Origin of the sequence: Sphingobacterium sp. UBA5789 (genome assembly GCF_002418355.1) — a bacterium.
Classification (GTDB): Bacteria; Bacteroidota; Bacteroidia; order Sphingobacteriales; family Sphingobacteriaceae; genus Sphingobacterium.
Genome location: NZ_DIDX01000005.1, coordinates 58016 through 110226, shown reverse-complemented (window position 1 = coordinate 110226; position 52211 = coordinate 58016). Strand labels below are relative to the sequence as shown.

The 52211-nt window shown below is 42.1% G+C and carries 22 protein-coding genes and 1 pseudogene (1 of these 23 cut by a window edge); 7 read left to right on the top strand and 16 right to left on the bottom strand.

Annotated features, from left to right (window positions below; all coding sequences use genetic code 11):
• The 9 genes and pseudogenes from B4B65_RS16225 to B4B65_RS16185 form a co-directional block, all read right to left on the bottom strand.
• Nucleotides 1–2390 (bottom strand): annotated as a pseudogene (locus B4B65_RS16225) (hypothetical protein); the annotation flags it as partial.
• Nucleotides 2391–2983: 593 nt separating this feature from the next.
• Nucleotides 2984–4531 (bottom strand): helix-turn-helix domain-containing protein, encoded by a 1548-nt coding sequence (locus tag B4B65_RS16220; protein WP_293916935.1) that lies wholly within the window; start codon nt 4529–4531, stop codon nt 2984–2986.
• Between the two features lie 59 nt (nt 4532–4590).
• The gene (locus tag B4B65_RS16215) at nt 4591–5667 is read right to left on the bottom strand and encodes a helix-turn-helix domain-containing protein (protein WP_201679919.1); all 1077 of its coding nucleotides are present in this window, start codon (nt 5665–5667) and stop codon (nt 4591–4593) included.
• Entirely contained in the window at nt 5664–6314 is a 651-nt protein-coding gene (locus B4B65_RS16210) for a helix-turn-helix domain-containing protein (RefSeq protein ID WP_293916933.1), read from the bottom strand. The genes B4B65_RS16215 and B4B65_RS16210 overlap by 4 nt, the downstream gene beginning before the upstream one ends.
• Before the next feature lie 718 nt (nt 6315–7032).
• Nucleotides 7033–8916, bottom strand: a complete 1884-nt coding sequence (locus tag B4B65_RS16205; RefSeq protein WP_293916930.1) for a monovalent cation:proton antiporter-2 (CPA2) family protein — start codon at nt 8914–8916, stop codon at nt 7033–7035.
• Nucleotides 8916–9509, bottom strand: a complete 594-nt coding sequence (locus tag B4B65_RS16200; RefSeq protein ID WP_293916927.1) for an NAD(P)H-dependent oxidoreductase — start codon at nt 9507–9509, stop codon at nt 8916–8918. The genes B4B65_RS16205 and B4B65_RS16200 overlap by 1 nt, the downstream gene beginning before the upstream one ends.
• Nucleotides 9510–9692: 183 nt before the next feature.
• Nucleotides 9693–11645 (bottom strand): OmpA family protein, encoded by a 1953-nt coding sequence (locus B4B65_RS16195; RefSeq protein ID WP_293916924.1) that lies wholly within the window; start codon nt 11643–11645, stop codon nt 9693–9695.
• 13 nt (nt 11646–11658) lie between these two features.
• Entirely contained in the window at nt 11659–12672 is a 1014-nt protein-coding gene (locus B4B65_RS16190; protein ID WP_201679924.1) for a PorP/SprF family type IX secretion system membrane protein, read from the bottom strand.
• 47 nt (nt 12673–12719) lie between these two features.
• The gene (locus B4B65_RS16185; RefSeq protein WP_293916920.1) at nt 12720–26897 is read right to left on the bottom strand and encodes an Ig-like domain-containing protein; all 14178 of its coding nucleotides are present in this window, start codon (nt 26895–26897) and stop codon (nt 12720–12722) included.
• 706 nt (nt 26898–27603) lie between these two features.
• Here B4B65_RS16185 and B4B65_RS16180 point away from each other — a divergent pair.
• From B4B65_RS16180 to B4B65_RS16150, 7 genes are all read left to right on the top strand, one after another.
• The gene (locus B4B65_RS16180; protein WP_293916917.1) at nt 27604–28779 is read left to right on the top strand and encodes an efflux RND transporter periplasmic adaptor subunit; all 1176 of its coding nucleotides are present in this window, start codon (nt 27604–27606) and stop codon (nt 28777–28779) included.
• Between the two features lie 79 nt (nt 28780–28858).
• Nucleotides 28859–32011, top strand: coding sequence for an efflux RND transporter permease subunit (locus tag B4B65_RS16175; protein ID WP_293916915.1), 3153 nt, complete (start codon nt 28859–28861; stop codon nt 32009–32011).
• Nucleotide 32012: 1 nt separating this feature from the next.
• Nucleotides 32013–33485: an efflux transporter outer membrane subunit gene (locus B4B65_RS16170; RefSeq protein WP_293916913.1), complete on the top strand. Its 1473-nt coding sequence runs from the start codon at nt 32013–32015 to the stop codon at nt 33483–33485.
• Between the two features lie 221 nt (nt 33486–33706).
• Nucleotides 33707–35992, top strand: coding sequence for a family 20 glycosylhydrolase (locus B4B65_RS16165; protein ID WP_293916911.1), 2286 nt, complete (start codon nt 33707–33709; stop codon nt 35990–35992).
• 339 nt (nt 35993–36331) lie between these two features.
• Nucleotides 36332–39499, top strand: coding sequence for a SusC/RagA family TonB-linked outer membrane protein (locus B4B65_RS16160; protein WP_293916909.1), 3168 nt, complete (start codon nt 36332–36334; stop codon nt 39497–39499).
• 28 nt (nt 39500–39527) lie between these two features.
• Complete coding sequence (locus B4B65_RS16155; RefSeq protein ID WP_293916907.1) at nt 39528–41018, top strand: SusD/RagB family nutrient-binding outer membrane lipoprotein; 1491 nt, start codon at nt 39528–39530, stop codon at nt 41016–41018.
• A gap of 25 nt (nt 41019–41043) precedes the next feature.
• Nucleotides 41044–41997 carry a metallophosphoesterase family protein gene (locus B4B65_RS16150; protein ID WP_293916905.1) on the top strand — a complete coding sequence of 318 codons (954 nt, stop codon included), beginning with the start codon at nt 41044–41046 and terminating at the stop codon, nt 41995–41997.
• 76 nt (nt 41998–42073) lie between these two features.
• On the opposite strand, the gene B4B65_RS16145 is transcribed toward B4B65_RS16150, so the two are convergent.
• The 7 genes in view from B4B65_RS16145 to B4B65_RS16115 are tightly spaced (at most 41 nt apart) and all read right to left on the bottom strand, a layout consistent with a single transcriptional unit that may run on beyond the window.
• Nucleotides 42074–43516 carry a phytoene desaturase family protein gene (locus B4B65_RS16145; RefSeq protein WP_293916902.1) on the bottom strand — a complete coding sequence of 481 codons (1443 nt, stop codon included), beginning with the start codon at nt 43514–43516 and terminating at the stop codon, nt 42074–42076.
• A gap of 8 nt (nt 43517–43524) precedes the next feature.
• Nucleotides 43525–44964 (bottom strand): MBL fold metallo-hydrolase, encoded by a 1440-nt coding sequence (locus tag B4B65_RS16140; protein ID WP_293916899.1) that lies wholly within the window; start codon nt 44962–44964, stop codon nt 43525–43527.
• Entirely contained in the window at nt 44964–45407 is a 444-nt protein-coding gene (locus B4B65_RS16135) for a rhodanese-like domain-containing protein (RefSeq protein ID WP_293916897.1), read from the bottom strand. The genes B4B65_RS16140 and B4B65_RS16135 overlap by 1 nt, the downstream gene beginning before the upstream one ends.
• Nucleotides 45388–46866: a hypothetical protein gene (locus B4B65_RS16130; protein WP_293916895.1), complete on the bottom strand. Its 1479-nt coding sequence runs from the start codon at nt 46864–46866 to the stop codon at nt 45388–45390. The genes B4B65_RS16135 and B4B65_RS16130 overlap by 20 nt, the downstream gene beginning before the upstream one ends.
• A gap of 5 nt (nt 46867–46871) precedes the next feature.
• Nucleotides 46872–48203 carry a beta-carotene 15,15'-monooxygenase gene (locus B4B65_RS16125; RefSeq protein WP_293916892.1) on the bottom strand — a complete coding sequence of 444 codons (1332 nt, stop codon included), beginning with the start codon at nt 48201–48203 and terminating at the stop codon, nt 46872–46874.
• Between the two features lie 11 nt (nt 48204–48214).
• Nucleotides 48215–49579, bottom strand: a complete 1365-nt coding sequence (locus tag B4B65_RS16120; RefSeq protein WP_293916890.1) for a RagB/SusD family nutrient uptake outer membrane protein — start codon at nt 49577–49579, stop codon at nt 48215–48217.
• 41 nt (nt 49580–49620) lie between these two features.
• Nucleotides 49621–52211, bottom strand: the 3' portion of a protein-coding gene (locus B4B65_RS16115) for a SusC/RagA family TonB-linked outer membrane protein (protein ID WP_293916888.1). The gene runs 475 nt beyond the window's last position; the window shows 2591 of its 3066 coding nt (coding positions 476–3066); its start codon lies off the right edge, out of view — the gene reads right to left on this strand; its stop codon occupies nt 49621–49623.

The window sequence follows — 52211 nt, the reverse complement described above, 5'->3', positions numbered from 1 at the left end:
GGATCGATAGGATCTGTAACAATCGCTGTATTCTTAATGGAAACTGTACCCCCTGCAAGGTTGGCATCTACAACGGCATTAAAGCTTAAGGTCAGTTCTGAATTACCGGCTACAGAAAGATTAGACCAGGTAATTGTCCTGTTAGCTGGATTATAAGTCCCGCCATTGGTAATTGTTGAAATTTGTGATAACCCGGCAGGTATAATATCGGACACCTGTACCGGAGTTTTTGCTACCGTATTACTGTTTTTGATTTTAATCTGATAGGTAATAGCTTGTCCGGGTTTTAGGGTTACAGGATTACCTACTATAGATTTTGTAGCGGTCAACAGGTCAATCAACGTAACTGTTGTATTATTTTTAATATTATTACATCCGGCTCCGGCTACTCCGTTACCACATTCAAAATATGGATCTGTAGGAGGTGTATTGATATCCGGGTTTGTGGCGTCCGGATCCGTTACGTCATTGGGACGCATAATAGTTGCGTCTACTGTTATAGGACCGAAAGGTGCAGTACTGGTCGGTTTTACCTTAATTTCGTAGGTAATAGAACAGCCATTCGGCATATTAAGTGCCGAATTAAATTTATTTGATGTTATGGATGGACTTATCTCTCCGCCACCTGTACACACGTTTTTTGGTGTCGCACTAACGATCTCATAACCTGTGGGTGCATTGAACGAAAAAGGAGCACCTTCTACATCACTTGGTCCGTCATTTTTTACAATTACATTGTATACAATTTCATCTCCTACTTTGACGACTCCGTTTGAAGTGCTGATACTTTCTACTTTGAGATCGGCTACCTTAACCGCTATTTGTGTTTGTAACATCTCTACCGGACCCAAAATAAAAGTCCATGTATCCATCGCTTTAACATCTCCAAATGTTCCGCTGGTAGCAGTTGTATTTGCTCCCCATTTATGTCCATTCGCATTCGACCCAGAACTTGGTGTACCATTAGGCAGGACAAAATGACTTGCATTTTTTGGTGATGAATTTGTTCCTGAACTGGTATTCGGAATATCTGTGTCATCCCAATAAACAATATTTGACTCTACTGATGACAGATCATCACTAAGCAATTCCAAGATGATACCATTGGGATTGATCTCCATATCTAAGTATGGGAAATGCACCTCTGCCCCTTGAAGCTGAACACTGATTTTAGCAGGGACATTACCTTGTGGCAATGGGCTTCCTGCTCCATCTTTTCCATCCCACAGAATATTATTGACACCAGCTAATGCTATGCCCGTTAACGTCCGTGCAGGAAAACTCGTGCCCCCGTTAGATTCAATTACAATTTTATATTGTCCGGTATTTCCTGTTTCAAAGGAAATTTTACCACCCTTATTACTAACCTGTCCATTAGTTCCGTCTACACCAATAACTTTCAGTTGTTCCACTTTTGGAACGATTCTGTTATTTTTTAACCAGGTATTACCTCCCGGTACAGCTCCATTGGCTGAATTCGGAAGATCATTTGCCGGAAGAGTATAGAATATTTTGTGCGTGACTTCAGATCCGGAATCTGCTGTACGTGGATCATGTACTCTTCCTGAGAGACTGGATAAATCCATACTCTTGTATAGTGGAGTATTATCTGTAGCTGATTTGAAGAAGCCCTTATTATTAACAAAGAACGTGAAAGAGATTCCGTTATTTCCGTTATTATCCACATTGTAGACATATCCGTCTTTTGTTAATATCTTAAATTTACCATAGAACCCACCGATATTAGAAAAACCGTTTCCTATTGTATAAATATCCATATTAAGAACATTCATATAAACCCGGCCTTTAATCCAGTTTGTTTTAGCAGCATTGGCTACAGAAATATCCCAGGCGGGAATATATACAGCATTTGTAGCCTGTGTCCAGTTACCATTGCCTGAAATATTTTCTCTTCCACCAGAACCTGTACCATTACCATGAGCAAGAAACTCTACCCTGTAAATTCCTTCCTGTGTTACTGTATGGTAGATTGCAGTATAAGCATTCGCCGGAGATGTCTGTCCGGGTAACCTCGGACCTTCAAGTTCGGCAGTTCTGTTACTGATATTTCCAGCATTGTTGCCTATAGTGAGTGCCAGTTCCGTTCCGTTAGGTCCGAACAATTTAATCCTGGCATTAGTACCTGATTGGGCACTTGATGCCAACGTTAGCGTTTCTCCAGACTTAGCATATACATAATGTGTACCCGTCGTAGGAAATGGATAAGCATTTGCATTTACGTCTGTACTTGAACGCAAAGAAGCTCTTCCTCCGCTTACCCCACTCGGATATAAATCTCTGGAACCATCCGCATATGTATTCAATCCCAGGCAAAGAGATATAAATACGAGTACGATGTAAACAATACAATTTTTGTTAAAATTTTGCATATTCGGTTAACAATTATTTGACTTTTCATTATCTTTCCTAAGCAGCATACTCATCAGGGCAACGATGCGGAAGAGGAATCTTCCTAATACAAACTGAGCAGTTTAAGCTCCCTTTTTATACGCTTTACTTTGGCGGGACAAATATTGACAACCTGTCCAAAATCAATGGTCTCATTATCTAAAACTGTTGTACAAGACAATAAATTGAGACAAACGGACTTGGAAATAAATTTTACAATTTACTGGAAATTAGATCTTTATAAATTTTCCGTAAAAATCAAAACTGAGAGACACTTGTCTGTCTGTTTTTAAGAAATGAACAGCAGCACATATAGAATTTATAGAAAAAAGATTTTCCATACGGATTTTCAGAGCCAAATGATAATTACATGATGACAAATCAATGCTGTAATTATAAGCACACATTATTCTGCACATATTGCTAGCGCAAAAAGAGTAATGGATTTTGGCGAAATGATATTGGTTTCAGGAGAACAGGAAATTCCTGATCACTTTAAACAGGTGGGCGCATGCAAGAATTACAGGTAAGAATTCTTACCTGTTAAGAGGAAAAGATAAAAATTTCGGATCTTTTACTTTGATTCTTCCCGTAAACGAGAGATCAGAACAGACGGAGAGATTCCAGTTACAGCCTTAAATACTGCTGAAAATTTGCTGTGCGAAGAAAAGCCTGCCAGATCTGCAATATGGGAGAGTTTGCAATGTCTTAATTTGGGTTCGTCCTGCAATCTCTGGATGATATGACGTACTCTGTATTCGTTTATATAATGAGAAAAGTCTTTCCCTCTATAGGTATTGACGATGTACGAAAGATAATTGGTATTCGTATGAAGACGTGCTGCTACAGAAGAAAGAGATATTTCTTTGTTAATGAAATAAGACTGCTCTTCAAGCTGCGTTAAGTCACTCAATATGCGTTCTTCTGTTTCCCTGGTAATTCTAAGATCTCTGCTTTCTACTTTTGTCGATTGTATTCCATCAGATTGACTACCCCGAAGTCCAAATTTTTCAACATCACGTATAATATGATTGTATTTCATATTCTGCATCTTTCTATTCCATATGTAAAATATTACGCTTACAGCACTAACAATAAACAGAAAAACAGATAGAAAGATCAGATACTTTTTATTTCGGGACTCCGTATGTTGTGTATCGTGAAATTCTTTGATCAGTTGATTAGATATTTTTAATGTCAGATCATTCTTTTTTCTTATTTCTTCCATATAGCGTTCGCTATATTCTACAGCCTTTGTCTGATCATTTGTTAGTTTGTAATATTTTGCAAAACTTTCATACAAAAGACTTTTCAGTTCCGCTCTATCGGATGAAGCAATGTAAACTTCTGCCTGTTTAAAATAGGAATAGGCTTTAGCATATTGCTTTTGTTTCATTTCCACCTCTCCCATTGCTCTGAAAATATAAGGGCGAAGATTGCTTTCCTGTTCCCCCAGCTTCTGCAAGGAGGAATTCAGATAGTGTCTGGCCTTTTGCAGATCATTGGTTTCCAGATAACATATCCCCAATAACTGATCATTTGTAGCATGCACAATTATTGCTCTCGGACTTGAAGGGATTTGTTTCAGATGTTGCATCCCGGTTTCCAGTTCCTTTATGGCCTCTTTAAACTTTTTGTTTTCCAGATAATAGAAAGCTCTTTCCTGATAAATATTGGCTGAGGTAAGATCATATCCTTCTTTACCTTTAAGTCTTTTATTTGCCTTTTCGGCTTCTGCAAGGTGTTTTCGTCCTTCTTCTACCAGACCTACATTGCGGAAGGTAGTCGCTATAAACCCGGAAGTCCGGACTGTCCATTCCAGATAATCAAAATCCTTTGCTATTTTTTGTGCCCGGATTGCATTGACCAAAGCTGCTGTAAAATCTCCGGTGCTATGTTTGATATTTGCCAATAACATCAGCGATTTAATCTGCTCCTCTCCTTTATTCGCAATGGACAACAGCGAGTCAGCAAGAACATTTGCTCTCTTCACATCTGATGCAATCATTGCGCCGTACACTTTATTGTACACACTATCAAAAGCAGCATTTTCCTGAGCCCGAAGCGGGACTGTCATATACAATCCGATAAGGAGCAGTAAGACAAATCTTATTTTTTTCACGGTAAACAATTATTATAGTAATGGCGTTGAAATCATTTCGTCAGATCAGACAGTATTCCCTAAACAAGCTGGCTTTTGAGCTTCCTCTCTCTAAACATTAAAGGCGTACAAGATTGCTCGTCACGGAAACATCTGTAAAAAGAGGCTTTGGATCTGAATCCGCAATCCGCAGCAAGCTGTTCCATCGAAAGGTTAAAACGCTGATCGGCAAGCATACTGCAGGCATAACGAACTCTCAGCTGATTAACATAGGTGATAAAACTCTGTCCGTAATGTTGTTCAAAAATCAGCAATAGCTGTTCTTTAGGAATTTTTAGATTTTTGGACAGTTTCAACATGTTAAACCTCATATCCAGGTACCTTTCCGGCACTAAATATTCGTCTATACGCTGAATCCATAATTTTCTTTCCTGCTCATCAGGATATATATCCTGCATCCCTTTGTCTGCCCGCCTGACTATTTCGGATACACCTCTTTGTTGATGCATCAACAAGTAAAAATAGTGCAGATAGGCTGCTGATACAGCAATAAACATAGCAAAGAACAACAAGAGGCCGGATAATGAGGATACTGCATCCTGCTTATAAACAATATAGTTGTATGCCACCAACATCATAAAGAAAGCCAGTATAAACAACAATATTACACTGATATAATCGAGATATGCATTACTGTCAACAGATGTTTCGGTCTTTCTTCCCAGATTAAAAATAATGGCAAGTGCGTATACAAACCAAATACCAGCAGTACAGGTATACAGAATACTGTAATAGATATATCCATAATCGGTACGAAAGGATGCAGAAGATACAAAAAGAAAATAAAACGGAAGCATCAGCACCATAGGTAATAAGTGCCAGATATCCTGTTTGGACCAGCCCGTTCTTTCTGTCGCTTTAAATCTAATGTAACCACAAGAACCAAATATCCAGCATAAGGGCGAAGCCTTGTCTAGATATGAAAGTGAAGGATAAATATAACTGCATACCACTGTAAACAATGTATAAAAGATAAATATTACCAAAATACATTGCGTAACGCGGTCAATAAATGCCGTACTCTTTGTAAACAGTATAAAGCCTAGTGTCACACCGGCCATCAACAGAATAGCTGTAAAAAGTATGGTAGTGATCATTGCTTGATTAGGGACAAGTGTTCTCTGAATTCTGATGGAGTAATCCCCATATACTGTTTAAAGTATTTATTAAAAGTAGTTTTAGAATTAAATCCGCACTGAAAAGCTAAAGATTCTATTTTGAGTACATATCCTCCTTCTCTGAACAACTTGACAGCATGTGCAATACGGTATTCGGCAATCCATTCATAAAAGTTTTTCCCAAGATAATTATTGAGCAATACAGATAGCTGTTGTCTGCTTATTCCGATTTCATCCGCAAGCCGGTCTGCAGAAAGTCCGGTATCCAGATATAACTGCTGTTCTTCTACTGATCTGACCAGATCTTGTCTGTACAGTTCCCAATGCGCTTCTTCCATAGGAGCTTCTTCCAGGAATGGGATCTGTGCTATGGACAGTTTCCGTCCCGCAGTATTTGTCTGTTCAAAAGAAGAACTTAGGCGACGAATCAGAAAATCAAAACTCAATAATGCAGAAAGAACGGACAGCAGACAGATAATAATCATGGGATCAATATCATAATCAAACTGTAATCTGTGATGCAAAACAAGTGTCAGGAAACCGAATTCAATAGCACAGAAAATAAAGAAAAGCTTAACAAATAAGGACACTTTTACATTCTCTTTAGTTGAAGTCCACTTTTTCATATTCAACAGTATCATTACCGTATAACTTATACTGGAAGAGCATACCAAAAGGGCATTTATCAAAGAATAGGAATAGAACAGAATGGGTGAAGTATCAGCAGTATAAATCCATATTGTACAAAGTATAAAAGGCAAAAAATGAAGCAGTATGTGCCGCATCCGTATATATCTCTTATAAAATGTCTGTTGTATCAGGTACAAAATAGGACCATATAACAGCGAAAACGGAATACCTATATTTAAAAACAATGCTGCAAGATGCAATAGCGTTAATAAACCGATCAGTAGAGTCAGGGAATTAAATACACGATCGGGTAAAATTCTATCAATTTGCATTACTTTATTTAAACATTGAAATAAGATGTAAACTGCTTGATAATATCTTAAGAAAGCTATTAAAAAGAAATCAAAAAGAATACTGGAAAAGGTTTAGGTATTCAAATTGAAAGACAAATATATCGAGACCGATCTTCTTTAGACAAAATAAATTTCAAATAACTACCTACAATTAAAACATTAAACCTTAATGTTATTTTATTTATAAGGTACATATATTAACGCATAAAAAAATAACATTGGTCACTTTTTTTAATTCACGATAAGCTGAAAAATACTAAGAAAACTATCTATACTTCAACAGATTACATTCAATAAGTGCTGCAAGATTTGTATTTATATGTATGATCCGGAATATTAAGCAATAAATAGGAAGATTTATTTAATTTTCCTCTTCTCCCTTTTTACGTTCTGTATCACTCCAGGCATTTTTTACAGAAGAATTATCATCCACAGACATATCATCTAATAATTCATTTTCCAGTTCACGGATGGTTTCCTGAACCATTTGTATGTATTCAGATCCCTTGTCTCTGATACGCGCAAGTTTATATAAAGATTTCTCCTCCAGTTTGGAGAATTTCTGAGAAGCACGATACACTGTATAACGTCTGTATCCAAGTTCAGTCATGACGTCCACTCCCATTCGCAAGGCAATATCTGTTCCGACCCGGTATACACGATCCACATCATTTTCTATAAGATCATAGGCTAGATTTCGTGTGTTTGCTATAGCGACAATTTTGAGATGACTGAAATGTTTTTTGACCATATGTACCAGTTTCATATGATCTTCATCATTGTCAAATGCGCTGACAATAATACTGGCTGTAGATGCTCCGGCAGATTTCAGAAGGTCATAACGTGTAGGATCTCCGAAATACACTTTAAATCCGTATTTACGTAGCATTTCTACTCGATCACCATTATAATCCAGAATGGTTGTTTCTACTTTATTGAGATGTAAAAATCGGGCAACGATCGTACCGACCTGTCCAAATCCGGCAATAATTACTTTTTTATTTTCATTTACTTCATCAAATTCTCTTTCTTCAGATTCAGGAGGATTTGCCAGATTATTCAATCGTGGAAGAATCAGCTTATCGGCTACCAGCAACAGAATAGGTGACAAAGCCATACTTACAGCGACCACAGCGACCATAATATTGATCGTTTCTGAACTCAATAACTGAAGCTGACCTATGATACTGAATAAGACAAAAGCAAACTCTCCCATTTGTGCCAGAGAAACAGCCAGAATTATCCGTTGATCTATTTTCAATTTAAAAACTACGGCCAGCACATACAATACGATAATCTTGACAAGCATAAAAAGTCCGACCCACATCGATATGGTACTCGCTTCCTGCCATACAAAGAAAATATTGATAGAGGCTCCTACCGCTATAAAAAATACTCCAAGCAGAAGACCTTTGAAAGGCTCGAGGTCACTTTCCAGCTCGTGTTTAAATTCACTGTTTGCTAAGACCACACCAGCCAAAAATGCACCTAAAGCAGGACTCAATCCTACTTTCTGCATGATAAAAGCGATAAGAACAATAAGAAGTAAAGCTCCTACCAGAAACAGTTCACGCATACCTGTACGTGTAATAACCCGAAGGATAGGACCTACTATATATTTACCGATCAGTACTACGATAGCAACAGCAGCCAGAAGAGATACAGCTTTAGCCGGACCACTGATATCTGTCAGCCAGGTATCTCCTTCTGTCGTTACAGCAGATGCATTATCAGCAAGTAAAGGCAAGAGGGCTAATATAGGGATGACCGCAATATCCTGAAACAATAATACAGCAAAAGAGCTCTTGCCGGCAACGGTATCCAACCAGCCCTTTTCTCCCAGTGACTGCATTACTATTGCAGTAGAAGATAAGGCCAGTGTTAGTCCGAGAACAAGCCCTTCTTTCCATGAAAAGCCCATTAACGAACAGATAGTTGCAATCAACAGCGCTGAAAGAATAACCTGTAATCCACCCATACCCAATATAGGACCTCTCAACTTCCATAATGTTCCGGGATCTAACTCCAAACCAATAAGGAAAAGCATCATCACAACTCCAAACTCGGCGACGTGCATAACATCTTGCGTACCACTACCTACCCATTGCAAAACAGAGGGGCCAATAATTACTCCGGCAATAAGATATCCAAGCACAGAACCAAGACCAAGTTTTTTGGCAATAGGTACAAAAATTACCGCCGAACCCAGATAGGCTATGATCTGAAATAAAAATGATGAATCCATTATGCTTGATCTTTAAGTTGATTTAAATATGAAAATTGCTGTAAAGCAGATGCTTCAAATGTGCCGGACTGCAATACCTGTAAGTGGGATATAAATTGTTCTATATCCTGTTCAATATCTTTGGGGCCTTTACTGAATGTCCCGTCTATAACATACGGAGGTAAATAATGCATATGACAAAGTGCAGCAGTCTGTTTATACGGCAGCAAAAAGTCTTTAAGCGGATAACCGTGATGTCCTCCCTCCTGGTAAGCTTCCATAGTGGCTCCGGTCGTAACCGCATTGAAGATCCACTTGTCTTTGAGAGCGGTTCCTTTTGATCCGTAAGCCCAGTCATGCAGTAAGACCAGATCAATCCATTGTTTGATAATAGGCGGAGCCGAATACCAATAAATAGGATGCATCCATATAATGATATCATGCCGTTCCAAAGCAGCCTGTTCTACCCGCACCGGAATATCAAAATCAGGATATAACTCATACAGATCTCTTACCGAAATATTCGGTAATGACCGCATGCGTCTGATTAATTTTTTATTTACAACAGATTGTTCTAATGTAGGGTGTGCAAACAGCACGAGTATCTTCAGCATGTTGATTCAGTTAAAAGCCGGTGTAAAATTGATCAAATTTAAATTAGCAACTCTTGATCTATGTTAAATTTATTATATTTTTTTGTTTTTTCATTATGACTGTCATTAAGAAAACATATCAGCTATACCCATAAAAAAAGGGCAGCTCTCCGAAGAGAACTGCCCTTTTTTTGTTTGTTTTTCCTAGTATTTAAGTACTTTCACTTCTGTACGTCGGTTGGCCTGATGCTGTTCTTCTGTACATTTCACGCCATTAGCACATTCATTTACCAGTTTGGACTCCCCATAACCTTTGGAGACAAGGCGTTCCCTGGCAATTCCTTTACTAATGATATATTCTACTGCAGATTTTGCTCTTCGGTCTGATAGTTTCATATTGTAACTGTCTGATCCGCGGCTATCCGTATGACTGGACAGCTCGATCTGAAGAGTCGGATTCTCAATCATGGTATTCACCAGTTGATCCAGCACTTTTGCTGCATCCGGTCTGATATCTGATTTGTTGAAATCATAATATATGTTATCCAGCACAAAAACAATTCCTTCTTTATTTACAGGTTGTAATTTAAAGCTTGCAAACAGGGTGGTATCTTTTGTTGCTCTGATAGCAGGTACAAATAATGAATCTGACATAAACCCATCTTTGGAGACGACTATCTTTTGTGCCAGCTTACTCTGAAGTTCGGTATCGAAAGTCGGACTATTCGCAAAGAAAGTAGACAGTAATTTGCCTTTATCATCAAATATGCGGACCTGAGTCTGCCCCAGCGGATCAGTACTTTCCTTATCAAAGACTTTTCCCTGAAGACGGATTGTTATTTTTGGCTTAGTGTATACAAATGAATAGATATCATCTCCCCCTGCTCCTCCTGTTCGGTTAGAGGAAAAATACCCATACTGGCGTTCTTCATCATCTGCAGAAACGACATATGCAAAATCATCTGTTGAAGAGTTCACAGGAGATTTCAGATTCTCTCTGCCTCTGAAATTACTTTTACTACCTACCGCTTTGAACACGTCTAATCCTCCCATGCCGGCATAACCATTACTGGAAAAGTATAGCGTATCTCCAAATGTGGATGGAAACATCTCATCTCCGGGAGAATTGATTTCATTGCCTGCGTTAGCCGGCGTTCCCCAAGTACCGTCTGTATTCGCCAGGCTGTACCAGATATCTACCCCTCCTTTTCCTCCGGGCATATCAGAAGCAAAGTACAATACTTTTCCATCTGTGCTCAGACTGGCATGTCCTACAGAATATTTTTCTACATTATTATAGGGAAATGCTTCTGGTATCCATGATTCTCCACTCTTCTTATACAGTATAAGTTCAAGATTATGTTTTTTGAAACGCATACCATCTCTCTTTACTTTCTCAGCACTATTTCCTGCATACGTCCGTGTTACATACAATACATCCTGATCCTGATTGGTAGTCACGGGTCCGACATAATATTTAGCATCGTTATAAACACCATCTGACAATACAGGATACTTTAATGTAATCCCGTCTTCATCTCTTCCTGCTGAAAAGATCCTCAGGTAAGCATTTCCTGTCATGTCACTTTTATCAACTGTGGCTACAGACGGTTCCCCGCTGTAAAGTACTCCATTACTCAATGGTAAAACCCCAAACTCGGAGAAACTTGTATTTACTTCTTTTTCATTCTTAAGAACATGGGTAGTCGGCTTTGCAGTCCAAAGCAGGGCTGAATCACAACCATCGATCTCTATCTGAATATTTTTCCCATCCGGAAATCGCTGCTTATAATCTACAAATTGCTTTTTTGATTCCACATATTGTCCATTTATCTTCAGTATCTGCGCATATTTCCAGAATGCATCCTTGTTTTTGCTGTCCAGATCTGTGGCACGCTTCAGCCATTGTTCTGCCAATGTGTATTCGTTGATCTGATAGTAGGAGTCTGCAACAGCATAAACTTCCTTGACGGACAATTCTTTCTTCTCTTCAATCCTGTTATAGATCTGAGCGGATTTTGCATAATCTCCGGAAAGATAGAACTGATAGGCTCTGTCTCTCAGTGACGGCTGTTCCTGCGCCTGCACCTGCTCTCCGTTTATCAGTAGAGCGCCTAATGCTGCTGTAACTATTAATTTTCCAAACGCTTTCATCATAATATCATTTAGCTTAGAAGAACCTAGGATTCAAGTATTGTGTAGCCCCGCGGCGTCCGAATGTAATACCAAGCGTGATCTCATGTGAGCCATTCTGTACTCCGCTCAATTTGTTGATCATGGCATCATAAGAATATCCGATACGAAGTCTGTCTGTGGCATAAAACTGCGCTATACCTGTAATGGCATTCATCGAACTCAACTTATCAACCGATCTGTCCTGATACTGTCTGTTAAATAAACGGGCTCGTGTACGGTATCCTGCTCCTATCCAAAATTTGCCATTAAATACAAACATGGCATTGACATCCAGAGAAGTCGGTCCTTTAAAATCTTCTTTAAGCAAAATACTTGGTCTCAAATGCACTCCTCTGCTCAACTCTAATAATGCTCCCGCAATAAAATATCCACTTATAGTACGATACAGGCTTTCAGAAGTATTCTGGTTAAATCTGTAATCTGTACCTGAATTCGTCCCATTAAAAAGATCCTGTACAGACAAGCCTGCATACCATTTCGGATTATAATAATAAACACCTAAACGGATATCCGGTACCCAGTCTGAAATTTTGCCATCCGGGATAATGGGGTCATTTGGATCGTTTGCATCCAGTTTATTTCCATCAAGGCTATATTGTGTTACACCCCCGGCCACTCCGAGACTCAGTCTTTGTGTATCCTCATCATCCAACTGGAGACGAAACGCGTAATTGGCATACGCAGATGTAGCGGCCTGCGCGCCTAGTTTATCAGCAGTAACATTGAATCCGACACCGTGACGTTTTGAATAAGGATCCAGAACTCCGTCTATAGAAACGGTTCCCGTCTTAGGCGCTCCGCTCCAACCAGTCCACTGACTACGAAGACCTACCTGAGCAAACCACTCCTCCTTATAACCTGCATAGGCAGGATTGACACTCATCGAATTGAACATGTACTGCGTAAACTGGATACTCTGCTGGGCACTGACCTTGGTCAGCCCCAGCAATCCTGCTACTATTATCACTGCATATTTTCCGTATTTCATGTTGTTATTATTTTTAGTAAATAATACAATTTAGTCTATTACTGATTCTAGTTTCTCTTAATTAATACGTCTCCTTTGACTACTTCTTTAACACCATTCTTGGTCGTCTCAATGATGTAGAAATATGTTCCTGCATTCAGATTAAGACCTTCCCAATTGTTGTCATAGTTTGCATTGCGATAGACCTCATTACCCCATCTGTTGATGATGGTCAGACTCACGCGATCGTAGGTTTCGATACCTTTCAAGACAAACTTATCATTGATATTATCTCCATTCGGTGTAATGACATTTGGTACGATCAACGGATTTGACAATACATTGATTTTAACCACTGCCGCATTACTCCATCTTCCTTTCACATCTTTCACACGGTAACTAAACTGATCCACACCTACAAATACTTTATTTGGCAGATAAGTGACGGTTCCGTCTATATTCACTGATGTCGTACCTTCTGCTGCATTTGTGACGATTTCGACAGTAGCCGGATCGATTGCCCATTTGGTCACCTGATCGTTAGCCAGTACTTCTATCTTCACTTCGTTTGCAGCTTTTGTTTCAGCCTCATCATCTACCGCCAGTATCGTCTGGAAGTCTACAGGTATAGGATCAGTGTCATCCTTATCATCCTCCGGATCTGTATCCGGATTTTTGCCCGGAGCCCATACGGTGATACCATTTGTGATCGTTGCAGCTGCGTCATCAGATACTGTCGCAGCAACTTTAACCAGGATTTTACCTCCTACCGGTATTGCTGCTGTCGTCGTTACCGAAGCACTGTTGCTCGTTCCGCTGACAGTTGCTGTTCCGCTGATAATACTGTAACCTGTAACAGTAACTCCTGTTCCCGGACGCTCTCTCAGACTGATTACTTTACCAGTCTCCATTACAGAAGGACCATCATTTGTGATCGTAAGGGTAAAGCTTGTTGCTTCGCCTGCTTTCACTCTTGCTTCATCTGCTACCTTGGTAATCGATAGCTTAGTTTCGCGATCTACAGGAATCGGATCTGTATCATCTTTATCATCTTCCGGATCCGTTCCAGGATCTTTATCAGGACCCCAAACGGTGATTCCGTTGGTGATAGTTGCCGGAGCGTCTGCAACTACATTTGCGGTTACTTTGACCACTATTGTAGCACCTACCGCAATATTTGCAGTTGTTGTCAGTTTTGCTGTATTAGCAGTACCTGCTACTGTTGCAGCACCACTAGCCACACTGTAACCGGTGATGGTTACTCCTGCTCCCGGACGCTCAGTCAGACTGATCACTTTTCCTGTGCTGATAATTGCCGGACCATTGTTTGTAATGGTAAGTGTAAAGCTTGTACTTGTACCTGCTTTCACTCTTGCCTGATCCGCAACTTTAGTGATACTCAATTTGTATTCACGGTCTACAGGAATCGGATCCGTATCATCTTTATCATCCTCCGGATCTGTACCCGGATCCTTGTCAGGTCCCCATACGGTGATACCGTTTGTAACAGTCGCCGGAGCATCTGCTGCAATATCCGCAGTTACTTTTACGACAATTGTTCCTCCTACTGCTATCGTTCCGTTTGCAGTTACTTTAGCCGTATTACCTGTTCCGGTCACTGTTGCATTACCGCTGGCCACTGTGTAACCTGTAATAGTTACTCCTACGCCCGGACGTTCTGTCAGACTGATCACTTTACCGGCTGCTAAGGTCTCAGGACCATCATTTGTCAGCGTGATTGTAAAGCTGGTGCTCGTACCCGCTTTCACTCTTGCCTGATCCGCAACTTTAGATACACTGATATGATTTGCAATTACGAATGTTGCTTTTGCAGGGCTGTTCGCGATAGAACGGTTAGCTACCTGTGCATCTACCGTGACGGTTCCGGCTTTAGTTGACGTCACCTGAACAACGGATTTGCCATTCGCATCTGTAATAATACTTCGTGTTGCCGTAGTACCATCAGGATTTGTGATACTGAATACGACTGTTGTGTTGGCTATCGGATTGAGGAATGCATCCACGATAGTCGCTGTGAATTCGTTGTAATCCGTACCATTTGCAATAGCACCATCTTTGGTTACTGCCAGATTAGATTTACTGTAATCTACCGGACCGGCTACGAATTGAGCGGTTGCCGGGCTATTCGCGATAGAACGGTTAGCTACCTGAGCATCCACTGTTACAGTTCCTGTTTTGGTAGATGTTACCTGTACAATTGATTTGCCATTCGCATCTGTTGTAATATTCTGTGTTGCAGTAGTACCATCAGGATTTGTGATACCAAATACGACAGTTGTATTTGCAATTGGGTTATTAAATGCATCCACTATCGTTGCTGTGAATTCATTGTAATCTGTACCATTTGCAATAGCTCCATCTTTGGTTACCGCCAGATTAGATTTGTCATAGTCTACCGGACCAGCTACGAATGTCGCTTTGGCAGGACTGTTCGCAATTGAACGGTTTGCTACCTGCGCATCTACCGTTACGGTTCCTGCTTTAGTAGATGTCAACTGTACAATGGATTTGCCATTTGCATCTGTAGTGATACTCTGTGTTGCCGTAGTACCATCAGGATTTGTGATACTGAATACGACCGTTGTATTGGCTATTGGATTGACGAATGCATCCACGATAGTTGCTGTGAATTCGTTGTAATCCGTACCATTTGCGATAGCTCCGTCTTTAGTTACAGCAAGATTAGATTTATCATAATCTACCGGACCGGCAACGAACGTAACCGTCTGCGGACTTCCGCTGATTGCTGTGCCGGCTACACCTGCACTGACAGTTACAGCACCAATCTTCGTACTCGTCAATTCCAATACAGATTTGCCGTTAGCAGCTGTTACTATATTCACAGTTTTTGCCTGACCGTCCACCAGATCGGTGTATCCGAAATCTACTGTAGCTCCTGCAATCGGATTATCAAATGCATCTACGATAGTAGCTTCCAGAATATTCTTATCTACGCCATTAGCTGTAGCGCCGTCTTTAATAATAACTAATTTCGATTTACCATAGTCTACCGGACCGGCTACAAATTGAGCATTAGCCGGACTGTTGGCAATTGAACGGTTTGCTACCTGTGCATCTACCGTTACGGTTCCTGCTTTAGTAGATGTCACCTGTACAACGGATTTACCATTTGCATCTGTAGTGATACTCTGTGTCGCCGTAGTACCATCAGGATTTGTGATGCTGAATACGACTGTTGTACTTGCAATTGGGTTATTAAATGCATCCACGATCGTTGCTGTGAATTCATTGTAATCTGTACCATTTGCGATGGCTCCATCTTTGGTGACCGCCAGATTAGATTTGTCATAATCTACCGGACCAGCTACGAAGGTAACCGTCTGCGGACTGCCACTGATTGCTGTGCCGGCTACACCTGCACTGACAGTCACAGCGCCAATCTTTGTACTGGTCAGTTCCAGAACGGATTTGCCGATAGCAGCTGTTACTATATTTGCAGTCTTCGCTAAACCGTCTGTCAGATCGGTGTATCCGAAGTCTACTGTAGCTCCTGCAATCGGATTATCGAATGCATCTACAATAGTAGCTTCCAGGATATTCTTATCTACACCATTGGCTGTAGCGCCGTCTTTAATAATAACTAATTTCGATTTACCATAATCTACAGGTCCGGCTACGAAGGTAACGGTCTGCGGACTGCCACTGATTGCTGTGCCGGCTACACCTGCACTGACAGTCACAGCGCCAATCTTCGTACTGGTCAGTTCCAGAACAGATTTACCTGAAGCATCTGTCACTATATTCACCGTCTTAGCTAAACCGTCTGTCAGATCTGTATATCCAAAGTCTACTGTAGCTCCTGCAATCGGGTTATCAAATGCATCTACGATCGTAGCTTCCAGGATATTCTTATCTACACCATTGGCTGTAGCGCCATCTTTAATAATAACTAATTTCGATTTATCATAGTCTACCGGACCAGCTACGAAGGTAACGGTCTGCGGACTTCCGCTAATCGCTGTGCCGGCTACACCTGCACTCACATCGATAGCACCAATCTTCGTACTGGTCAGTTCCAGAACGGATTTGCCATTAGCAGCTGTTACTATATTGACTGTCTTCGCTAAACCATCTGTCAGATCTGTATATCCAAAGTCTACTGTAGCTCCTGCAATCGGGTTATCAAATGCATCCACGATCGTAGCTTCCAGAATATTCTTATCTACCCCATTGGCTGTAGCGCCGTCTTTAATAATAACTAATTTCGATTTACCATAATCTACAGGTCCGGCTACGAAGGTAACGGTCTGCGGACTACCACTGATTGCGGTACCGGCCACTAAAGCACTTACATCAATAGCACCGATCTTCGTACTGGTCAGTTCCAGTACAGATTTGCCTGAAGCATCTGTTACTATATTAACCGCTTTCACCTGACCGTCTACCAGATCTGTATATCCAAAGTCTACTGTAGCTCCTGCAATCGGGTTATCGAATGCATCTACGATAGTAGCTTCCAGAATATTCTTATCCACGCCATTGGCAGTAGCTCCGTCTTTGATGATAACCAGTTTAGATTTACCATAATCTACAGGCCCTGCTACGAAGGTAACAGTCTGCGGACTTCCACTAATCGCTGTACCTGATACTTCTGCACTGACAGTCACAGCCCCGATTTTCGTACTAGTCAGTTCTAAAACTGATTTACCGTTAGCACCTGTCACGACATTGACTGTCTTCGCTAAACCGTCGACCAGATCAGTGTAACCAAACACTACGGCTGCACCTGCAATCGGATTATCAAATGCATCCACGATCGTAGCTTCCAGGATATTCTTATCTACGCCATTGGCTATAGCTCCGTCTTTAGTAATAACCAGTTTAGATTTATCATAATCTACAGGTCCGGCTACGAAGGTAACGGTCTGCGGACTTCCGCTGATCGCTGTGCCGGCTACACCTGCACTCACATCGATAGCACCGATTTTCGTGCTGGTCAGTTCCAGTACTGATTTGCCCAACGCATCTGTTACTATATTGACTGTCTTCACCAGACCATCTGTCAGATCTGTATATCCGAAGTTTACTGTAGCTCCTGCAATCGAGTTATCAAATGCATCCACGATTGTAGCTTCCAGAATATTCTTATCTACCCCATTCGCAATCGCACCGTCTTTGATAATTACTAATTTCGATTTACCATAATCTACCGGACCGGCTACGAAAGTAACCGTCTGCGGACTTCCACTAATCGCAGTCGCTGCAACAGTCGCTGCAACAGCTACATCACCAATCTTCGTACTGGTAATATCCAGTAATGCGATACCTGATGCATCTGTATTCAGCTGAGTAGTTACGACACTGCCTGTAACCAGACTTGTGTAACTAAAGTCTACTGCTGTAGCTGCGATCGGGTTATCAAATTCATCCACTATAGTTGCACGAAGCGTATTTACATCTGTACCGTTTGCGATAGCGTTGTTTTTAACTATTTCTAATTTTGATTTTGTATAATCTACTTGCTGCGGAGCTACGACAAGAGCTGCCACAGGAGATATAATATCACAACCTTTTGTGCTGCTAATCAAGGCACGGAACTCATAGCGTGTACCTGCTGCTACCAAAGGAACTGTTCTCACTAATGTAGAAGTCGCCTGACCTGCTATAGCAGTCCATGTTCCTCCGATTAGCTCCTGCCACTGGAATGTTGCTGTCGCATCATCTACAGTCAATTCAAATGTTGCTGTTTTACCAGGAGACAGACTGATTTCATTACCCGAACGAACCTGTCCGTTGATGTTAAGTGTCTGCACTACCGGAAGCGGATTGATCAGAACTTCAATCTCTTGTCTTGGCCCTATTTCACAACCTTGTCTTACAGCCTGTATAAAATACTTATGTACGCCTGCGGTTGTCGTTGCAGGAATTGTAAAGTTCAGCTGATCTGAAGTTACCAGCAGATTACCATTTTCATCATACACAGCATAGACCGTACAATCATCCTGTTTCTTGATCGTCAGATTATCTCCCTGACAGATTTCCAATGTAGTACCAGGTGTATTTCCGTAATCTATAGTAGGTATGATACTGACATCATAAACCTTGATCTGATTGCCCAGATTCACATTTACAACATCACCGTAAGAAATCTGCACGCGATCAAATGGCTGATCGAATGGTGTCATCATCAGTTTCTTCTTATTCGCAGAGAAACTCAATAATTTCAGTTTCAAGATATCAGCACTGTTATCCAATGTAGGACCTACTTTCGCTGTTCCTAAATAACGTTGAATCTCAAAACCTGAAAGCAGGCTCAGATTAAGAAGTGCATTGCCTGAATCCTCAATGATAATACGCAATGAATCCGTAGGCATAGTCTGCGACTTGAATACAGGTGTCAGACTCGCGACATTCAATACCGCAGCACCTCTGTTGATTTGCGCAGCAGTATTCAGATCATTATCCACAGCTAACCATGGGTCTATCACACTTGCTGTTGCACTTGCTACTCCCAGACCTATATCCTGTACGCCATAAAGCATATCTAAAATATTACTGTTTGTCTGGTTATCAATCGGTGCACAATCTACAGCGCCGGTTTTTGTATAATATGCATGATATACTTTTGCATTCTGAGCCAGACTCAGCAATGCTCCCTGCACAATACGTACGCCTTTGTATGCTTTCGGCCCTGATCCACTTGCAGGTACAAATGTGTACTCTACAACATTGTCTGCAACAAGAAGATCCAGAAGTCCACCCTGTACGGATTTAAGTGTTCCGATATCATTACCGTTTGCATCCAGTCCGACAACAGACAGACCGCTTGCAACAGATAGTAAGCTATACTCTTTACCTAATTTAATAGTAACAGGAGTACCTGCAGGTACGACCTGATCAAAGTTTACATTTTGCCATGTTGTACCGATTCCTAACAATCCTAATCCGGTAGTTATGGTTGAATATGTTTTAGGATTACCATCTACTGCATTAGCACCATCGCTCACTCCTCCAGTAATAATACTTCCGGAAGACTGTGTATTTGCATACACACGTACCAATTGCGGAGGACAGCTGTTTGCATCATACACCTGTATAAGAACAGATTGCGATGAGGTACATCCTGTTGCATCATTCTGTGCTACTACTGTGTATGTGTATACACCCGGAGCAGCGAATGATGGTGTCAGGTTGGTTGTTTCCACACCCGCCTGATCATACCATTTTACAGTCACTCCTGTAGCTGGTGAAGTTGTAACCGTCGGAAGGGTTACCGCTACATTGACTGCAGTTGTGATTCTGGTTTCTCCGGTTAACGTAATTACCGGAAGTGGGTTTATTACTATTGTCACATCAGCAGATTCCAGACTTTCACATCCGGTCAGCTGATCTGTTACTTTAACGGTATATACTCCACCGGTAGAGACAAAGATTTTCTGTCCTGTTACCGGAACGGTGGTTCCGTTGTTATTTTCTGTAAGTAATAGGCCGTCTTTGTACCACTGATTACCTGCAGTTGCACTTGAGGTCAATTCAATAATTGATCCTTCACATGTTGGCGCAGTTGGCGCAGTGATCACCGGTTGTGCCGGTCTTGGTGTAACAATCACCTCTACTGCTGCGGATACATCACTGCTACATCCTGTAGCATTCACATCATTGAATGCTTTTACAGTATATAATCCGGCTTCATTAACAGTTAATGTATTCGTATTGGTATTTAAGAATACCACCCCGTTTTTATACCATTGATATGAAGATGCTCCTGCAGAAGTCGCTGTCAACACAGTCGAACCTGTACCTTCACATATTGTGGCAGAGCCTGTAATACTGATGGTAGGTATAGGTGGCAGATTTAACACCGAAATCTCAATTTCTTTTGCCGGTGTATTGAAACAGAATCCATCTCCTGACAAGACCACATAATAAGTAGTTGTCACAGCAGGACTTAATCTCTGAACCGGTCCGACAAGTGGCGTTCCTGTCAATGCAGGATTGGTGTACCACAGATACACTGCATTTGGAATATTTAACGCTGTTGATGCCGTTATTTCCACTTCATCACCCACACATATGGTTCCTGATGTCGGAGCCAGCGTGATATCAGCAGCAACTACCGGTGTACAGTTTGTCTGTAGTTCAGACAGTGCCTGCTTGGTTTTATTTGGTTGTCCGGAAATTTCATTTGCAAAGCTCACGACCGAAGTATTTGTGATCTTATCTACTCCCGGAGGAATGGCACCTACCAACACTTTATAGCTAAAGGTCAGTGTTTGATCTACTGCTAATGAAGGAATCACAAAAGTTGCTTCATTTCCAGCTACTGTACCTCCACCGGTTATTGTTCCGGCTTCATATGTAGTATGCGTAGGAATAGGCGCTGTAATCGTCACATTTGTGAGCGCTGCATTTCCTGTATTTTTGACCGTTAATGTATAAGTAATTACGTCGCCTTCGACAGCTTTACTTGTACTGGTCGTGTTATTACTCAAGCCCAGCAATGCAAAATCAACATCATGTGCAGGAGTCACCGCAATCACGGTTCCTGTCTGCGTGATGTCCGGACCTCCGGTCAACGGATCACTGTTATTGATTGGTGGATGTGATTGTACACCCGGGTCAGCAGGGTTGAGTTTTGCTAACGCAATATTGTTAATCTGTGTGATGTTAGTCAGATCTTTAATGACTGTAGCTATAAAGGATACAGACCGTACCTGCCCTACCGGAATATCTAATGGAGCGAAGTTGACGGTACCACCTGTAAGCGTACCCCCGTTTTTATGTGTCAATCCTGCAGGCAATACATCACTGACCAGTACACCTGTGGCATTCTGGTTTCCGTCATTGCGTACATAGATTGTATACTGTACATCTTCACCACCTTTTACACTGGTGATCGTTGCATCATTATTTACTTTATACGCTTTCCATGATACGAGGTTGTTCACAGGAGTTACATCCAGAGAAGTTCCAGGTCCGGCACCCGTATTAGGCTCCGTAGGATTAGCATTATTTACCGGAGGGAAACTCTCTGCCGGCACATTATTTTCATTACTTTTTACTGTAGCGATATTAGTTATTTTGGTGATACCGCTCAGGTTTTGATTTACAGATACAGTAAATGTCAACGGCCCGTTGGTCGCTCCTACTGCTAATGTAGGAATCACAAATGAAACGGTACCGCTTGCCTGTGAACCTCCCGACACATAAGTGACTCCGGCAGGCAATACATCACTGATCTGAACATTATTCAGTACCTGATTACCATTATTTCGGACATAGATAGCATACTCTACCTGCTCTCCGCCTTTGACTGCCGTGATACTTGCATCTGTATTGACTTTGTATGCTTTCCATGATACAGCAGATGCTATTGGTGTAACAGGTATTTTTGTTCCTGTTCCGGCTGTTTCATCCGGCTCATTAGGATTACCAACTGCAGGCGGGAATGTCTCTTTCCCCGGATCAGCAGCATCTTTCTTCACTAATGCGACGTTAGTAATGTTTGCTACACCTGTCAGATCTGGATTTACGGTTACTTTGAAACTCAGCGTAGCAGTAGCGCCTGCAGCAATATCTACATTGCTGAATGTCACTACTCCTGAAGATAATGAACCTCCGGAAGCATCAGCAGATCCTGCAACGTAAGCGGTATTTGCAGGGATAGCATCCGTAACGATATAATCATTGAGCGCTACATTTCCTGTATTGCGGACATGGATGGTATATTCCACTTCCTCTCCGCCTTTTACAGTTGTAATAGCCGGATCATTACTGACTTTAAATGATTTCCAAGTTTTGAACATTGGAGTATTACAGTCCTTTTCTACTGCGTATACTCTTAGAGCTGGCAGTGCACTTACGTTCAATACTCCTCTCAGACCGACACTAATCCTGTCGTAAGCTACTCCAGGTGCAAAAGGAATAACCCCTTTAGCTCCGTTATTTAAAATACCCAGTACATTCAGTCCGTTGATAAGTTGACTTTGTACATCTAATGTCGCAACCGGAGTTACTCCATTGTAAGCAATAATTTCTATACCCCCTATAAGATTTGCATCTAATGCACCGCTTCCATATTGTAATGTCAGATTAATGACTTCACTTGGTAAGGCCAGCTTACGGAAATCAAAGTATTGCTTCACAGAAGTTCCTACAGCAACATTGCCCAGACTTACTTCTGAATAATCGGTTGTATTGATATTGATTGCATGGTCAGGATTTGTCACACCGGATCCGGCCAGACCAAGAGCTGTCAATGCCAGCCCTCTTGCATCATAGGATGTGGTAAACACAGGCTGACAATCTGTTAATGGATTATCGACACATGCACCATATACATTCATTGAATTCGGTTGTGCCAACAGACCTAATGCCGAGTTGGTATGATCCGTGATACGGATAGCATCATATTGTGCAGATGGTGTGACAGCGATATAGTAGCGACCTAATTTATCCTGTACAATCCGAATTCTGTCGTTGTTATTATTGAAATTATTATTACTTCCTCCCTGAAGTATTACCGACCCAGCGTCTTTCACCTGTACAGAGAAATAGTGGTTTCCTAATACCAGATTATTCACCACACTGGCCAATGTGCCGCCGATACTTCCGCCCAGTAAATTATTCAGTAAAGCCTGATCAAAATCAATGCGTATATACGCTGTCTTGTTGGCTGCAATTTTTTGACCGAAACCTAATTCGACAAAACCTTCATATTTATTGCCCAGACCTAACAACAGACCTGCACCAGATTTCAATGTAGCATAACTGTCAAAATCGTTATCAAATAAATTATTGATGTCATCTGCATTGCCGGCATCGATTACAGAAGAGATACATACCGGATTTTCAAATGGTGAAGGAGTAGTCGTTGTCGGACATCCCTGACCGATACGTTTTACTTCATAAAGGCGTACAGAAGGTGTCAACGCTACATTGAGAGTAGATCCCACGATGATATCTACCCTGTCGTAAGGTAGTGTCGTTCTGTATGCAAGTGTCTGTATACCGCCTGAACGGAAGAGATTTAACAGGTTCAGGTTATTGATAAGTCCCTGTTGCAATGTAAATGTCTCTGCAACGGTACTGCCGTTATATGTACGTATCTGATATCTGCCCAGTAAATCTACGGATGCCAGACTTGAAGGATCTAGCTGCAAACGAACTTTTAACGTATCACCTGCAGTAGATAATTTATTGAAATATATACGCTGTGCTACCTGTGCAGCTACAGCAGCCGTCCCGGTTGAGATTTCAGAATAATCAGATGAACTTGGACTAATCGCATGGTCTGCATTGTTGACTCCGGCACCATTCAGCAATCCTAAGGAAAGTCCGGATTGGTCAAAGGATGTGAATTGAGCAGGAAGGCAGTTATTTACACCGATTTCATGACATGCTTCAAAGATTTTCATCGAAGCGACATTTTGTGTCAATCCGGCTAATGCAGGGAAATGTTCCGTAATTCGGATATTTTTGTAAGCTGCATTTGGTGTAATGGCGATGTAGTAACGACCGGCATTATCCTGTACAATGCGGAGATCTCCACCGTTTACATCTGTGAATCCCGCCTGACTGGAACCTGTTAGTACTGTTGTACCTCCGGTTTGAGCTGTTTTGGCATCCACTGAAAAATAGTGCTGTCCAAGCAGCAGTCCACCTACATTGTTGACAAGTGTTCCTAATGTCCCACTCAGTAAACGACCCAGCAGATCACCATCCATGTCTATACGGACATATGTCGTCTTATTTGCAGGAAGAGCTGTAGGGAATTCATATTCAAGGAAACCGTTGTAGGCTCCTATTCCCAGCAACTGTCCGTTACTTGCAGTCAGTGTTGCAAATGATTCGTTATTTCCATCAGCAGCAAGATTCGGATAATCTGCATGTTCCCATGCTACCACAGCAGCATCACAAGCCGGAGTTTCAAAAGGTGTAGCTGTTGCAGCAGGCAATGTAAAGTCTGGATCCGGACAGGCAGAACCCGGAGGGCCAAATCGTTTTACATCATAGACTTCCAATGAAGACTGGAATGCGCTTACATTGACCACACTGTTGACACGAATTTCCACCCGGTCAAACGCTTTACCAGGTGCAAAGGTTAACGTCCCCGGCTGACCGCCACCCAGAATTCCCAATACATTTGTTCCGTTCAGCAATCCGCCTCCTAATGATCTTCGGTATACTTCCGTACTGCCATTGTAAGCGATAACCTCATAAGCTCCTAACAGATCAACATTCAAAGTCTGACTAGCCTTGATCGCCAGTTTAATCTTGAATACCGAATTAGGATCACTTAATGAATTGAAATTAATATACTGAGACATAGAACCTGCTACCGCAAGTGCCCCAAGGTTAATTTTTGAAGAAGTATTGACATCATCATCGATAGCATATTCAGGAGCTAAAACTCCGGTATTTCCGATTTGCAACAATCCCAAAGTAATACCTGTTCCTTCGTAAGAAGTTGAAAATGCCGGGTCACAAATTGCAGAACTGTTATCATAGCATACACTGTATACATTCAGATATTTGTTAGGAGCAAGAACACCTAATGCTGACGCAGTATGATCAATTAATTTAATATTGGTGTAAGGTACGTCAGATTTTATAGCGATATAATATCTTCCGGCCTTGTCTTGTACGATTCGTATTTTTCCGGCAGCAGCACTGAAACTATTGGCACTGGAAGCGGATAGCAACGGAGCTCCGCCACCATTGTTGATTTGTACTTCAAAATAATGATTACCTAAGACCAGCCCGTTTACCAATCCACCGACCAGCTCTCCGATACTGCCTGCAAGTAAGGATTTCAACACATCCTGATCATAGTCTATACGGACATAAGCCGTTTTGCCCACCGGTACCGCAGAAGGAAAACTTACTTCCAGCTGCCCCTGTCTGCTCCCCAATCCGACCAGAATACCAGCATCAGAGCGAATAGTTGCATAGCTGTCAAAATTAGCGTCCACTGCATTTTGTGCATCATCCACATTTGACATCGACACGATAGTCGAGTTAGCACATACAGGCTGGAAAAGAGGACTTGCAGTCGGAGGAGGCTCCGGACATGCAGCACTTGTACGGGATACCCCATACAATCTGACTCCGGATCCGGTGGTCAGATTCACCGTTGAGAACAGCACCAGTTCTACCCTGTCATATTGCGCTGCAATATCAAAAGGGACCGTTACAATTCCGCCACTGTTCAGCAGACCCAGTACATCGAGGCCCCCGATCAAACCGCTTCCGATTACTTGCTCAAATACCTGCGTATTTCCGTTGTATGCACGTACTCCATATGCACCTATCAGATTCACATTCAGCGCTGTAGGATTTATCTGCATACGTACTTTCAGTTTGGAATTAGGCGCAGATAGTGTTGGAAAATAAATAGACTGAGAAGCGGATCCGCCTACCGCTAATGTTCCCAGACTGATTTCGGAGTAGTTAGAAGTATTTGCATCGATTGCATATGTTGGATTTTTTACTGTATTCGCTAACTGAACATTTATTCCTGTTACTTTCCCCTCATCTGTGTAGGTTGCAGGATCACAGGCTGTAGCCGAAGGTACTGCAAACGCATCATACACATTCAGCGTAAGCGAAGCGCCTAAGGAAAGACCCAAAAGTGCACTCTGACTTCTTAATTTGATGCGAACCGAATTGTATGATTGTGAAGATTTTACAGCTACATAGATATTTCCGGCGGCATCCTGTACTATTGATGAAACCACAGAAGCACTATTGATCATAGTGCCGTCACTGGAACTTGACGCTCCGCTATATACCTCAGGAATAATTACGTTTTGCTGCAGAAGACCGAGAAGTCCTCCAAGTCCTGTTACCAGATCCAGATTGAGCCCTCCCCCCGGTGTCGGTTTATCTATTTTGACATAGGTGGTTGTACCTGCTGTCAAGGCTGAAGGAAATTTCATCTGTAGCCAGGCTTCTCCTGAAACATCAATAATAGCAACAGATAAATTCGATGCTGTCAAGACAGCATGAGTACTTGGGTTTCCGTCAGCTGCCAATCCCGGACCTGTTACACTTGCCGCATTGGAATTCGTTGGTGTGTATCCACCACTTATAGCACCTAACAGAATTGTTGCCTGATTTTTCCCGGAAGAGGGAGCCACAGTAGCATATTGCCGGGTCTGTGCATGTCCCGTACCGGGGACGTTCATCAGAATCAAAGCCAATAGAATACACAGGTGCCAAATCCTCTTTGGCAAGGCTAAAGAATTAGTTTGCGGTTTCATAAGCAATTTCCTTTTCATTTAAAACAGCAGTCGAAAGCTGTAAACTCTTAGGTAATAAATGTTTTAAATAGATATCAGCAATTAAACAAAATTTGAAACTATTCAACTAGAAAAAGTGACTAATATCATTTTTTGTTCCTCACAAAGTTATCTAATAAAATAATTAAACTTAAATATTTTTTAAAAAATAATATTTTACCTTTTAGTTACTTAAAAATAACATATAGAATACACATGGTTAATTTAACTTTTTGGATAATACTTTTTGATTAGTAAAATATACACTAAGCCAGAGAGATGCAAAACACTTGCTTTTCAAGTTGCAGGTACAACTAAATTTATCAAAATCTAACTCTCAAAATCACAGAAGCATTTTTTAGACTTATTATACAATTCGTCTGTTTATCTCCTTCTGCCTAACAGACCGGAAAAGCACAGTTATTCCTCAAAAAAAATATTTTTCACATTGGAGAGACAAATTCGGCAATCAGGGCGCGTATATGCGAATTTAAACAGCCGCTAAAAGGCTTTTTTGCTTTTTTATTAACTATTTCACAATATATAAACTACTTTATCGTTTTATTTTCCTGCACCCGTTACTAGTTAAAATGTTAATTTTTGTTAAATGCAAATCAAAAGCTCCATTCTAGCGTTCATAAAGCAATGCTGTAATAGAAAAGTTACGTAAATAAGAGCGAAAGTATTAATGAAGAAATCAAGAAAGTTTAATTTAAAATTTACCACATTTAGTTTAGGTTTACTCGCATTAGCCTCCATTTTAACACACTGTACATCAGGTAAATCAGAAGAAAAAGAGAACAAAAACAAGCCTACGGCTCTTCCTGTCTATAGCGTGACAAGAAGCAATGCAAGTACAGTAAAAGATTACCTTGGAACCATTGAAGGAAAAGTCAATGTAGAAATACGGCCGCAGGTAGAAGGCCTGCTTCAGGAAATTTATGCAGATGAAGGATCTTTTGTTCAGAAAGGACAAAAACTTTTCAAAATCGATGCCTCGACTTACCAGGAACAGCTCAATAATATGATAGCCACAGCCAATGTAGCTAAGGCAAAACTGGAAAATGCTCAACTTGAAATTGACCGTCTTCGTCCTCTTGTACAGAATGATGTTATTTCAGATGTGCGGTTACATGCTGCCAAATCAGACTATGATGTTGCCAAAGCGTCTTTGGATCAGGCGTCTGCAGCAGTAAGAAGCGCAGAAATCAGTAAAAATTTCACCATCATAGAAGCTCCCGTAAGTGGCTATATCGGACGTATCCCCAAACGTATAGGAAACCTTGTTTCAAAAGGAGACAGCGATCCGCTGACGGTACTCTCAGATGTACAGGAAGTGTATGTCTATTTTGCTATGAGCGAATCGGATTTTCTATATTTTTCTAAAGCCAAAGCCAGAGAAGATAGTATTGCCGGAGTCAAATATAACAACAATAACAGACTTACTTTTCCGGATGTCACACTTGTACTTGCAGATGGTGAGGCTTATCCTAAAAAAGGAAAAGTAGATGCAGTCAATGGTCAGGTAGATCGTACTACAGGAGCTATTTCACTGCGTGCAACCTTCTCCAACCACGACAACATCCTGCGTACCGGAAGTACCGGAACACTGAAAATAGCAGAAATAAAGAAAAATGTACTGCAGATACCTCAGGTAGCCACTCAGGAATTACAGGACAAAACTTTTGTATACGTCATCGACAAACAAAATAAGGCGCAAAGAAAAACCATCAAAATTGCCGGAAAAAGTAAAGACAACTATATCGTATCCGATGGTCTTGAAGAAGGTGATCGTGTGATTTTAAGTGGTTTTGACAAAATCACCGATGGATCTGCTATTATGCCTATAGCGCAACATAACTAAATATTATTTATCAAATGTCTGCTTCTCCCGATAGCGAATATCAGGGGAACGGATATTATTTGCCATACCCTTATCATTTATGCTGAAAACATTTGTCAACAGACCAGTACTCGCCACTGTGGTTTCCATTTTGCTGGTCATTCTGGGATTGGTAGGATTAAAACTATTACCGGTATCCCGTTTTCCGGAAATTGCCCCCCCCAGTGTGGTCGTATCGCTGAGTTATCCCGGTGCCAACTCAGAGACAGTCGCCAAGAGTGTATTGCTTCCCATTGAAGAAGCCATCAATGGTGTCGAAGATATGACTTACATCAAGTCTTCCGCCTCTAATTCGGGGTCCGGATCTGTACAGGTATTTTTCAAAACAGGTACTAATCCCGATGTCGCTTCTGTGAATGTGCAGACCCGTATTTCCAAAGCCATCAGTTCCATCCCTTCGGAAGTTAACGAAGCCGGTATTACGGTTATGCCCAGACAGAGCGGAGTCATTATGACCATCAATCTCTATTCCGATCATCAGGATAGTGTATATGACGAAACCTTTCTGCAGGCCTATGCGCAGATCAACATGATGCGTCCATTGCTTCGGGTGGATGGTGTGGCACAGGTATCCAGAGTCGGTGCTAGAGATTATTCTATGCGCCTCTGGCTCAATCCCGAAAAACTGGCCCTCTATACACTTGTACCTCAGGATGTAATGAATGCCATTAAGGACCAGAATTTTGAAATTGCTCCCGGCAAATTCGGAGAGACTTCAGATGAGGCTTTCGAAACAGTGATCCGTCATAAAGGACGGCTTACGCAACCCGAAGAGTTTGAAAACATTGTCATTAAAACGAATAAAGACGGATCAGTCCTTTACCTCAAAGATGTAGCCCGTATAGAGTTTGGAGCAACCAATCTCGGAAGTGACAATAAGGTAAACGGACATCCGGGACTGACACTTAATCTGACACAGACCAGTGGATCTAATGCACACGACATTGATATAGCCGTACGTAAGACACTGGAAGGTATGGCCAAATCTTTTCCGGAAGGCATTAAATATGAAATTACCTATGCTGTAAGGGACCAGATTGATGAATCGATTAATCAGGTGAAACATACTTTATTTGAAGCCTTCATTCTGGTTTTCCTGATCGTTTTTATCTTCTTACAGGATTTCAGATCTACTTTGATTCCAGCTATTGCTATCCCGGTATCCTTGGTAGGTACTTTCTTCTTTCTGCAGCTTTTTGGTTTTTCACTCAATGTACTGACCATGTTTGCGCTGGTACTGGCAATCGGTATTGTGGTCGATGATGCCATTGTAGTCGTGGAAGCTATTCATCAGAAAATGCATGCGACAGGGCTCAAAGCCAGAGAAGCGACTCTATCAACAATGTCGGAAATCACTGGCGCTATCTTATCTATTACGATGGTGATGGCCGCAGTATTTCTGCCTGTAGGTTTTATGGAAGGACCTGCCGGAATATTTTACAGGCAGTTTGCTTATACCTTGGCGACGGCCATTCTTATTTCCGCACTCAACGCCCTGACCCTCAGTCCGGCACTATGTGCTTTACTGCTCAAAAATTCTGCTGTAGAAACAGGAATCAAAGAAGGAGACAGCAAATTTACAAAATACAAAAAACGGTTTTTCCATGCCTTCAACACTTCTTTTGACCGCTTGACAGAACGGTATATTTCCGGAGTAAAAAAACTGATCAAACACAAGCCGCTGGCATGGGGAGGATTAATTCTCTTCACTGCTGCCGGAATATTCTTGATGGTTCGTGCTCCTAAAAGTTTTATTCCTACAGAAGATGATAGTTTCATTACTTACTCTCTGGCTATGCCTCCGGGAGCATCGCTCACCCGTACGACAGAAGTATTGCGTAAGGCCGACAGCATTCTAAAAAAGAGAGAAGATATTAAAGGAATGACCACTGTCTCGGGTTTTAATGTGCTGGACGGAAGTTCGAGCCCTGCATTCGCTGCCGGTTATATCAATATGTTACCTCATGCCGAACGTAAAAAGATACATAATATCGAAGCTTTCATGGACACCATACGCAAGGATTTATCGCAGATCAATGAAGCGAAATTCACCGTCTTTCCACGACCAACGGTACAGGGGTTTGGTGATTTTGCAGGAATAGAATTAGTCCTTCAGGATCGTCTGGGAGGTGATATCCGCGACTTCAATACTATCGCAGATACCTTTATCAATCAGATTAATGAACTTCCGGAAATCGAAAATGCCTATACCGCTTTCAAAGCCAATTTCCCTCAATACGAAGTGAATATTGATGCAGTGAAAGCGAAGACTTTGGGTGTGGATATCAAAGAACTGATGACGACTATCCGGGCTTATTTTGCACGAGTACAGGCTGGAGATTTCAGCCGGTTCGGAAGACAATACCGGGTATATGTACAGGCAGATATGGATTATCGTAAAGATCCGGAATCGTTCAATTCCATTTTCGTTCGCAATAAAAACGGAGAGATGGTACCTGTAAGCACCATCCTTACCCTGGAAAAAGTAGTCGGTCCGGAAACCATTACCCGATATAATCTCTATAATGCAATCGCAGTGAATGCTACTCCAGCCAAGGGATATAGTACAGGTGATGCGATGAAAGCAATACAGAAACTGGCTGATGACAAACTGCCGGTCAACTATGGATTTGAGTGGACGGGTATGAGTTTTGAAGAGAGTCAATCCGGCTCGCAGACCATACTGATCTTTGCACTGAGTATACTATTTGTCTATTTTCTGCTTGCAGCGCAATACGAAAGTTATATCCTTCCTTGGGCTGTACTTTTGTCTGTCCCTGTCGGACTTGTAGGTGTATACGGTACGATTCTGATGGTAGGGCTGGAAAACAATATATATGTGCAGGTCGGACTTATTATGCTGATCGGATTGCTGGCAAAAAATGCAATTCTGATTATCGAATTTGCGGTTCAGCAGCGTGACCGGGGATTGAGCATTGTCGAAGCAGCACTGACTGGTGCACAGATGAGACTACGTCCTATTCTGATGACTTCACTTGCTTTTGTAGCGGGTCTTGTTCCGCTGATGTGGACCGTTGGTCCGTCCGCCATAGGTAATCACTCCATTAGTTTTAGTGCTGCCGGTGGTATGCTTTTCGGTGTATTACTTGGCATTTTTATAATACCTGTACTCTTTATTGTGTTCAAGACACTGGATGAAAAAGTCCGCAATAAATTAAAATCTCAAGACTGATATGATAAATAAAAACAGATATAGCTTTACGTTGATCCTGTTGCTATTCACAACTTTATTTGTTGTACAAAGCTGTAAAATAGGAGAAAAATACGCACGGCCGGACTTGAATCTGCCGGAACAGTACCGCAGTGATACCTTAGATTATTTTGGTGATACGACGACCATAAGCCGCATTCCGTGGCGGGAGTTTTTTCATGATTCGACTTTACTGGCGCTGATTGACAGTGCACTGATGAATAATTTTGATATGAAAACCGCACTGATCAATACCCGGATTGCTAACCGTCAGATGATTCAGAACAAGGCGAATTATTTACCTTCAGTAGAGGCAACGCTGGCAAATGCAAACAGGCAATGGCGTTCTTCTGATTTTGGAAGCGGCCCCTCCTCCCGATGGTATGACAGAAAACAAAAAGATGCACCGGATGACATGTTTGTCTATTTATCTCAGTTTGGAACAGAAGTACGGTTCAGCTGGGAACTCGATATCTGGGGCAAAATATCCAGTCAGCAAGATCAGCTGCTGGCTCAGTATCTGGACACTTATGAAGCCAAAAATGCCATACAGACTAATCTGATCTCCAGTATAGCCAAAGGTTATTTCAATCTGTTGATGCTGGATGATAAGATCAGAGTTGCCAAACGTAATGTACAGCTCAATGACAGTACACTACGTATGATCAGATTGCAATACGAAGCCGGAGAGATCACCGCTTTAGCGATACAACAGACAGAATCCCAGCGTCTGGTGGCAGCATCACTGGTACCTGAACTGGAAAAAGAGATCGCTGTTCAGGAAAACGCCTTGCGCACCCTCACAGGTCAGATGCCTGACCGGATTCAAAGAGGTCAGAGTTTTGAACATCTGATTGCTGAAAATCAGGAAATATCCCTGGGATCACCATTGGAAATTGTCCGGAACCGACCGGATATACGAAGTGCAGAATTTCAACTGATCTCTGCAAATGCACATACCAATGTCCAACAGGCTATGCGATATCCGGCCTTATCCATTGGCGGATCATTGGGTGTAAATTCAATGTTACCAAAAAACTGGTTTAATATACCCGGCGCCTTGCTTGGCGGTATAAGTGGAGATCTGACAGCCCCGATCTTTAAGAACAGGACATTAAAGACAAATTATGAAGTGGCAAAACTGGAACGGGAAAAGGCAGAACTGGCTCTACAGCAAACAGTAGTGGAAGCTGTAAGTGAAGTCTCTAACTCCATCATCACAGTAGAAAAACAACGGGAACAACTGGATTTTGCAAAAAAGAGAGTTTCGAATTCCGAGCTAGCTGTTCGAAATGCAGGACTCTTATTCCGGAGTGGATATGCGACCTATCTGGAAGTGATCACAGCGCAAAGCAATGCCCTCACAAGCGAACTGGATCTTGTCGAATTAAGGCAAAAACATCTTGAATCATATGTGGATCTCTACCGCTCCTTAGGTGGCGGATGGAAAGAATAGACTTCTTATTCTGCATGTAAAATATAGGATACATTATTTTGCCTGACCGAAAAAGTCAGGCAAAATATGCTAAGCAGAATCTCCTCTGGCGGAACGGGATAGCACATATCTCATCTAAAAAAATAATCTTTTAAAAGTTTGAAATTCGCCTATAAAAGAGATGCTAAATTGATTTATCATAAAAGTTCTTTATCTTGCTGTGCAAAACAATTTAAAGATTTATGAAAAAGGCTATTCCGTCCTTATTAGGTTTACTATTTTTCTTATATAGTGGCACTACTGCTATCGGGCAATCGTCATCCGGTCAGCTGAACCTTATCCCCTATCCTAAACAAATGGATGTACAGCAAAGCTCCTCTGCTTTTAATGCGCAGAAGCTGTTGTATTATACCACAGACAGCAAACTTTTCGGAGATGCTGAGCAGTACTTAAAGCAACATATTTTTACCGGAAACCAATGGAACAAAACCGCTCAAAAAAATGCAAACATACAGCTGATCAGGGATAATAATATTGCTCCTGAAGGATATCATCTGAATATCGATGAGAAAGGAATTCAAATAAAAGCATCTACACAGGCAGGAGCATTTTATGCTTTGCAGACCTTAAAACAAATGTCTGCACTGTCGGAGAGCAGCATTAACAAGACATTTCCTTATGTCAAAATCAAAGATGCGCCCACGTATCAATGGAGAGGTGTTGAACTCGATGTTGCACGTCACTTTTTTTCTAAAGAATATCTGTTTAAGTTCATAGACCTACTGGCTCTTTATAAATTTAATAAGTTACATCTTCATTTAACCGATGATCAGGGCTGGCGGATAGAAATCAAGCGTTATCCCAAACTGACTCAGGAAGGCGCATGGCGGTCATACAATAATCAAGACTCTGCATGTTTTGTAAAAGCAAAAGACAATCCGGACTTTAATCTGCCCAAAGAACATATACGTATCAAAGACGGAAAAGAAGAATATGGAGGATACTACACACAAGATGACATCCGGGAAATCATAAAGTATGCCGCAATCCGCAGTGTAGAAATTGTCCCTGAAATCGACATGCCCGGACATATGATGATTGCGACCAAAGCTTATCCCGAACTCTTACTTGACGGAGCTTCTTCAGGTTGGGGGACACAGTTCTCCGTACCCATATGCCCTTGTAAAGAGAGTGCGTATACGTTTACACAAAATGTACTACAGGAAGTAATAGATTTATTCCCAAGTAAATACATCCATATCGGAGCTGATGAAGTAGAAAAAACCAGCTGGAAAGAGTCTCCGCTGTGTCAGCAACTTATGAAAGAAGAAGGTATAGCGCACCTCGAAGATTTACAAAGTTATTTTGTTGGCCGGATCAATACCTTTATACAGAAGAATAACAAAGTCGCTATAGGTTGGGATGAGATACTGGAAGGTAAATCGGATCCGAGCATGACCGTGATGTACTGGCGGGGATGGGTCAAAGATGCTCCTCAAAAGGCAATTGAACGTAATCATCCCGTCATCATGACTCCGACCAATCCCCTATACTTTGATTATCTGCCTAATAAAAGTTCTCTGGAAAGCGTTTACAAGCTAAATGTAGTACCGGCAGATATTCCGGCTGAAAAAAGATCTTATATTCAAGGTGCTCAGGCTAATATATGGACAGAAATGATTCCATCTAAAGAACGTCTGGAATTTATGATCCTGCCACGGTTGAGTGCTTTGGCAGAACGGGTATGGACGGACACAACGTTATTTGAGAGTTATGAAAAAAGACTGATCAATCACTATGGTATATGGAACGGCATGCAGTTGAATTACAGATTGCCTGATCTGACAGGATTTTCAGAAGAACAGGTTATTGTAGACGGCACTTCTGTCTTGCGTGTAGACAATCCGTTACCTGGAGCTCAGGTCCATTATACGCTGGATGGATCTGTCCCTGCAAAAGAGAGCCCTGTATTGAATAATGAATTGAAGGTCACTACTCCGGGGAAAGTCAGGTTTGCGACAGTAGCTTCTAACGGAGCAAAAAGTGAGATCTATACTGTGAATTTTAAAAAGGATGATTGGAAACAAGCCGCCGAAGTAAAACCAGAGACATTGAAACAAGGTTTATCAGCTGATTTCTTTGTCGGTACATTCCCTAATTCTCAGAAAATGACAGGTAACATAGTACGTACTGAAGTATTGGCAAATGTACATATCAGTGATACAGTAAAAATGGCTTCTTTCGGAACAAAAATCCGGGGATATATCCGCGTACCAAAACAAGCTATTTATAACTTCTATCTGACTTGCGACGATGGCGGAATATTAAAAATAGATAATCAGCTTGTCATCGATAATGACGGGCAGCACTCGGCAGTTGTCAAAAGTGGGCAGATAGCTTTAAAGGAAGGTTATCATGCCTTTGCAATAGATTTTATTGAAGCCGGAGGCGGATTTACATTAAAACTGGATTACAGTGAAGATGGCGGAGAAGTAAAACCCGTACCTGATGAATGGTTCTCCCATTAATAAATAGCTCTTTTATAGTATAGCTTTACAAAACAACCTCTCCTGTAATTCAGGGGAGGTTGTTTGTATTTATACCCTGCCTGTTTTATAAAAAAATCCGAGTATTCCTTTCATAGTTGTATACTTCAGCTATACAACAAAAATCTTCATTCCTCTATCTGATTATTCAGATTCAATAATTAAACAGGCTAATAAAATTTATTAAACACTTATAATTAACCAACTACAACATTTTTAAAAGCAATTAGCTCACAAAAACTTAATATGAAATTTGTTTAGTATTAATATACAAAGTTTAATATTGCTGTCGATATATTTAATCATACTAAACGAAGTATTATGAAATTCAGACCTAATTCCGCTTTAAAGAAATCACTCTGGCTCCTTTGTGTCATGTGTATAATTTCTATAAAAAGTTTCGGGCAGACAAAAGTAACAAAAGGGAAAATTGTAGACTCCCGGACACAGGAAGCAATAGAAGGAGCAAGCATTCGCAACCTCAGTAACGGCAGGATAACATCATCCGGTTCAAATGGGAGTTTCAGTATTCCAACCACTGGAAAAGATACGCTTCAGATAGCTTTTATCGGGTATCAAAGCACAAAAGTCGAAGCTTCATCCCAGGAAGACCTTCTGGTAAATCTATCTGCTAATCAGGAATCTCTGGGGGAAGTAGTCGTGACTGCTTTGGGAATAAAAAAGGAAAAGCAGGCTATCGGTTATTCTGTACAGGAAGTCAAAGGCCAGGATATGGTCAAAGCCCGCGAACCTAATGCTATCGCAAATCTTGCAGGCCGGGTATCAGGATTGACTATCACAGCCAGCACCAATCTATTTGGAGATCCGGGCATCACACTTCGTGGCCGGAGTAATGTACTTATTGTAGTAGATGGTATGCCTGTAAATACAGACTCCTGGAATCTGAGTCCCGACGATATTGAGTCCTATTCTGTACTAAAAGGCGCAAATGCAGCCGCACTCTATGGCAGCAGAGGTCAGAACGGAGCAATTGTCATTACCACCAAAAGAGCGAAATCAAATGACAAAGGTTTTCAGGTGGAATTTAATTCCAGTACACAGGTACAGACTGGATATAACGCTATTCCAAAAATTCAGACAGAATACGGTCCGGGAAGTAATTACGAATACGCTTTTAAAGATGGTCGCGGAGGTGGTGTAAATGATAATGATTACAATATCTGGGGTCCGCGCTTTGAAGGACAGCCTATCACACAGTATAATAGTCCGGTAGATCCTGCAACGGGTGAACTGATTCCCCTTCCATGGACAGCCAGAGGAAAAAACAACCTGACAAATTTTCTCGAAAACGGTATTTTAAGTACAAATAATCTTGCCCTTTCTACCAAAGGGGAAAATGGAGATATCCGGATTTCCATTTCTCAAATGTATCAGAAAGGAACCACGCCAAATACCAAACTGGGCGGAACAAATGTCAGCGTATCCGGAGGGATAAATGCTGGTGAAAAAATACGTTTTGATGCCAGTATCAACTATAACAAACAGTACTCTCCAAACTATCCAAATTTAAGTTATGGCCCGCATAATCCTATCTATATCCTGACACTTTGGGGAGGCGCCGATTACGACATCAATGATCTTAAAAACTACTGGCAGCCAGGTAAAGAACAGGTACAACAGTACAACCGGGAATATACAATCTATGATAATCCATGGATGACAGCTTATGAAAATCTGCGTACCTACGATAAAGACGACATATACGGACATCTGACCATGAACTACAAACTGAGCAATAAATTGTCTGCCGGTGCGCGTACAAGTGTCAGCACATGGAACCGCAACCGAACCATCAAAATTCCTATTTCAGCAAACTTATACGGGTATGATATCGGAGGTAGCCGCGTTGGCGGATATCACGAGACATATGATACCTTTTGGGAAAATAATACGGAGGTGTCTCTAAAATATCAGGATCGCTTCCATGAAGATATAGGATTCAATGCCTCTTTATTCGGAAATCTGCGTACCGTAGGTGTAAAATCCTTATTTGCAAGAACAGACAGAGGTCTGACTGTACCGGGTGTATACGATCTGAACAACTCGGTCATGCCTACCATCGCAAAAAATGACAGAGCCTCCAGACAGGTAGCCAGTGTATATGGATTTGCTGATATTGATTACAGAAATATGTTGTATCTGAGTCTGACGGGGCGAGTAGATAAATCTTCGACTATGCCGCTTAAAAACAATACTTATTTTTATCCGTCCGCATCCCTGAGTGCTATAGTATCAGAAATGGTTGATTTTCCTGCTGTTATTTCATCTTTGAAAGTGAGAGGTGCTTATGCTGATGTGGCGAGTGATTTTGTCAATGAAACTGATCAATATAATATCTATAAACTACTCCCCTTTTACAGCAACTACGGACGATGGGCTAATTCATACACAGGAGTTACCTATACGGATGTTCTTCCCAATCCTGATTTGGTTGCAGAGCGTGTACGTACATTTGAATTAGGTCTGGAAGCCCGCTTTTTCAATGGCCGCCTTGGCCTGGATGCTGCTGTATTCCGCAATCTGGAAGGTCCGCGTATTATTGAACTTTCTACTTCCATCAGCAGCGGTGTCCGTGCCCGTCAGACCAATGGTCTGACCCTGCTTCGCAAAGGACTGGAAGTAAGTATCAACGGAACACCTGTCAAAAAGGAACATTTTTCCTGGGATCTCATCCTGAATGCATCGACCAATCATGCCTGGCTACATAATATAGATGGTGTACAGACCCGCTATGGCAACATACGTGTTGGAGAACGCTGGGACAGCTATTATGTTCGTGATTTTCAGAAAGACAATCAGGGAAATCTGATTGTCGGCACCAATGGTCTGCCGGCTTACAACCCCTACCAGAGTAAAATCGGTTACAGCGACAACAACTTTGCGCTCAGTCTCAACAACAGCTTCCGATACAAAACCTTTGGACTAAGTTTTCTGGTAGACGGACGATTCGGAGGACTGATAAATAACGTACAGGATGCAAAACAATGGGGATCGGGCACACATCCGGAGTCTGCAAACGAATACCGCTATAAAGACTGGCAAAACAGAGATGTGGATAGCTACAAAGGCAGCGTCATGACCAACGGACAAAAGATAGTCAGTGGCCAGTTGAGTACCGATCAGGATGGTAACGTGATTTCGGACAGCCGCATATTTGCACCTAATGACATCCCGGTATTGTGGCAGAGCTGGGCAACGAACTACTACCAGTCGGGACCTGTGGCAGCGAAGGACAGAACCTTTGTCAAATTACGTGAGGTCGTGCTGAGTTACAACCTGCCGGCATCCTTCCTCCAAAGAAGTAAATTTTTCCGTTCGGCCTCTGTATCTCTTGTAGGACGTAACCTGCTTTATTTTACAGGTAAGGGCACAAAGAACATGGATCTGGATCAATTCACAAGTGCAAGCTCGGATTATCAGACACCTTCTGTCAAAAGTTTTGGTTTGAACATCAATGCTACATTTTAACTGAATAAAAGATTAAAAGATTTTTGTTATGAAAACATACAGCATATATACATTTCTCCTTCTTATGGGATGCATATCACTTAATTCCTGTCAGAAATTTGAGGATTTGCAGAAAGATCCGGCAGCAGTATACACACCTGCTCCAAAACTTATTATGACTTCTATCCTGATGCGGGCTCATGATGCTCCCTGGAGTGAAGACCATCGTCACAATCAGTACATGACCCAAAACGAAGCTTACTACACCGGCCAAACCTATGGATGGACAACAGGCTCGTATGACAATCACTACAATATCCTTCGTGATGTCTATCGTATGGAAAAGGAAGCTGTACAGAACGGGGACCGGGGAGGAATATATCTGACTATGGCCAAATTCTTCAAGGCATACTTTTATTACCGTGCGACATCTATGTTTGGAGAAATCCCCATGAGTGAGGCTATGCAGGGAGAAAGCAACAACAATTTCTCTCCGAAGTATAATACACAGGAAGAAATCTTTGCCCAAATCCTGACATGGCTGGACGAAGCCAATACAGAACTGGCAAACAGTACTTCAGCTGGAAACAGTCTGGAAGGCGATTTTTTCTTTAACGGCAATCTGAATAAATGGCAAAAAACGGTAAATTCTTTCAAGTTGCGTGTATTGGTAAGTCTCAGTAAACGTGCTAATGATGCTCCTGCATTGCGTGTAAAAGAGCGTTTTGCGGAACTGTTGAATAATCCTTCCAAATATCCGTTGATCCTGACAAACGAAGATAATTTTCAGTTGCTTTATAACAGTATCAATCCGTATCCGCTATGGCCGGCAGATGGTATTATTATAAAACGTGATATCCGGAATACGTTAGGTGCGACATATGTCAATATTCTCCGGAATTCTAAAGATCCGAGACTGATGATTCAGGCGCTTCCGGCCTCAGGCATCACTGCAGATCCGGCAAATCCTTTCAGCGTATATCAGGGTGGATCGACCGGTGATCTGCAGAGTACGCTTCTCCGGCAGGCAGGTGACGGCAAACTTTCGATGATAAATTTTGATTACTGGTTAAGTTCGCCTTCGGGTATTCCGTCGGTACAATTAGGCGCATCTGAAGTGCACTTTGCATTAGCAGAAGGGATCAACAGAGGCTGGGCTACGGGCGATGCCGCAGCACATTTTCAAGCCGGTATCCGCACATCCATGTCCTTTTACGGGGTTACTTCCGACAAAACAGAAGCATTCTTAAAAGCATATCCCTATGCCGGAAATACAACTACGGGACTTGATCAGATCCTCACACAAAAATACGTTGCCTTCTTTGAGAATTCAGGAAAACAAGCCTATTTCGAACAGCGACGTACAGGAATCCCGGTATTCAGTGTAGGACCTGCGAATGCAAACAATAATGAAATCCCAAAACGCTGGGCCTACCCGACCACAGAATACAGCACAAACGAAGCAAATCTCAAAGAATCATTACAACGACAGTTCAAAGGATCAGATACACAGAATGATATCATGTGGATCATCAAATAATAAATAGCTTTTAAAAGACAAAAAAATGGACATTCCAAGAAGAAAGTTTTTAAAAGGAGCAGGTATTCTTTCTGCATCCTCCGTTCTCGCATTTTCAAATCTGACCGCCTATGCTCATGATAAGCAGACGCGGAACATTAAACGCTCCTTACGTATTGCTCACCTGACGGATATTCATATACTCGATAAACCGGAAGTTAATAAAGCTGTTTCGGGTGTTTTTGCTCAGCTGCAGTCCATGAAGGATAAACCTGATTTTATTATCAACACAGGAGATAGCCTTATGGACATGAATAACCAGACCAAAGAACGGATAGACATATTATGGAAAGCCTGGGATCAGGTTGCAGCTACACATTCTTTCAATGTAAAAAGTTGTCTGGGTAACCACGATGTCTGGTATTTACCAAAGGATCATGCAGCATATGAACAGTCTTCAAAAGACCCGTTGTATGGTAAAAAATGGGCAATGACTAAATTAGGATTACCGCAACCGTATTATTCTTTTGAACAGAAAGGCTGGAAATTTATCGCACTGGACAGCATACATTATAATCCGGAAAAGGGAGGGTATACTTTTGGTCAGGAACAATTGGATTGGCTTAAAGAAGAACTAGCCCGGACCCCGGAAAAGACACCGGTATTATTATTCTCTCATGTTCCGATCATTTCAGTCACACCTCTCTTATATGCGGCACAACGTACACCTGTTCTCAAAATGGGTTTTCCGGGAGGAGATCAGCATGTAGATGTAATAGATGTAAAGTCTATCCTGAAACTACATCCTAATGTGCGTGTGGCATTAAGCGGTCACGTACATTATGTAGATCAGGTCTCCTATCTTGGTGTAAATTACTATTGTGGAGGTGCAGTTTCGGGCAACTGGTGGAATGGTGTACTGGACGATTTTGCTCCGGCATATTCCATTCTTGATCTGTATGAAGACGGAAGCAGCCACTACGAAACTATTTATTATTAATCAAAAAACAGAACAGCTGATTTCCAGAAGGATTTATACAGCTGTTCTGTTTTTTCAAATGAAATTCTTCAGGCGATTACAGCCTGGGAATCCGGATACCAAAAATATCCTGCAACGCCAGTCTGGCGGCATGATAACCGCACATCCCGTGTACACCTCCGCCGGGAGGCGTAGAAGAGGAGCAGATATAGACCTGTTTTAAAGACGTTCGGTAAGGAGAAAGACTTAATACTGGACGGGTATACAGCTGGCGGATATCAATAATACCTCCGTTGATGTCCCCTCCTATATAATTAGGATTATATGTTTCCATAGCCTGCGTATCCATGATATTTCTGGCTAATATCCGATCTTTGAATCCGGGAGCAAAGCGTTCGATCTGATTCTCTATTTGTCGGCTCATATCCTGTGTCGAACCATTTGGCACATGGCAGTAAGCCCATACCGCCTGCTTACCTTCCGGCACCCGTCCTGTATCAAAGCGGCTTTGCTGAGCAAGCAATACAAATGGAGTTTCGACATGTTGCCCTTTGGATGTTTTCCATTCTCCTTCTGCGATTTCTTCAAATGTATTCCCCAGATGTACGGTACCCGCAGATCTGGCATCTGCAGACCGAAAAGGAACAGGACCATCCAGAGCCCAGTCCATTTTGAATACTCCCATTCCATACCGGTATTTTTTCAATTGATTGCTGTATGATTTTTTCAGCCTGTTTCCGGCTATCTTGTCCAGTTGACGGGGAGTGACATCGAAAAGAGCCACTTTATGAGGAGGTAAATCATCCAGATCTTCTATCCACACACCTGTCTGGATTTCACCACCCAGCGCAACAAAACAGGCAGCCAGTGCATCCGCTATAGCTTGTGATCCTCCCCGTGGTATAGGCCAGCCTTTACGGTGTCCGACAGCTAACAACATTAACCCAACAGCAGAAGATGCCAAATTATTTAAAGGCTGGATGGCATGAGCTGCCATTCCGGCCCACAAGGCTCTGGTCTTGGGATTCTGAAATCTACTGACCAGAAGATCTGCTGGTTGTAATGCATAACGTCCGAACTTGGCCATCAGCAAGGGATTCTTTGGAAAACGCAAGGGTCCCATACTATCACTGGCCAGTGCTTCCCAATGATCGGCAAAAGGCTCAATCAGAGAACGGTAACGTTCAGCGTCATTACCCAGCGCTTCTGCTGTATCGGTCAGTGACCGGGATAAAAAGGCTGCACTGCCATCATCAAAAGGATGTGCTGCAGCTAAAGGAGCATGAATGAATTCCAGACCGAAATCTGCCAAAGGTAAAGTCGCAAAAAACGGAGAACCCAAAGCCATAGGATGAATGGCAGAACATACATCATGCGCATATCCAGGCAATGTTAGCTCCAGTGTGCGCATTCCACCTCCTACTGTATCTTTACCTTCTATCAATAATACTGATAATCCTTGCTGCTGAAGCGTAATGGCAGCTGCGAGACCATTAGGTCCTGCCCCTACTATTACAGCATCATACTGGGTTTTCTTCATTTCAACAGTTATTGAGGTTTTGTATTCTTAATAGCCGGTCCAAAATCGTAGACAACCGTATTTTGCCAGGCCTTCCGCAGCAAACTTGAACCTATAGCCGACCGGTATCCGGAAGCACAATGAACTACGATAGGTTTATCCGTTTGAATTTCAGCGATACGCTTCCGCAAATCAGGCAAAGGGATATTGATCGCATGCTTAAAAATACGGTTTTTACGGACTTCATTTTCGTTTCGGACATCAATAATGTAATAATTTTCCGGATGTGCGGTTACATCGTTTATCACGATGGGCGGAGGTCCTTCCTGCTGACGGTCATACCGCAATGCCCCTGAAACCTGTCCCTCATACCCGATCTTGGCGATCTGCCGGAGTCTTTGCTGCAAACGATCTTCATTTTCAGCCAGCAGATAAAACTGTTCACCAGGCAGTATAACTGTACCCAGCCAGGTTTCAAACTTACCTTCTCCCGGTATCAGGATAGCATTTTTGACATAAGATGAGGCCGTATATTTCTGAGGCCTTGTATCCAGAATCAGTGTATCCTCCGGAAGTGCAGCATTAGCAGGCAGTATTTTTATAGCTGACAAACGTTCCTCCAGATTCGAAGCCCCCTTCAGATTGAGATGCACATCAAATGTAAAGTATGCAGGAACAAACCCAAGATCTGTCAATATCCAGGAGACAAATTCTTCTTCGCCACGAATTTTAAAAGCCGGATTGTGGAGGCGTTCATGACCGATTGTACCGGATGTAGCATCACTGATGCCCGATGCGCACAACGATCCGGCTCCGTGTGCCGGATACAGATCAAGCTGATCATCCAAAGGAATCAGTTTGTTTTGAACCGTATGATACATATCGCGTGCAAGTTGCTCCCGGGCACTGTGCGGATCTCCGTCTGTATCCCGCAAATCCGGCCGCCCCACATTTCCGAAAAGCAACGTGTCGCCAAAGAACAGCGCACTATCTTTTTTTTGATCGACCAGAACCAAAGAGATACTTTCAGGAGAATGTCCGGGAGTTTCCAGCACACGCAGATATACCTGACTGTTTAAAGCGATACGATCACCTTCCCGCAAAGGCTTATGCGCAAACTGTGCCTTATATCCGTCACCTACATATACCGGAATCCGAAGGCGACGCTGCAACTCAGCATGTCCACTCACGAAATCTGCATGTGGATGTGTTTCTATAACAGCAATGATATGCAGGTTATTTGCTTCTGCAAAATCCACATAAGGTTGTATATCTCTCGCAGGATCTATCAGCAAAATAGATGTATCGTCATATACGGCATAAGAAAATTGAGCCAGTCCTTCATCCGTAAACTGATGCACATGGTAGTTCTTATTTGCTTTACGTATTCCCGCAGCTATACTTCTTGCCGGGACGCAGAACAGCCCAACTCCAAAAATGCCTGCTTTTACAAAACGTCTTCTATGCATCAGTGATCTCCTTTCCCTTTCGTACTTTCCGGTTTATCCTTCTTCAGGTGATATCCCTTTTGTTCCCATTCCTTTATTCCTCCGCTGAGATTAATGACTTCCTTAAATCCCAGACTGATCAACCGGTCCGCAGCCTGACGGCTTCTGTTTCCGCTTCTGCAGTACAGGTATACAGGCCGGTCTTTCTCCAGCTTTTGTATCCCCTGTTCAAAAGCAATACTATCTTTCCAGTTTAACAAAATTGATCCCGCAATAGCGCCTTCTTTATATTCAGCAGGAGTGCGTACATCAATAAGCTGAATTGCACTGTCGGCAAGTAATGCCGCTTTAAAATGTTCCGCATCCCGGTTTCCATTTTGCTGCGCATCTACTGAATATGGGATAAGCAGCCAGAGAAAGAATAACCCGGCAGCATATATCCGTCTAATTATCATATTGTCCATAGCTGTAAACATTATTATGCGTATACCATCCTTTTCCTATGGGATGCTGTTCCTTTTGTCTGGTCAAAACCACACGTAGAGAATCTTTATCATTAATCTTACCTGCTAATCTGATACCTCCGTCCGGTAATCTGTCATACTGCCAGCGTAGAATATGCAGACTGTCCCTCCATGCGGTCTGATATTTTGCTTTCAAATCCATACGTATAGCACTGCGTTCCCGCACCAGTTCCTTTGCGAACTTTTGGTTTTTGTCTACCAGATACAAGTAATTAGCCGTACTGTCTATTTCATAATAGAGATACCGCTTACCTCCTGCCCTGCCGGTAAATTCATAATCTTTAAAGAGATCTGTAGCTTTAGGAGTACCGTTATCCAGATTAATAGGATATGCCTTATTGACCGTATAGACCAAAGTAGAATACCGTTCGAAAACAGCATCATGCCAGCGTACAGAATCCAACGGATCATAGGGCAGTATTTTTCCATTAAGATCAAAACTTGAAATGTGATAATATCCTGCAGCATCTGCCAGTCCCGGCACTATCGGTTCCTTTAGTTTGCCCTCATTGTAATGCATTTCATAACGCTTATATCCGTAGTAAAAAAGAAACAACAGAATAAACAGATACTTACTTCCTGTATAAAATAACCTGCGTCCGGCAGTATCCCATTGAGGCGTATAATAATGGGGTTGAAAATCCTGCCTTTTGATAAACACCTGCCATATGCCCGGAATATATTGCAACAACACAAACAGCGAAAGAACAACAAAATATCCGCTGTACAGATGCACAGCTCCATCATAGGCCAGATTTGCGTGTGCTATATTATACAGCACACCGGCATTAATAATGGCACCCAATGCAGTCGTTCTTCTGAAAAACATTAATACTCCGGCTCCAATCTCCAGAAAGCCCAGAAATATCTGATACCACAGCGAAAGTCCTACTGCCTGCCAGTATAATTTGAATGGAGCATAATCGCCAAATGCAGTATGCAGATTGGCTTCCGAAGGAAAGGGCATCTGCATCGGATATAATTTCAGATATCCAAAAGCTATAATTCCGATTGCAATACGGTAACGGGCCAGCACGCGCAGCCAGTAGTATCCTTTCGAAACAGGAAAAGGTGCAGACTTACGGGTTAGCCAGGCCCAAAGGTAAGCCCCAGCAATTGCAATCAAAGCCGTAAGTCCCCATGAAGTAAAAGAGAGGAGTCCCCATTTGCCGCTCTCTCCAGATATCTCGATCAGCCCCGGACGAAATCCGGCTACAGATGACAGAACCTCATAGAAAGATTTGCTTTTGAACAAGTGGGCATACCATTCATATTTTACAGGAATAATAAAGAGCAGAATAAATATAAAGAAGAATCGGAAGATAATATTTCTACCCGAATCCCATCGGTCTATGGACGTTTTCACATATCCCGGTTCGATAATAGTGCTTTGTGTCATAGCTGTTAATAGATTTTTATAGGATGACGACGACCTTTATAGAGTAAATATTCTTTTGGAGTGCGTTGCAAGGTAATTCGGAGAGAATCCTGAGAAGCAGACACACCGGACAGAATGAGCTGATCCTTTCCGTGTCGCTCCACCTGAAAGACATATCGATCATCTTTCACAATCCTATTCTGTAATTCAATACGACGCCCTCCATCTCTGATTTCGTATCGGTAGAAATGACGTCCGCCGTTACCCAGGTGTTCAAAATTGCGTAAACTATCCGGCTGATAAACAATTTTGGGACGCAGACTATCTATGACTGCCGGATTATTGTTGCGGACACTCAGCGTATTCCAGTTTTCAAACACCACATTTCTCCATCGCTTATCATTATCTAAAGAATAGGCTACTGTATCTCCGTTCAGAACAAAATGACTGACATTATAATAGCCTGCAGCATCTGCCAGTCCTGTCTCTTCGGGATAAGGATAGCGTTCATAAGACCATATCCGGTATATACCTCCTGTTAATACTAGGGCAAACACAAGCACAGCTATTTTCAACCCGCTTCTATACTTCTGAACCCGGGCACTGTATACGGGTTCAAAAGTATCTGCAACTGTATATTTTTCCTGAAAAAGCAGGGTGTAAAGTCTGGGAAGATCGTACCATAAAATAGCAAAGGACAACAATAGTAAAAAAGAGCTATAGACTTGCTCCCCTATTCCGTATGCATAATTTGCCAATACAATATTAAGCAACAGACAAAGCGCTATTGCAGCACCTATAGCGGTCGTTTTTCTAAACAATAACAAAACTGCCGCAACAATTTCCACCAGACCCAGTGCAGGTACATATCCCGCAGAACTGACAGATGTACTCAGAAAATATATTTTCCAGGGCAAAAAGTCACCATAATCTGTATGCAGATCACTCAGAGTAGGCAGTGGCAGCAAAACCGGAAACAGCTTAACAATACCCGTAGCCAATAAAGCTATGGCCAACCGAAACCGTAACAAGACCCTTAATATATAATACAAGCGATCTGAAGCTACTTCCCGTTTATACAGAATCTGCACGAATATCGCACCTGCCAAAGCAACCGCAAGCGCAATTATCCAGTTAAGATAGCCTTCCAGTTGAAGTCCGACATGCTGATCTTCCGAAAAGAACGAAGTATGATATGTAGCGAGTTGATAAAAACTCTCAATGCTCAGTAACTTACGGCTTATGTCCGCAAAGAGTACCGGATTGAAGGGAATACTCAACAGGCCAAAAAATATAAAGGCTGCAAACAGAGCAAAGACCTGGCCTTTGCTCCATGAATGATGTTGTGATTTACTCATCCTGACAACGACTATTCATATCCGGGATTCTGTACAAGATCTGCATCGACTTCCACATCATTGTATGGGATAGGAAATATCCACTTCCGCTGATCCGTAACACCTAATACCGTCGATGCACGACCTGTCCGAACCAGATCAAACCAGCGCTGAGGTTCGAGTACAAACTCTGCTCTCCGCTCCTGTTCAATATCAGTCAGCAGAGTCTCCTTGTTTGAAAGTACTTTGACACTGACATTCGCACGCTGGCGTACAGCATTCAGATCTGAAAGTGCACCTTCCAGATTAGGCGTTGTACTTTTTGCACGTGCTTCTGCCCGTATCAGATATTGTTCCGCTAATCGAAGTATATAAGTCGGATTATCTCCCGAGGAGCGCCAGTATAGCTTCTGAATAAAATAATTGCGTATGGTAGCCGTAGAATTATCTGTAATCAATGCTTTACGGTCTCCTCCTACATTTGCCTGCTGTAAAAACTGATACACCTGAGGTCCGGGACCATACTGGTTGCGGTAACTGAGACTCGACCAGGAGCCAAAATGTGCACTTTGATCAGCCGCTGAAAAAGCCAGTTCAAAGACCGATTCCTTTGTATTAAGTCCGCTCAGAATAGTCTGCCAGGGCACCAGTTCATAATTCGTATTATCAATTATTTTTGTTGCATACTCAATTGCCTTATCCCAATTTTCCTGATACAGATACACCTTTGCTTTCAGTGCATATACAGTGTTCTTAGTGACACGATTCCGGTCTACAGTTGCAGGCAAAAGAGTTTCTGCCTGATCCAGATCTTTTAATACCTGTGCATATACCGTTTTTTGATCACTTTGTTTCACACCGCTGAAATCAGACGGAGATTTGGTCGCCTGCAATACGACTGGGATATTACCCCATGCTTTTGCCAGATCAAAGAAGGCTAATGCGCGCAGGAAATACGCCTCTCCCGTAAATTTATTTCTTGCATCGGCAGTAATAGATTCACTACTCAGCGCAGCTACTTTCTCAATCACGTTATTGGCACCATTCACGACCTTATAGATATCGTACCATACATTATTAATCAAGGTATTATCCGGACGGTATTCGTGTACCGGAAAAGCATTGTAATAATTGAGTGTTCCTACCCAGATATGATCACCACCGGACAGATAGGCCATAGCTGCATAACCGTCACCACCATAATACAGGCGCGATTGCAAGGCACTGTAAACTCCCAAAACAGCCGTTTCGGCCGTATTTTGATCTACCACAATAGCATTGCCGGAAATAGATTGTGTGGGATCAACATTCAGAAAATAATCAGAGCAGCTACTAAATCCGGATAACAATGTTGTTCCCAGAAGCAGGTATATTATATATTGATATTGTGTTTTCATTTTAAAAATATTTATGATCAAATCGTAGAAAAATCCGTTGATTATAAAGTAAGATTGACGCCAAACTGATATACACGGGCATGTGGAGGCATAGAGAAATCCAGTCCTTGTACAGTCGCTCCAGCCTGACTTTGTGCTACATTTACCTCCGGGTCAGGTCCGCTGTAACCTGTAAACGTCAGGAGATTCGTAGCATTGAAATATAATCCAAGCTTCTTGATGACAGTTTGCTTTCCAAGCAGAGCGGTCGGAAAAGTATAGCCTATGTTGATATATTTCAACCGGATAAAGGAAGCATCTTCCAGAAAGCGGCTGCTTTCATAATTATGATTGTAACTTCCGTCTGCGTTTTGCAACGTTGTAATACGCGGAATATCCGTCACATCACCCGGTTCCTGCCAGCTGCGAAGCATGCTGGACAACATGGACCAGGAAGTCCCTCTGCTCCCTGCGTGTTCCTGAAAATATCGATTCATGTTAAACACCTTATTTCCCTGAGAAAAGTAGAAGTTAAATGCAAATGAAAAATTCTTATAGCTCAGCTGATTGGTCAGGCTTCCGTAAAGGGCTGGCCAGGCGTCCCCTACGATCTGACGGTCATCTACCGTGATTTTTCCGTCACCGGTACGGGAGTCATCGTATACTGCATTTCCAGTCTGTGTATCTACATACAATTGTTTATACAGCCAGAATGAATACAATGGATATCCCTCTTCTATCCGTACCCAGTCTCTGTTATATTGGGTAAAGGATTTGGATAATTTCTCAACCTTATTTTTGTTGTGTGAGATATTGAATGTAGTATTCCATTGAAAATGATCATTGGTAATATTCAGGGTCTTCAGTTCTATTTCAAATCCCTTATTACTGATTTCTCCGAAATTCTGGTAAGAAGAGCTGAACCCTGTTTTTGCCGGAGTCGGCACTTCCAGCAACAGATCTTTGGTATATTTATTATAAAGATCCACATTCAGACTTACACGTCTGTCAAACAAAGAGGTTTCCAGTCCTACATTCCACTGCCGGGTAGTTTCCCATTTCAGATTTTCATTACCAAGCTGTGTAGGTGCTACCCCCGGTTTATCCAGATAGTTGTTACCGCCAGTCCAGAGCAGCTGAGAGGAGAAGTCCGGAATACCCTGATTACCGGTCCATCCGATACTACCTTTCAACTGTAACGTATTGATAAATGAAAGATTCTGACGTAAAAAATCCTCTTTCGCTATATTCCATGCTGCACCCACAGAAGGAAATGTCGCCCAGCGATTGTTGGCTCCGAATCTGGAAGATGCATCTGTACGTACATTCGCATCTAAGCTATACCGATCTTTGAATGTATAGTTGACACCTCCAAAATAGGAGATCAGCCCGTTATATAATCTTCCTGTGGCAGAAGCCGTAGTCACCGCTGCTGAAGAGATAGTTGTAAACTGCGTACTTGGATAATTGGTTCCTGTCAGCGAGGCACGGCTTATAAACCCACGTTGTAATGTATTTCCCAGGAAAACAGAAAGAAAGTGTTCTTTATCGGATAACGGAATATAATTCAGCAACTGTTCTGCTACCCATGTTGTTTCAGTCGAAAGCACATCGCGTCCGCTTCCGTTAGTAGCCAGCCCCTGATTAAGATTCGCATTGTAATAGATGACTTCATTGTAAGAATTATCATCCAGACTGAAAGACGATTTAAAACTCAGGTTTTTAAGAATATTCCATTTTGCAAATACATTACCGATCAGGTGTTTGCCATACGCATGACTATTGCTATTTTCCAGCAATACGTACGGATTATTGAATCGTTCTCCTCTGTTGTAAGTTCCGTCAGCATTAAATAATGGTGTCAAAGTGGGTGTATGCAAACCTGTGTTAGTAATACCTCCGGTATCCCCTGTCGGTACAGTCTCACGTTCAGTACTGCTGTAGGCTATACTTGTTCCTATAGAAAGAGCCGAACTGATCTGATGATCCAGGTTGGTACGGAAGGAAAGACGGTTAAAATCCTGCAACTTGAGGATAGATGGCTGTTTGGTAAATTCTCCGCTCAGAAAGAAAGAAGTCTTCTCTCCTCCACCAGCTACAGATAGGTTGTGCGTAGTCTGTACCGGATCACGAAAAATAAGACTCAACCTGTCATAAGTACCCTGATCCTCCGGATTACCGGCTCCGCCTTCACTCAGCGGGCGGTAAGGGCGTGTTTCATAACTCTTCCCATCATTGATCCACTGCTGATTCAGAATGGAAGCATGCTCCGGTCCTGTTACCAGGCTCCACACCTTAGGCGTGGTGGCCTTGCCGATTACAGAGTTAAGATTGATACGGGTAGCTGCATTGCGTTTTCCTCTTTTTGTAGTGACAATAATAACTCCGTTTGCACCACGGGAGCCATACATAGCCGTAGCATTCGCATCTTTGAATACTTCAATAGATTCGATATCTGCAGGATTGATATCGGCCAGAGGATTGATATTCTGCCCTCCTGCATTTACATTCTGCAGGGATCTGCTATTGATAAATACACCGTCAATAATGTACAGCGGATCATTATTTGCATTAATAGAAGTTGCTCCGCGCAGCCTCACTAATGCGGAACCGCCCTCGACACCGGAAGCAGAAGCAATCTGCAAACCCGGAG

Excerpts from the sequence above, each read along its gene's own strand:
- B4B65_RS16215 (WP_201679919.1), bottom strand. The coding sequence starts at position 5,667 with ATGATCACTACCATACTTTTTACAGCTATTCTGTTGATGGCCGGTGTG.
- B4B65_RS16210 (WP_293916933.1), bottom strand. The coding sequence starts at position 6,314 with ATGAAAAAGTGGACTTCAACTAAAGAGAATGTAAAAGTGTCCTTATTT.
- B4B65_RS16205 (WP_293916930.1), bottom strand. The coding sequence starts at position 8,916 with ATGGATTCATCATTTTTATTTCAGATCATAGCCTATCTGGGTTCGGCG.
- B4B65_RS16200 (WP_293916927.1), bottom strand. The coding sequence starts at position 9,509 with ATGCTGAAGATACTCGTGCTGTTTGCACACCCTACATTAGAACAATCT.
- B4B65_RS16195 (WP_293916924.1), bottom strand. The coding sequence starts at position 11,645 with ATGATGAAAGCGTTTGGAAAATTAATAGTTACAGCAGCATTAGGCGCT.
- B4B65_RS16190 (WP_201679924.1), bottom strand. The coding sequence starts at position 12,672 with ATGAAATACGGAAAATATGCAGTGATAATAGTAGCAGGATTGCTGGGG.
- B4B65_RS16185 (WP_293916920.1), bottom strand. The coding sequence starts at position 26,897 with ATGAAACCGCAAACTAATTCTTTAGCCTTGCCAAAGAGGATTTGGCAC.
- B4B65_RS16180 (WP_293916917.1), top strand. The coding sequence starts at position 27,604 with ATGAAGAAATCAAGAAAGTTTAATTTAAAATTTACCACATTTAGTTTA.
- B4B65_RS16175 (WP_293916915.1), top strand. The coding sequence starts at position 28,859 with ATGCTGAAAACATTTGTCAACAGACCAGTACTCGCCACTGTGGTTTCC.
- B4B65_RS16170 (WP_293916913.1), top strand. The coding sequence starts at position 32,013 with ATGATAAATAAAAACAGATATAGCTTTACGTTGATCCTGTTGCTATTC.
- B4B65_RS16165 (WP_293916911.1), top strand. The coding sequence starts at position 33,707 with ATGAAAAAGGCTATTCCGTCCTTATTAGGTTTACTATTTTTCTTATAT.
- B4B65_RS16160 (WP_293916909.1), top strand. The coding sequence starts at position 36,332 with ATGAAATTCAGACCTAATTCCGCTTTAAAGAAATCACTCTGGCTCCTT.
- B4B65_RS16155 (WP_293916907.1), top strand. The coding sequence starts at position 39,528 with ATGAAAACATACAGCATATATACATTTCTCCTTCTTATGGGATGCATA.
- B4B65_RS16150 (WP_293916905.1), top strand. The coding sequence starts at position 41,044 with ATGGACATTCCAAGAAGAAAGTTTTTAAAAGGAGCAGGTATTCTTTCT.
- B4B65_RS16145 (WP_293916902.1), bottom strand. The coding sequence starts at position 43,516 with ATGAAGAAAACCCAGTATGATGCTGTAATAGTAGGGGCAGGACCTAAT.
- B4B65_RS16140 (WP_293916899.1), bottom strand. The coding sequence starts at position 44,964 with ATGCATAGAAGACGTTTTGTAAAAGCAGGCATTTTTGGAGTTGGGCTG.
- B4B65_RS16135 (WP_293916897.1), bottom strand. The coding sequence starts at position 45,407 with ATGGACAATATGATAATTAGACGGATATATGCTGCCGGGTTATTCTTT.
- B4B65_RS16130 (WP_293916895.1), bottom strand. The coding sequence starts at position 46,866 with ATGACACAAAGCACTATTATCGAACCGGGATATGTGAAAACGTCCATA.
- B4B65_RS16125 (WP_293916892.1), bottom strand. The coding sequence starts at position 48,203 with ATGAGTAAATCACAACATCATTCATGGAGCAAAGGCCAGGTCTTTGCT.
- B4B65_RS16120 (WP_293916890.1), bottom strand. The coding sequence starts at position 49,579 with ATGAAAACACAATATCAATATATAATATACCTGCTTCTGGGAACAACA.